This window comes from Micromonospora chokoriensis, from assembly GCF_000718555.1.
GTDB lineage: Bacteria > Actinomycetota > Actinomycetes > Mycobacteriales > Micromonosporaceae > Micromonospora > Micromonospora chokoriensis_B.
In genome coordinates, this window is the sequence record NZ_JOAN01000032.1 from 1 (window position 1) to 57,671 (window position 57,671).

The following is a 57,671-nucleotide window of genomic DNA, read 5'->3' on the forward strand; positions in this document are numbered from 1 at the left end:
TTCATGGGGTAGCTCCTTCGGGGGTAGAACACCCACACCACATCGGGGGAACAGTGGTGCGGATGTCGAGCACCTCGTCGGGCGCTGCAACAACACAAGGAAAAAGTCTTAGGGGTGGCGGCCTGCGAGCGGGGGGCTCGTGGCGCCGGGTCCAGATGTAACGACCGGGGCGCCGAGGTCATTCCGGGGATCGGCCCGGCATCCTCATCAAGGCGGTAGCCGGTCGGTCGTGGGGAGTGCAACGACCGGGGGGCCGGGGTCATTCCGGGGAGGCCCGATCCGTCAGCACCCACATCACGGCGGTGCCGGTCGGTCGTTCGGGGACTGTAACGACCGGGCGGGGGTGGGCATTCCAACCCGCGGGGCCTGCATCCCAACCCCCGAGGGGCGGGTGGTCGGCCGTGGTGCTGCGATCGTCAGGATGTGTAACGACCCCGGCCCGGCCATGATTCCAGCCCACGGGTGCGACCCGTCACAGCATAAAGTCGCCCATAGCACGCGTAAGCATCTGATCTGCGCAGGGCTGCAAACACCCCAAAACAGGTAAACCTCGCAGGGTTGGGCCCTCGTTGGCCTTCCTTGCGTTCACCGGGCCTTGATCCACTCGGGCTCATTGAAGTCGGGGTGTCTGGGTGGGTGGGATGCCCCGACTTCAAGGAAGTCGAGTCGATCATGAAGGCCGAGCGGGGCCTTGAGCATGCGAAACCGCGCCTCCGGGGCCGAGGCGCGGTTTCGGTGATGATGGGGGATGTGTCGGGTCAGGCGACGTTGCGTTGAGCCGGGACGGTCGACTTGTGCGGGCGGCCCAGGCGAGCCTCCAACCGTGCGACGTCGACCCGGGCGTGCCGGCGGTCTGCCAAGTCCTCCCAGCCGACGGCGAGCAGTCGCAGGCGCTCCGACTCGCTGAAGCCGCCCCACACGCCGTACGGCTCGCGCACCGATAGTGCGTGTGCGGCGCACTCGGCGCGAACCGGGCAGGCGCGGCAGACCGACTTGGCGGCGGACTCGCGACGCAGTCGGGAGGAGCCACGCTCGCCATCGGGGTGGAAGAACTGGGCGCTGTCGCGTCCTCGGCAGGAACCGAGTCGCTGCCAGTCCCACAGATCGACGATGGGTCCGGGCAGTCTACGTACGTTCGACATCAGCACCCCTCCTCCCGCGCGGCTCCGCGAGAATCCTTGTGGCCGGCATCCGGGCGGCGGGCCGCGCAGGCGCACCGTTCCCGGCCTGGATCTCCCGGTACCCGGGCTGTCGTCAGCTCACACGTCTGTGATCGAAAACGTCCGGGAAATTGCGGCTTTTGCCCCATCTGTCGGAAAAGTTCGAAGGATTGCCGGGAACCCCCTCCCCAGCCGACCGCGTCATGGTCTGCTCGTGGGCGGAGAGGAGACCACAGTGCGTACCGTTCTTGTGTGCGTTCGGACACCACTCGCGGCCCAGCACCTAGCTTCTGCTGCCGCGCGACTGGGGTTGTCCGCGATCGTTCGTACCGCCGTCTCTGATCCTGAGGTGATGCTGCGGCTGGCCGAGCGACCGGCCGACGTGGTGTTGGCCGACACGGCCCTCACCCGACCGGACAGCGCCGGCTTCGTCCGCCGGGTGTTGGCGCGGGCGCCGCAGGCGGCGGTGTTGTTGCTCGGCACCGAGGAGTCCGAGGCTGCGGCGGCCACCATCAGCGCCGGCGCCCGGGGTCTCATCCAGAATGTCGACCATGACCTGACCAGCGCGGTGGCGAAGGCTCTACTGCTGCTCACCGCGCCTGGTCGAGCCAACCGGCAGCGGATCACCGATCCGGCCCGCGACGCGGCGGCGGTGGGCGGCTCCGGTCGCTCCGGGCCGTCTCCGCGCGGTGCCGGCGAGCCCGGTTGGGCGGCTACGCCCGGCGACGGGTCGGCGGGTGTGGCGTCGGTGCCGGTGCAGCGGGGTGACGACGAGGCGGAGGCGACCGGTGAGTCGGGGGCGGCGCAGACCGACCAGGCCCGCCCCGCCCCGAACGCCCGCCCCAGCCGGGCGTCGATCGGGCTCACCGAGCGTGAGCTTCAGGTGCTGCTCGGCATGGCCGAGGGTAAGAGCAACGCGGAGATCGGCCGGGAGTTGTTCGTCTCGGAGGACACCGTCAAGACGCACGCCCGCCGGTTGTTCCGCAAGCTTGGCGCTCGGGACCGGGCGCACGCGGTGGCGGCCGGGTTCCGGGCCGGTCTGGTCGCCTGACGTACGCGCCGCGCGGCAGCCCAGTACGCGCCGCGCGGCAGAGCATCACGTGGTGGCGGTCGGGGCGCCCGGCTCGTCGTCGGTGCCTTCGGACAGGGTGTCGTGCACCCCGTCGGCGTACCCCCGGGCGTAGTCCCAGGTCACGTAGTGGTCCGGGTCGGGGTCGTACGCGGGCTCGTGCACCCGGGGGCGACCCGAGTTGAGCAGGTGCCGCAGGTTGCCGCGGAGCAGGTCCCAGTCGAAGTAGTGCGGCTCGCGGCAGTCCTCGCATTCGATCACCAGCCCGCGGACCCCGATGGGGGCCAGCAGAGCCTGGTAGATCTCCAGGTCGGCGAGGTCTTCCAGCACATCCTGCCGCTCGACGTCGGTCAGCGGATCCGGCGTCGCGTCGTCGCCCGGGTCATCCAGACCCGCGGTCGGATCGGCCGGGTCGCCATTGAACGGGTCGATGGGCTCGTCGTGCACCCCCTCACCGTAGACCCAACGCGGCGGGAACGTCCGCCCCCCGGCCTCCGGGCCGGGCCGGCCTGCCACGGACGGGTCGCCCAGCTCACTGGGTACGATGAGGCGACGTGCCGGCATCGTGGCGCGCTCCGGTGCCCGCCCGCGCCACCTCGCTGAAGCCCATCCGAGCAGCTCAGGGGAGCAATCGTGGAAAATTCGCCCAGCACCGATCTTCCGGCCGGCGTGGAGCACGCCGACCTGGGCGGCCACCTGCCCGAGCTGCCGGCCGGCTCCGCGCGGGTGGTTCCGCTCGGGCTCACCTTCGACGACGTGCTGCTCCAGCCGGGCGAGTCGGACGTGGTGCCCAGCCGGGTCAACACCCGGACCAGGCTCACTCGCAACGTCGAGTTGTCCATTCCGCTGCTGTCCAGCGCGATGGACACGGTGACCGAGGCCCGGATGGCGATCGCCATGGCCCGCCAGGGCGGCATCGGCGTGTTGCACCGCAACCTCTCCATGGAGGACCAGGCGCTCCAGGTCGATCTGGTGAAGCGTTCCGAGTCCGGCATGATCACCAACCCGGTGACCGCCAGCCCGGACGACACGCTGCGCGAGGTCGACGAGCTGTGCGGGCGGTACCGCATCTCCGGCGTTCCCGTGGTGGACGGCGACGGCCAGTTGGTCGGCATCGTCACCAACCGCGACATGCGTTTCGTCACCGAGCCGGACACCCCGGTCCGCGAGATCATGACCCGCACCCCCCTGATCACCGCCCGGGTCGGGGTGAGCAAGGACGACGCCCTGGCGCTGCTGCGTCAGCACAAGGTCGAGAAGCTGCCGATCGTCGACGACTCGGGCCGGCTGCGTGGCCTGATCACCGTCAAGGACTTCACCAAGAGCGAGCAGTACCCGGAAGCCAGCAAGGACGACGCGGGCCGGCTCCGGGTCGCGGCCGCCATCGGTGTGGGCGAGGACTCCTACAAGCGGGCCCGTGCCCTGGTCGACGCGGGCGTCGATGTGCTGATCGTGGACACCGCGCACGGTCACCAGCGGGCGGTGCTGGACATGGTCCGCCGGCTCAAGGCCGACGTGACGGTCGACATCATGGGCGGCAACGTGGCCACGTACGCCGGCGCGAAGGCGCTGGTCGAGGCCGGCGCCGACGGTGTCAAGGTGGGCGTGGGTCCGGGCGCGATCTGCACCACCCGGATCGTCGCCGGGGTCGGCGTGCCGCAGGTGACCGCGATCATGGAGGCGGCTCGGGCCGCCCGTCCGGTCGGCGTGCCGGTGATCGCCGACGGCGGCATCCAATATTCCGGTGACATCGCCAAGGCCCTGGTGGCCGGCGCTGACACCGTGATGCTCGGCAGCCTGCTGGCCGGCTGCGAGGAGAGCCCCGGCGAGCTGATCTTCGTCAACGGCAAGCAGTTCAAGACCTACCGCGGGATGGGGTCGCTCGGCGCGATGCAGTCCCGAGGCCAGGCCAAGTCGTACAGCAAGGACCGCTACTTCCAGCAGGACGTGCTCAGCGACGACAAGCTGGTCCCGGAGGGCGTGGAGGGCCAGGTGCCCTACCGGGGGCCGCTGTCCCGGGTCGCCCACCAGCTGGTCGGCGGTCTGCGGCTGGCCATGGGGTACGCCGGTGCGGAGAACATCCCCGATCTGCACCGTCGGGGCCAGCTCATCCGGATCACCGCGGCTGGCCTGAAGGAGAGCCACCCGCACGACATCCAGATGACCGTCGAGGCACCCAACTACCACACCCGCTGACCCACCACCCCCAACCACCTGGAGTCCCCCATGCGTGACGTGGTCGAGATCGGGCTGGGCAAGACCGCGCAGCGCGGCTACCACCTGGACGACATCGCCATCGTGCCGAGCCGCCGCACCCGGGACGTCGATGACGTCTCGACGTCCTGGCAGCTCGACGCGTACCCGTTCGGCATTCCGTGCGTCGGCCACCCCTCCGACGCCACCATGAGCCCGGCCTCGGCGGTGCGGCTGGGTCAGCTCGGCGGCCTCGGCGTGCTCAACGTCGAGGGGCTCTGGACCCGCTACGAGAACCCGACGAAGGTGCTGGACGAGCTGGCCGGCCTCGACGAGGAGGCGCGCGCCACCAAGCGGCTCCAAGAGGTGTACGCCGAGCCGATCCGTCCGGACCTGATCGCGGAGCGGGTTCGCGAGCTGCGTGCCGGTGGCGGCACGGTGGCGGTGCGGGTCTCTCCGCAGCACACGCTCGCGCTGGCGCCGGTGATCCTGGACGCCGGGGTGGACATCCTGGTCATCCAGGGCACCATCGTCTCGGCCGAGCACGTGTCGACCACCGATGAGCCGCTGAACCTCAAGGAGTTCATCGCCGACCTCGACCTACCGGTGATCGTCGGCGGCTGCACGGACTACAAGACGGCGCTGCACCTGATGCGTACCGGCGCGGCCGGCGTGATCGTGGGCATCGGTGGCGACGAGTGGTCGACCACCGAGTCGGTGTTGGGCATCCGGGTGCCGATGGCCACCGCGATCGCCGACGCCGCCGCAGCCCGCCGCGACTACCTCGACGAGACCGGCGGCCGGTACGTGCACCTGATCGCCGACGGTGACATCCAGACCTCGGGTGACATCGCCAAGGCGCTCGGCTGCGGAGCGGACGCGGTGATGCTCGGTGAGCCGCTGTCGCTCTGCGACGAGGCGCCTGCCCGTGGTGCCTGGTGGCACTCGGCGGCGAGCCACCCGTCGCTGCCCCGGGGCAGCTTCGAGGTCTCCGGTGAGCCGCTCGGCTCGATGGAGCAGTTGCTCTTCGGGCCGGCGGACGAGGCCGACGGTCAGCTCAACCTGTTCGGTGGGCTGCGTCGGGCGATGGCCAAGTGTGGTTACCGCGACCTGAAGGAGTTCCAGAAGGTCGGCCTGGTCCTCGACCGCTGACCTCTTGCACAGACGGCCGAAGGCCGGCCCCGCTCGGCGGGGCCGGCCTTCGTCGCGTTCAGCCGAGCGTCATTTCTCGACGTAGATGGTCAGGTCGGACATGTTGCGGTAGCTGGTCGCCGCGAAGTCGAGCGACTGGCCCCGGTTGTCGGCGCCGCCGGGGGCGGTGTCCATCTCCCAGTTGGCGTGGTGGAAGTTGCGCTCGCCGATGGTCTGGAAGAACTGCTGGAAGTTGATGTCGCCGTCGCCCAGCGGGGTCATCTGGTAACCGTTGGGGACGCTGCTGTCCCGGTCGCCGTCCTTGGCGTGGAAGAGCGGGAACCGGGTGGTCCGGTCGGCCACGGTGAGGATCGGGTCGAACAGGTCGGTCACCTCCTGCCCGGCCGGGTTGACGTACTTCTGGTGCTTGTAGCGGGCCACGTAGGCCCAGTAGATGTCCAGCTCGAAGAAGACGTACCGCGGGTCGGTGATCTCGAAGAAGTACTCCAGCCGGCGGATGCCGGAGGACCGGGTCTGCCGGCCCTGCGCGTCGCGCGGGCCCCGGTCGATCAGGAAGTTGTACGCGGCGTCGTGGTTGTGTGTGTAGAGCCGCATGCCCCGGGCCTTGGCCTGACGGCCCAGCTCGTTCCAGATGTCCGCAGCGGCGTCCCACTCGGCCTTGTACGCGCTGCTGGTCGGGTCGCTGCCGGTGCCGATGTTCTTCATGCCGAGTTCCTCGGCGATGTCGAGCTGCTGCTGGAAGGTGGCCGGCTGGATCGTGGCGTGGGTGCCGTTGGCCACCAGACCGTTGTCGTCGAGGATCTTGCGGATCTCGGCGGGGGTGATCTGCCGACCGAGGATCTCCGTGCTCTGGGTGTAGCCGGCGAACTCGATCTCCTTGTAGCCGATCTCGGCGAGTCGAGCGAGGACGCGCTCGAAGCCGTACGGCACCCCGCTGTCGTCCGGCGCGGCGGTGATCCGGTCGCGGACGCTGTAGAGGATGATGCCGCGGTTGCGGGCCGGGATCAGCGGCTCGACCCGCAGCTTGCTCGCGGCGCCGGGGTCGGCGAGCGCGGGCGTGCCGGTGGCGAGGACGGGCAGGCCGGCCGCGCCGATCGCGGCGGCGGCGCTGGCGGAGGCGGCGAGCAGGGATCGGCGGCTGAGCCGGCCGGTGGGGGAGGCGTCGGGGGCGGTGTGGTCTGGCATGGTTCCACCTTTCGCGACGGTGGTCGGAGACAGACACTAACGTCGGTCTAAGTCGAAAGAAAGTGGAGATCGACGGCTGCTTTTGCTGGTTTCGACGAAAGTGACTGATGGTCATCGATATAGGTCGCGCGGCCGGCAAGGCTGACTACGCTCGTCCTGACCGGAACGTCGCGGGAGGAGTGGGCATGGTCCCGACCGGGCGGAGACTGACCGTCGCCACCGCGCTGATCTGCGTCCTCGGGCTGGTCGCGGCCGGTTGTACGGGCGACGACAACGACGGCTTCCGGCCCGGCGCGGCGGACGTCGGTGACCCGTACGTGCCAGGGCGCGGCAACGGCGGCTACGACGTGACGCACTACGGCCTCGACGTCCGCTACGACCCGTCGACCGATCGGCTGACCGGGCGAGCCGTCATCACGGCCACCGCCACGCAGGACCTGTCCCGGTTCAATCTGGACCTGGTCGGCCTGGAGGTCCGCGCGGTCGAGGTGGGTGACGCGGCGGCCGACCACCGGCGCGGCGACGGCGAGTTGGTGGTCACACCCCGCGACGGCCTGCCGCGCGGCCGGCCGTTCACCGTGACCGTCGACTACGGGGGCGTGCCCACGGCCGTCGCCGATGGGTCGTTGGGCAGCGGTGGTTTCCTGCACACCGCCGATGGCGCGGTCGCGCTCGGCCAGCCCGATTCGGCCGCCACCTGGTTCCCGGTCAACGACCACCCGTCCGACAAGGCAACCTACGACCTGGTGGTGACCGTTCCGGACGGCCTGGCCGCACTGAGCAACGGCGTACCCGGGCCGAAGAGCAGCGCCGACGGCTGGACCACCTGGCGCTGGTCGGAGCGCACTCCGATGGCCAGTTACCTGAGCACGCTCGTGATCGGTGACTACCGGGTGGTGACCGGCACGCACGCCGGCCGACCGATGGTCACGGCGGTGGCGGCGAGCCTGCCGGCGAACGGTGGCGCGGCCACCTCGCTGGCCCGTACCGGCGCGATCGTCGACTTCCTGGCCAGCCGCTTCGGCCCGTACCCGTTCGACTCGTACGGGGGGATCGTGATCGCCGACGACCGGATCTCCTATGCGCTGGAGACCCAGTCCCGCCCGGTCTACGGGCCCGGTTTCTTCGCCGACGACCGACCCGACCCGAGCGTCGTCGCGCACGAGTTGGCGCACCAGTGGTTCGGCAACAGCGTCTCGCTGAGCAGGTGGAGCGACATCTGGCTGAACGAGGGCTTCGCCAGCTACGCCGAGTGGCTGTGGGAGGAGCACGACGGCGGCCGGAGCGCCCAGCGCAACTTCGAGATCCAGTACGCGGCGACGGACTGGGCGCAGCCGTCGGTCGAGCCGGGCCGGGAGCAGATGTTCGGCTCGGCCGTCTACAAGCGCGGGGCGCTCGCCGTGCACGCGTTGCGCCGGACCGTCGGTGACGAGCTGTTCTTCCGCATTCTGCGCACCTGGACGACCGAGCGGGCGGCGGGCAACGCGACGACCACGGACCTCGTGGTGCTGGCCGAGCGGGTGGCGGGGCGACAACTGCGACCGTTCTTCGACGCCTGGTTGGTGGGCGGCTCGGCCCCCACCCTGCCCTGACGCAGCCGCGCCAGCCGGTCGATATGCTGCCGCCTGCGAACGGCGGGTAACCGTCCGTTCGTGCGGAGCGGCGCAGGCCGCGACCGGCCACCGTGCGGGAAGGGTGTGGGATGCGGGGGACGCGGCACAGACTGCGAATGGGCGCTGGTCTGCTGGTGACCGGTGCGCTCGCACTGTCCGGATGCGACTCGGCCGCCCCGGAGGCAGCGCCTTCACCGAGCGCGTCCCCCACGCCGTCGCGGGCGTTCACCGCGGGCGCCGACGGGGTCGGCGACCCCTACTTCCCGACCTACGGCAACGGCGGCTACGACGTCGGGCAGTACACGGTGAAGGTGCGCTACGACCCGGCCAAGGACGAGCTGACCGGTACGACCACAGTGCGTGCCACCGCGACAGCCGACCTGTCGACGTTCAACCTCGACCTGGCCGGCCTGACCGTCAGCGCGGTCACCGTGGACGGCGCACCGGCAACCCACAGCCGCAAACGCAACGAGCTGGTCATCAAGCCGGCCTCCGGCCTGATCAACGGCAACGGGTTCGTCGCCGAGATCACCTACGCCGGTAAGCCGAAGCCGCTGAAGAACGAGACGCTCGGTGAAGGTGGCTTCGTGCACACCACCGACGGTGCCATCGCGCTGGGCCAGCCCGAGTCGGCCAGCACCTGGTTCCCGGTCAACGACCACCCGTCGGACAAGGCGACCTACGACTTCGAGGTCACCGTTCCGGACGGCCTGACCGCGATCAGCAACGGCGTTCCCGGCGGGAAGGCCAGCACGGGCGGCTGGACCACCTGGAAGTGGTCGGAGAAGTCGCCGATGGCCAGCTATCTGAGCACGCTGGTGATCGGCAAGTTCCGGATCACCACTGCCACGCACAAGGGCCGCCCGGTCTACAACGCCGTCACCACCACTGTGGCCAAGGGGAACGCGGACGCGTCCATCGCGCAGACCGTCAAGGTCGCCGACTACCTGGAGAGCGTGTTCGGGCCGTATCCGTTCGCCGCGTACGGCGGTGTGGTGATCTCCGACAGTCGGATCTCCTACGCGCTGGAGACGCAGAGCCGGCCGGTCTACGCGGCGAGCTTCTTCCGGCAGGGCGTGGACACCGAGGTCGTCGCCCACGAGCTGGCCCACCAGTGGTTCGGCGACAGCGTGGCGTTGGCCAAGTGGGAGGACATCTGGCTCAACGAGGGCTTCGCGACGTACGCGGAGTGGCTCTGGGCCGAGCACACCAAGGCGTACACCGCGAAGGCGGCGTTCGACATCCGGTACGCCCAGGTGCCCGCGCAGGTGTGGAAGACGCCGCCGGGCAAGCCGGGGGCCGAGCAGTTGTTCAGCGAGTCGGTCTACCAGCGCGGCGGCATGACCCTGCACGCCCTGCGGGTGGCCGTCGGTGACAAGGCGTTCTTCGAGATCGTCAAGACCTGGGCGGCGGAGAAGCGCGACAGCACCGCCACCACGGCCGAGTTCGTGGCCCTCGCCGAGCGCGTCTCCGGCAAGCAGCTCGACGCGCTCTTCGACGCCTGGCTCTACGGCACCAAGAAGCCCGCCGCACCGAAGCGGCTCTGAGCCGCGGTCAGTTCTTGACCACCAGGCTGGGGTGGGCAGCCAGGTACGCGTCGGCACGGCCGGCGCGGAGTTCGGTGAGGAACTTGCGACCCTCGGCGCTGAGCTGCTCGCCCTGGTAGGCGCTGCCCTTGCCGACACCTGAACCGGGCAGCCCGACCAGCGTGAAACGGTTCTCCGGCAGCCCACTCAGGGCGTACGCGATGTCGACGATCCGGCGTCCGCCCACGTAGACCAACGTGTCGCCAAGCGCGGAGACCACCTGGTCGACGCGCTCGGGTTGCTTGGCCAGGCCCTCGTCGAGGATCTTGCGGGTCATCGCCCGGATCAGCTGCTGCTGGTGACGCTGCCGCGCGTAGTCGCCGCCGGTGATGTAGCGCTGCCGCGCGTAGTCAAGCGCCTGCCAGCCGTTGAGGTGCTGGGTGCCCTTCTCGTAGACCTGCTGCGGCCCGGTGTACCCGCCCGGCGCGCTCTCCCGGTACTTGCCGTCCGGCCGGCGGTGCAGCGACTCGACCCGCTGGTCGACGTAGATGTCCACCCCGCCGAGGGCATTGACCAACCTGTCGAACCCGTTGAACGTGAGTACCGCGCCAGCGTCGATGCGCAGCCCGGTGTAGCCACTGACCGTGCTGCGCAGCAGCTCGTACCCCTGGGCTGTGCTCGGCTGTTTGGGTTTGCCCGGCACCCGGCTGCCGAAGCTCATCGCGTGCGTGAGCTTGGTCTTGCCGCCCTTGTAGCCGGCCTTCGGGAAGGCCGGGATGTCCACCAGCAGGTCACGGGGGAGCGAGAAGAGGTATGCCTGACCCAACCCCTTGGGCACGTGCAGCACCAGCACGGCGTCCGCGTGCGGCTCCCAGCCGGGCACGCTGACCCGGGTGTCCACACCGACCAGCAGGAGGTTGAGCGGGCCGGTGATGTCCGCCCCCGGCGGCGGACCGCTGGGGCTCGGGGTCGGCGTGCCGACCGGCGACGGGGTCGGTGAGCCGGCCACCGGGGTGCCGCCCGGCTTGCTGTCGCCGGTCAACCGGGTGATCACCACCGCGCCGGCCGCGATCAGCGCGACGGCGGCGAGGGCCGTCAACCCCAGCAGCAGCCACCGTCGGCGCGGTGCCATCGACCCGAGAACCATCCTGGATTCCTTCCACCCGTCTGGTGAACAACGCTCCGACGGGTGCTCCGGGTTCTGGCCGGGAGGCGCCGGGTCGGTCGGCCGGAGCATGATCGCGCGAAAAGTGCCGCTGGCGCGAGCGCTACTCGCGAGTAATGATGCCTCCATGCGGTACGACGTGGTCGTCATCGGGTCCGGCTTCGGTGGCAGCGTCACCGCGCTGCGCCTGGCCGAGAAGGGTTACTCGGTCGCGGTGCTGGAAGCTGGCCGCCGCTTCGCCGACGACGAGTTCCCGCAGACGTCCTGGCGGGCCCGCCGGTTCCTCTGGGCACCGAAGCTGGGCTGCTACGGCATCCAACGGCTCACCCTGCTCCGCCCGGCCGACCGGCGGTCCGGCGGCGGGGTGCTGGTGCTCTCCGGCGCCGGGGTGGGCGGCGGTTCGCTGGTCTACGCGAACACCCTCTACGAACCGCTGCCGGCCTTCTACACCGACCCGCAGTGGCGGGACATCACCGACTGGCGCGACGAGTTGGCCCGCCACTACGACCAGGCGAAACGGATGCTCGGCGTCACCACGTACCCCGTGCACACCGGCGCGGACCGCGGCATGCGCGCAGTGGCCGAGCGGATGGGGGTGGGGCACACCTTCCACGCCACGCCGGTGGGCGTGCACATCGGCCGGCCCGGCCAGCGGGTCGCCGACCCGTACTTCGGTGGCGCCGGCCCGGAACGCACCGGCTGCCTGCACTGCGGCTCCTGCATGACCGGCTGCCGGCACGGCGCGAAGAACACACTTGTCAAGAACTACCTCTGGCTCGCGGAACGGCTCGGGGTCACGGTCTGTGCGCTGACCACCGTGACCGCCGTCCGGCCCGCCGACGGCGGCGGGTACGAGGTGCACGCCGCGCGCACCGGCGCCTGGCTGCGCAAGGGCCGGCAGGTCGTCCACGCCGACCAGGTGGTCTTCGCCGCCGGGGCGCTGGGCACCCAGCGGCTGCTGCACGCGATGCGGGCCGACACCGCGCTACCCGGGCTCTCGCCCCGCCTCGGTGAGCTGACCCGGACCAACTCGGAGGCGATCCTCGGTGCCTCGGTGCCACGCCGACGAGCCCGCTCCGAGCGGTTGGACTACACCGAGGGGGTGGCCATCACCAGCTCGTTCCACCCCGACCCGCAGACCCACGTCGAGCCGGTCCGCTACGGGCGGGGCTCCAACGCGATGGGGCTGCTCCAGTCGCTGCTTGTCGACGGCGGCCCGCACCGGGTACGGCGCTGGCTGGGCAGCATCGTGCGACAGCCCCGGTTGGCCGCCCGGATGCTGTCGGTGCGCGGCTGGTCGGAGCGGACGGTGATCGCCCTGGTCATGCAGTCCGCGGACAACTCGCTGACCACCCGTTGGCGACGTGGCCCGTTCGGCCGCCGGCTGGTCACCGGCCCGGGCCACGGCACGCCCAGCCCGACCTGGATCCCGGCCGGCAACACCGCTGCCCGCCTGCTCGCCGAGGAGATCGGCGGCACCCCGGGCGGCTCGCTCACCGAGCCGTTCGACATCCCGATGACCGCGCACATCCTGGGCGGGGCGGTCATCGGAGCTACCCCGGCCGACGGGGTGATCGACCCCTGGCACCGGGTGTACGGGCACGCCGGGCTGCACGTGGTCGACGGCGCTGCGGTCTCAGCCAACCTCGGCGTGAACCCGTCATTGACGATCACCGCGCAGGCGGAACGAGCGATGTCGTTCTGGCCCAACCGGGGCGAGCCGGACCCCCGTCCGGCGCTCGGCTCCCCGTACCGTCGGCTCGCAGCCGTGCCCCCGCACCACCCGGCGGTCCCGGCGGACGCCCCGGGCGCGCTGCGTTACTGAACCCCGCCGCCGTCAACGGCGAGCCGGTGCCGGTGGCGGCCGTGACTGTCGGTAGGCTTCGTGCACATGAGCCTGCCTCGCCCTGTCCTCGTGGTGGACTTCGGAGCCCAGTACGCCCAGCTCATCGCCCGCAGGGTCCGTGAGGCGAAGGTCTACTCCGAGATCGTGCCGCACTCGATGCCGATCGCCGAGATGCTGGCGAAGAACCCCGCCGCGATCATCCTCTCCGGTGGCCCGGCCAGCGTCTACGCCCCGGACGCGCCGCAGATCGACGCGGGCGTCTTCAGCGCCGACGTGCCAGTATTCGGCATCTGCTACGGCTTCCAGGCGATGGCCCAGGCGCTCGGCGGCACGGTCACCAAGACCGGCAACCGGGAGTACGGCGGCACGCCCCTGCGCCCCCGCCTCCTCGACCCCGGTGTGCTGCTCCGTGACCTGCCGGCGGACCTGCCGGTATGGATGAGCCACGGCGACTGTGTCACCGAGGCGCCCGAGGGCTTCACGGTGACCGCCGAGTCGGCGGGAGCGCCGGTGGCCGCATTCGAGGACCTGGCCGGGCGTCGGGCCGGCGTGCAGTTCCACCCGGAGGTCGGGCACACCGCGCACGGTCAGGAGATGCTGACCCGCTTCCTCTACGAGATCGCCGGCATCGAGCCGACCTGGACGCCCGAGAACATCATTGACGAGCAGGTCGCCCTGATCCGCGACCAGATCGGCGACAAGGAGGTCATCTGCGGCCTCTCCGGCGGGGTGGACTCGGCCGTCGCCGCGGCGCTCGTGCACAAGGCGGTCGGTGACCAGCTCACCTGCGTCTTCGTCGATCACGGCCTGCTGCGCGCTGGTGAGGCCGAGCAGGTGGAGAAGGACTACGTAGCCGCCACCGGCATCAAGCTGAAGGTGGTCGACGCCGCCGACCGGTTCCTCGGCGCGCTCGCCGGGGTCACCGACCCGGAGCAGAAGCGCAAGATCATTGGCCGGGAGTTCATCCGGGTCTTCGAGGCCGCGGCCCGCGAGGTCGCCGCACACGGCGACGTCGAGTTCCTCGTCCAGGGCACCCTCTACCCCGACGTGGTGGAATCCGGCGGCGGCACCGGCACCGCCAACATCAAGAGCCACCACAACGTCGGCGGCCTCCCGGAAGACCTGAAGTTCGCGCTCGTCGAGCCGCTGCGCACCCTCTTCAAGGACGAGGTCCGAGCGCTCGGCCTGCAACTGGGCCTGCCCGAGGAGATGATCTGGCGGCACCCGTTCCCCGGCCCCGGCCTCGCCATCCGGATCATCGGCGCGGTCGACCAGGAGCGCCTCGACCTGCTCCGCCAGGCCGACCTGATCGCCCGCGAGGAGTTGACCCGCGCCGGCCTCGACCGGGGCGTCTGGCAGTTCCCGGTGGTGCTCCTCGCCGACGTGCGCAGCGTCGGTGTGCAGGGAGACGGGCGCAGCTACGGGCACCCCGTGGTGCTGCGCCCGGTCTCCAGCGAAGACGCGATGACCGCCGACTGGTCCCGACTGCCCTACGACGTGGTGGCCCGGATCTCCACCCGGATCACCAACGAGGTCGCCGAGGTGAACCGGGTGGTCCTGGACGTCACCAGCAAGCCGCCGGGCACCATCGAGTGGGAGTGAGCGCCGCTCAGCCGGCCGGCGGCGTACTGAGCGGGGTCGTCGGCGGGTAGGGCTGCGTCGGGGCGTACCCCGGCTGTGGCCCGCCCGGCGCGGGCCCGGCGGTGGGCGGCGGGCCGTGCTGCGGCGCGACGCCCGCGGCGTGCGGCCAGGCCGGCGCGCCGGTCGGCTCCTCCGGCATCAGGAACCACATGATCGGGTACGCGAACAGCGCGAGCCCGCCGGTGAGCAGGCCGGTGACCGCGAAGGCCACCCGGACCAGGGTGGGGTCGACGGCGAAGTAGCGGCCGACGCCGCTGGCAACCCCCGCGACCATGCGGTCGGTGGTGGGTCGCCGAAGCTGCTTGTACGGGGCGTGGGGAGCGGTGGTCGATGTCATGCCTCCACGGTCCGCGCTGGTGCCCGGCCCGCCCTCGGTGACCGCCCGGATCCTTACCCTGACCAATCCCTGACCGGGGTCAGACAGTCAGGAATCCGACTCTTTTCCGTCCCGGTAACCCGGCCCGGGGAGAATTTGCTTCCGTGACCACCTTGCTGAAGCCGCTCCGCAGGATCGCGGCATACGGAGTTTGTGCTGATTCAAGCGGCCGAATCCTGCTGGTCCGCGCCTCGGAGCGCTCCGGCACCCCCGGCGCGTGGTCGTTGCCCGGTGGGGCGGTCGACCACGGCGAGGACCCCAACCACACGGTCGTCCGCGAGACCGCCGCCGAGACCGGCCTCTCGGTCGCCGTCTCCGGCCTCGCCGACGTGCTCGCCGACATGCGGGCACTCCCGGATCGCGGCATCACCATCCACACCGACCGCCTGATCTACCGGGTGGCGGTGCGGGGCGGCACCCTCGCCGACCGGGTCGGCGAGCGCCCCACCGACCTGGCCCGGTGGTACACCCTCGACGAGGCGCGCGAGCTGCCGCTGCGCTCGTTCACCGCACGTGCCCTCGGGCTGCCCGCCTCCTCGGCCGACGTGGTGCCCGACGAGGCACCCGAGTTCCCCTCCTTCTACGCCGTGCCCGGCCCCGACGGGCTGCACCGGGCCCAGCGCTTCGCCGCGTACGCGGTCTGCACCGACCCCGCCGGCCGGGTGCTGCTCACCCGCATCTCCGACGGCTACCCCGGCGCCGGCTGCTGGCACCTGCCCGGCGGCGGCACCGACTACGGCGAGCAGCCCGGCGCGGCACTCATCCGCGAGTTGGTCGAGGAGACCGGCCAGGCCGGCCGCCTTGTCGAGCTGCTCGGCGTCGCCAGCCACCGCGACGCCGCCTCCCTCGGCCCCGAGGGTTACCCGATCGACTGGCACGGCGTACGCGCCTTCTACCGGGTGGTCGTCGACCAGCCCAACCCACTGACCGTTGCCGACGTGGGCGGCTCCACCTGCGAGGCCCGCTGGTTCGCCCGTGAGGAGTTGGGCGCTCTCCCCAGCGACCGCCTCACCGAGGTGACCGCCGAAGCAGTCCAAGCAGCCCAACTCACCTGACCGTGCCTCACCTGACCGTGCCTCGCGGCCCGTGCCTCGCGTCCCGCGTCCTACGCCAAGATCGTGCTCGATCCTTGACGTCAACACCGTTGCGTTAGGGCGCAGGGCGGGTCCGGCAAGCACTGCCGAGACGTATTGCGCCAAGGGGGTCGCGTCGATCTTTCAGTTTCAGTGGTCGACATGGAGTGGGATGCCCCTTATGTCGGTACAGAAAGTGCAAGATCGCGGAGCAGGGCAGTCCAATCCCGTCGATCAAGGAGTTGAACGGCCACTCCGTCTGACGCAACGGTGTTGACCAGGATTTAGTGGCCTCTGCTCTGTGATCCACTCGGATTCCTTGGATTCGCGGTATCCCGGACGGTGGGATGCCGCGCCTTCCGTGAACCCGAGTGGATCACTGTTCGTCTCGACCGCCCGCGACGCGGATGCACTTCACAATGAGGGCTGATCGAGTGGGGTGGACGCGCAGGCGACCGGGCACAACTGACTTTAATGGGCTAAAACGGTCTTAGTCGAAGGTCGGTCACTTTGGGCGCGGGGCGCCTCGGCTCGGCAGCTCTGCGGGTTTCCCGTACGCCGCTTCGCGTTGATCATGAAGTTATTGTCAGGTCGCGCGAGATGGACGGCGGTAACTTCATGATCAACGGGTCTGGGTCGAACGGGGAGTGAGCAAGGGTGCAGCTTGCGCGGCTGGTCGGGGCTTATGGGCTTCTGTGGGATTCGGACCGGGTCTTGGTGGTTCAGGACGGGGCGGAGGGGGAGTTTCCTGGCGTTTGGCGCTTGCCGGGCGGTGCCGTCGCGCACGCTGAGCACCCGGAGCGCGCCGTGGTCCGCGAGGTCGCCGCGCAGACCGGGCTGACTGTGGCGGTGAGTCGACTGTGCGGGGTGGTCGCGGACGTGGTCACCGATCCGGAGGACAACGTCGCACTGCACACCGACCGGCTGTTGTTCGAGCTCAGCATGCCCGAGAGCGCACTCTCCGAGAGCGCACTGTCCGAGGGTGGGCGGGCCGAGGGTGGGCTGCGGGGCTGCGGACGTGGTCTGGTTGCTCGGGCTTGCTGGCTTTCGCTGGCGGAGGTGGCGCAGTTGTCGCTGACTCCGTTCACCGCCGAGGTGCTCGGCTTGCCGGTCACTTCGCTGCCGCCCGGAACGCGCCGGCCGCGTGGCCCGGTTCCGCCGCCGCACCCCGACCGCCGGCTGCGTTTCGGGGCGTACGGGCTGGTCACCGACCCTGCCGGGCGGATCCTGCTCACCCAGATCGCGGAGGGTTATCCGGGGGCTGGCCTGTGGCATCTGCCCGGCGGTGGCACCGATCACGGCGAGCAGCCGGCCACCGGGCTGCTCCGGGAGTTGATCGAGGAGGGCGGTCAGGTGGGCCGGGTCGTGGAGCTTCTTGGTGTCAACAACCTGCACAATCCCGCCGCACTCGGCCCGGAGGGGCGTCCGCTGGACTGGCATGGCGTACGGGTGATCTATCGGGTGCTGGTGGACGTACCTACTGACGCGGTGGTCACCGAATCCGCCGGAGGTTCGACGGTACGGGCTGGGTGGTTCACCCGCGCTGAGGTCGTTGACCTGCCGTTGAGCGACATCGCGGCCTTGGCAATAGGACAGAGTGGCCGATAGCGCCCCGCTCGGTGAGCCGAGATGGGGACCCTCCGGTACAGTCAATGGCGGGAATGGTGGAGGAAACGGGCGATGGGGCCCGGGATGGGAACAAACGAGCGGTTCGAGCGGTTTAAGCCAGATATAAGTACCGCCGGCAGCTATCGCCAAGCCATGTTCCCCTATGCGATGGTGTACTCCGCAAAACGGCTGCCGGGCCATGCAAGGTCCGGCACGAGACAGCCGGACACCCGCCAGACGGCGGCCAGCAGATCCGGTGATGGAGGAAACGTGCCGAGAGCCCCATGGCGCCGGCGTCGTACTACTGACAGTCCGCGCCCCGCAGGGCGTCGCTGGGCGGGCCGGTTGCGCCGCAGCAGCACGTTCGCCCGCCAGGTGCTGTTGGTCCGGGTCGGTCGCCGCGACGGCGACCTGCACACGACCGACCTGGCCCCGACCGAGCACCGGTACGCCGACCGGCAGCGCCGTCGCTACGGCCTGGACCGGCTCAGCCGGCCGACACTGGGAGTGGACCCGACACTGAGTGTGGACCGAGCGGATATCGAAGCAGTCATGCCGGTCAGCCCGGCGATGCCGCCGATGGCGCAGCCCGACGAGGCCCGGTCGATCCCGCTGCTCCCCGGCGAGCGCACCATCGCGCGCCGGATGAAGTTCGGCCTGGTCAACGCCTGCACGCTGGCTAGCCTGATGCTCGGCATGCTGGCCATCTTCCTGGCCATGCAGGGCGAGGTGCGCGTCGCCGCGTTCTGCCTGATCGCCTGCGTCGGCTTCGACGGTCTGGACGGCGCGCTGGCCCGACGGCTCGGCGTGGCCAGCCCGTTCGGCGCGCAGATGGACTCGCTGGCCGACATGTGCTCGTTCGGTCTCGCCGCGCCGGTCGTGGTCTATGCCTCGCTCGCCGGTTCCGTCTCCACGGCTGCGGCGGCGGTGGCGTGCGCGCTGGTCGCGGCGTGTGCCGCGATTCGACTGGCCCGCTTCAACGTCTCGCCGAAGGACGGCCGATTCTTCTGCGGGGTGCCCACCACCATGGCGGCCGCGGTGCTCGCCGTGACCGTGGCGATCGGCCTGCCGGTGCCCGGCGCCGTGCTGGTCGCCGGGGTGGCGCTGCTGGCCTTCGCAATGGTGTCGAGCTTCCCGTACGCCAAGCTCGCCCGTCTGGTGAAGCTGCCGGCGTGGCTCTGGTTGGCCCCGGTGATCGGCGCGCTGGTCGACATCCGGCTGACGTTCGCCCTGATCGTGGTGGGCTACCTGGTCAGCGGGCCGGTTCTCTGGCTGCGGCAACGTCGTACCGCCTGAGCTGAGCAGACAGAACGGGGCGCCGCGGACAGCGGCGCCCCGTTCGTCGTTTACGGGTCAGCGCCAGCGGGCGATGACCGTGGACCCACCGACCACCTTGTCGCCCGGCCCGACCAGCGGGTCCGCGGCCTCGGCTGGCAGGTAGACGTCGGTCCGGGAGCCGAACCGGATCAGACCGAAACGCTCGCCCTTGGCCAGCAGCGCGCCGATCGGCGCGCGCTGCACGATCCGGCGGGCGATCAGCCCGGTGCGCTGCGCGACCACCACCGTGCCGCGGGTGGTGTCCAGCACGGTGTACGCCGCGACGTTGTGTTCGGCGTCCGGCTTCATCGCGTTGACGAAGCCACCGTCGGCGACGAAGTAGTCGACCACCTTGCCGGCGACCGGTGCGCGGTTGACGTGCACGTCCAGCACCGACAGGAACACCGCGATCCGCAGCCACTCGCCGTCGCCGAAGCGTTCGTCGTGCAGCCGCTGCACCGACAGGACCTTCCCGTCCGCGCTGGCGACCACGGCGCTCGGGTCCTCCGGTACGTCCCGCTCGGGGTCCCGGAAGAACGCGGCGACCGGCCCGGCGGCCAGTGCCGGCAGCAGCCACAGCTTGGACGACGGACGCGCCACCCGGGCCAATGCCGCGAGGCCCAGCGCGATGCCCGCAGCCGCCACGCCGTTGGAGTCGATGTGCATACCCCGGGTCAGCGGCACACTCGACGGCCGGTACGCGGGGGCCAGGGTCTCGGCCGTGGCGGGGCTGGCCGGGGTGAACCGCAGTCGGTAGACGCGCACCGGCGGCGAGTTGCGCAGCACCAGGTCGGAGCCGACGCCGTAGAGGGCGTCCTGGCGGGCCAGCTCGGCGTCGGCGCCGTCGGTCCGGCCGGGCGTGGCGACGGTCGCCACGCTCAGCACCGCGCCGTCGGACAGGTACTTGGCCAAACCCTCGATGCCGCTGCGGGTCGCCTCGGCGGTGCCGGTGAACACCTCGCCAGCGACGACGACCCCGGCGACTTCGGCTTCGGCCAGCGAGTCGACGACGCTCACCCGGTCGGCGACCCAGCGGCCCTGGGCGGTGACGTGCTCGCGCAGCGCCGCAGCGCCGAACGGCTCGGCGGGGACCACGGTGAGCCGGTCACCGGGGAGCAGCGCCTCGACCGCAGCGGCCAGCACCGCGGAGTCGGGGCTCACCCCGACCAGCAGGGCGGCCTTGGCGTCGTTGATTCGGGCCAGCTCGGCGACGAGGGTACGGGCGGCTCGCTCGCCGATGCGGACCGGACCGGACCGACCGGTGGTACGCACGGCGGGGGACTGGGTCATGTCGGGCGGGCTCCTGACGGGGGTAGAGACGGGAATCGCGGCGGGACCGCCATGGGCGGGACGGGCCGGCCGGCAGAGGCGAGATCTCCACCGGCCAGCATATGCGTCCCTCCGCGCCGGCCGCACCGCCGTGGCGATGCGGTGGACCGACGCTGCCAGGCACCCGAGGTCAGACTTCCCGGCGCTGACCCTCCCGCCCGTCGCCCGGCTGATCGCCGGATTGGCCGGCGACCGGCTCGGTCTGCGGCTCCGACGCCGGCTCGGTCTGCGGCTCGGACGGCGGATGTGCCAGCCAGGCGGGGTGGATCACGTCGGTGGTCGGCGCGTCCTCGGCTCGCACGTCGCTGGTCGGTGCCTCCGGTGTCGGGCCTGTCGAGGGAGTGTCCCAGGTGGACCGTTCGGCTTCCCACACCGGCAGCGCCGCGCCGGAGGTCGACGTGGCGGCACCAGAGACGGGCGCGCTGGAGACCGACGCACCGGAGACGGGCGCCACAGTCTCGGCGGCAGGGGCGTCGACGGTCGCCTCCGGCTGGCTCGGCCGACCCGAGCGCAGCGCGCCGACCAGCCCGAAGACCCCGATCAGGATGAGTGCGCTGGCCAGGAACCAGCCGACCGGCGGCAGCGCGAGCCCGAGCAGTTGGGCGAGTAGCCACCAGGCGGAGAGCGCCAGGAACACGAGCCCGAAGGCGAACGACACCAGATCCGTGCGGTGAGCCTTCACCGGGTCACCTCCAGGTTGCCAGCATTGACGTGGATGTAGAGGCGCAGCGTCCCGCCGCCGGGCCCGTCCGCGCCGACGTCGGTGGATTCCCGCAGGCGACCGTCGAGCCCGCCGGAGTGGTTGCCGAAGATGGTGGCGTCCCCCGCGTTGACGTCGGCCACGGTGGTGACGTCCACGTTCGGTGGCACGACAACTGTCGCCTGGCCGAAGTTGATGGCCACGGTCACCTGGCTGTCCCGTTTCGCGAAGTCGATGCCGCGCAGGTCGAGCACGGCGTCACCGAAGCTGTTCTCGTACCGGTCGGCCAGGTCGCGGTAGTCGGTGGGCGCCCAGGTCACCGCGCCGTCGACCCCTCGGATCCGGTCGTAGGACTCGGCGACCGTCGCCGTGCCGAGCGCCGCCGCGGTCACCAGACCGAGCGCGATGAGCCAGCGGGCCCGGCCGAACCACGTGCCGACCAGCAGCCCTAGCGCGATCGTGGCCAACGCGGCCGCGAAGTAGGCCGAGGCGCTGATGGCGAAGACGTCCAGCAGGTCGAGCAGGGCGACCAGACCGAGGACGAGGAAGATCAGCGAGAAGGTCACCGCGCCGAGCGGCGAGCGCTCCTTGGGGCGCTTCGGCGGCTTCGGTGGCTTGGGCGGACGAGGCACGGCGGGGGTCGGTGAGGCGTACGGGCCATGCGGCGCGAACGGGGGGCGGTAACCGGACGGCGGCGGGGCGGTCGGATAGCCGGTTGGGGCAGCGGGTGCGCTGCTCACCGGTGCCGACGGCCAGCCGGCGCTGGGCATGCCGGTGCTCGGCCAGCCCGTGGCGGGTGCCGGCCAGCCAGCCTGGGTGCCCGTCGCGCCGGCTGGCTGACCGGAGACCGGGCCAACCCCGGACACCGGCTGCGTCGCGGTGGACGGCGGTACGTCGTACGCCGGGAAGGTGACGGTGGGCGCTGCCCCTGGCGTCGCGGTGGCGTACCCCGGATTGGTGCTGAACATCGGCGGCGTCACCACCGGGCCGGTCGACGGCGCCGCGCCGTAGGACGGTGCGGGCCAGGCCACCGGCGGGACGACCGGGCCGGCCGGACCGCCGGACGGCGTGGTGGGTGGCGGACCGCCCGGGGTGCCGGGCCGTGGATTGCGGCCGTCCCGGTTGAGTAGCAGCGCGCCGGCGACCAGGATGGCCGCGCCGAGCAGCACCGCGCGGAAGGCATCGGTGACGATGTACGCGAAGCTGGCTGCCACCAGGATGCCCAGGACGATCACTGTCACCGGCGACATGCTCGAGCGACCACGCCCGAGCATGGACTCGATCGGGGACGCGGTGTCGCCCTCGTTCGGGATGATCAGCCAGGCCGCGACGTACACCAGGATGCCGATGCCCCCGAAGAACCCGAGCACCGCGAGCAACACCCGCCAGAGCACCGGATCGGTGTTTGTGGCACGCCCGATCGCCGCGCAGACGCCGGCCAGATACCGCCCCTCGCGCGGTCGGACCAGCCCGTACCGTGAGGTGAAGCCGGTGCCGCCCAGCGGCGGCGGCGCGGACGGACCGGGGCCACCCGGGCCGTAGCCGGTGCCCGCCGCGAACCCTGGGCCCGGGCCGTAGCCCGCCGTGGGCGGCCCGTAGCCGGCGGCCGGATCACCGGGTGCGGCGTCGGCGGTCGCGTCGGTGCCGGCGTGCGGCCCGAACGTACTGGGCTCGGTCCATTCGGTGGGCGTCGTGGCGGGCGGCGGCGGTGCTGAACCGCCCGGCTGTGCCGACCCCGGTCGGGGCGGCGGGGCAGCTTCTTCGGTCATGCTTCGATCCTGCTGCCCGGCGCACCCGTTCGACCTCAGGACCCGACCCTGACCCCACCCTGAGATCCGGCGGCCGGAATGTCGGGGGCGTCCCCGTGGTCACGGACGCCGCAGCGTGTGACGATCGAGTCACCGACCTCGACCTCTCCGCCACCGTGACCAGGGAGCCTCCGATCAGCAGCACCGTGACCCCGCCCCCGCGCCTCTACCGCGCACCCGAGCACCGGATGGCCGCTGGCGTCGCCGCCGGTATCGCCGACCATCTCGGCATCTCGGTGCTGCGGGTACGCGTCGCGTTCATGGTCCTGCTCGGGTTGAGTGGGCTCGGTTTGTTGCTCTACGCGGCCTTCTGGGCGGTGGTGCCGCTGCGTCCCGGTGACACTGCGGTGCCGCCCCGACGGGACGTCGCCCAACTCCTGCCGTTCGTGGGGATCGGGCTCGGTGTCCTGCTGATCCAGGTGATGGTCTTCGATTCGGTCGGCGCGGCGGGCACCGCCGGTTGGTTGGTGGCCATCATCGCGGTCGGCGCCGGGGTCATCTGGCACCAGTCCGCCCCTGAGCGGCGGCGGCAGTGGGGCGAGACGATGCCGGTGCCCTGGCTCGGCGCGGTCGTCGAGGAGAGCGACCGGCGGGCGTTCGTGCTCCGGTTCATCGGCGGGGGAGTGCTGGTCGCGGTCGGCATCATCGGCGTCGCGGCCGTCTACTCGCCGGCACAGAACTTCGACGCGGTGATCAACGGCGTGATCTTCGCGCTGGTCGGGCTGGCGGGTGTCGGAGTGGTCGCGGCGCCGGTGCTGTGGCGGACGTACAGTCAGCTCCGCTCGGAGCGTGAGGGGCGCATCCGCGAGCAGGAGCGGGCCGAGTTGGCAGCGATGGTGCACGACCAGGTGCTGCACACGTTGGCGCTGATCCAGCGCAACGCCGGCGACGTCAAGACGGTGCAGCGGCTGGCCCGAGGGCAGGAGCGTTCCCTGCGTAACTGGCTCTACAAGCCGACCGCCTCGCCGAATGAGCGCTTCGCCGCCGCCTTGGAGCAGGCCGCGGCCGAGGTCGAGGACACCTTCGCGATTAGCGTGGAGACGGTGGTGGTGGGGGACCGGGAGACCGACGAGAAGGTCGGGGCGCTGGTCGCGGCCGCGCGCGAGGCGCTGGTGAACGCGGCCCGGCATGCTGGCGTGCAGACCGTGTCGCTCTACGCCGAGGTGGAGCCCGATCAGGTCAGCGTCTTCGTCCGGGACCGGGGCAAGGGCTTCGATCCGGATACGGTGGAGGACCACCGGCACGGCGTTAGCGGCTCGATCATCGGGCGGATGAAGCGGCACGGCGGACGGGCCGAAATCCGGTCCGGCCCGGGGGAGGGGACCGAGGTCCGGTTGATCCTGCCGATCTCCCGGGACTCGTCCGCAGCGGAGAGGAACAGATGATCATGGCCGAGCAGTCGACCGAGCACCTCGACCCGGCGGATGCCCGCCCCGAGCGGCTGCGGGTGTTCCTGGTGGACGACCACGCCATGTTCCGGGCCGGGGTGCGCGCGGAGTTGGGCGCCCACGTCGAGGTGGTGGGTGAGGCGAGCACGGTGGCCGAGGCGGTCACCCGGATCGCAGCCGTCGGCCCGGACGTGGTGCTGCTCGACGTGCACATGCCCGACGGCGGTGGTCGCGCGGTGCTGGAGGCGATGCGGCGTACGCACCCGCAGGTCAAGTTCCTCGCGTTGAGCGTCTCCGACGCGGCGGAGGACGTGATCGGGCTGATCCGTGCCGGTGCCCGGGGTTACGTCACCAAGACCATCTCCCCGGACGAGCTGGCCGCGGCGATCCGTCGCGTCGCGGACGGGGACGCGGTGTTCAGCCCACGGCTGGCCGGCTTCGTGCTGGATGCCTTCGCGGCCCGGCCGGACGCGCCGGTGGCCGATCCGGAGTTGGACCAGCTCACCAACCGGGAGCGGGAGGTACTGCGGCTGCTGGCCCGGGGGTACGCGTACAAGGAGATCGCCAAGGAGCTGTTCATCTCCATCAAGACGGTGGAGACACACGTGTCGAACGTGCTGCGCAAGCTTCAGATGTCCAACCGCTACGAGCTTTCCCGATGGGCGGCGGATCGCCGGCTCGTGTGACCGTCTGTCGCCATCGACGGGGAGCAGAGAAACGCCCTGCACGCCCTAGTCCACCCAGCCGATGATCGTGCCCGTGCAGCCGTAGTCACCCTCGTCCGGACGGGTCGAAACGTAAGTGGTGACCGACGTCGCATCGCCCCGGTGTGACCCCGGGGCTTGAGCGCGGGCCGAGGCCGGTTCTCGGGTGGCGCAACGTGTTTCCTGCTCAGTGCCGCCAACAGCGACCGTTTTGTGATCATTTTTCAAGTATCGGCAACGTGGCGGGCAACTAACGGCTTGATAACGGCACCTTCACGGAAGCGGCAAGTGGGTGTCACAGTGGCAGCACCTCACCATCGGTGTGTGGCACTCCGTACGCCCCACGACCACGATCCTGCCGATCACGGCGGTCCGTGGCTGTGTTGCTTGCGTCGTGTCACGCCTCGTTGGCGGGGAGCCCGGCGGATCGGAACATCAGGGGTGTCCCCAACTTCCCTGTGGTCCCGGCGACCCGCGCCTCGGGGTGGTCGGGCGGTGTCACCCCCAAACGTGCGTGAAACCCACGACGGAACCTGGTTAGAAAGAGGAGGCCCCTCGTAATGAGAGTCTCGAAGCGGGCGACGAGCGCCATCGCGCTCAGCGCGGCTGCCGCGCTTGTCGCGACCGGTTGCTCCAGCGGCGGCAGCGGCGAGAACGCCGACAGCGCCGACGGTGCGATCGTTGTTCACGGTGTCCAGCCGGAGAACCCCCTGGTCCCGTCGAACACCACGGAGACCGGCGGCGGCAAGATCGTCGACTGGCTGTGGACCGGCCTGGTCGAGTACCCGAACGACGGTGGGGCCCCGCGCAACGCGCTCGCGGAGTCCATCAACACCACCGACTCCAAGGTCTTCACGATCAAGATCAAGAGCGGTACCAAGTTCCACGACGGTACCGAGGTGAAGGCGAAGAACTTCGTCGACGCTTGGAACTGGGCTGCCTACTCGCCGAACGGCGCGCAGAACGGCACCTTCTTCGCGGACATCGAGGGCTTCGACAAGACCTACACGACGGACCCGGATGGCCCGGACAAGCCGCAGAAGGCCCCGGCCCCGACGGCGGACAAGCTGTCTGGTCTGAAGGTCATCGACGATCAGACCTTCGAGGTCACGTTGGCCGCCCCGACTGCGGTCTTCCCGACCAAGCTCGGCTACAGCGCGTTCATGCCGCTGCCGGACGTCTTCTTCACCATGAAGCCGGAAGAGTTCGGCCGCAAGCCGATCGCCAACGGCCCGGTGAAGTTCGTGTCCTGGGAGGACAACGCCCTCATCAAGCTGACGCGCTTCGACGACTACAACCTTCGCGACAAGATGAAGGTCAAGGACGTCGACGTCAAGCTCTACCAGGACGACAACGCGGCCTACGCCGACCTGCTGGCGAACAACCTCGACTTCATGGAGGTTGTCCCCACCTCGGCGCTCGCCGGCGACAAGTGGAAGACCGACCTCGGTGACCGGGGCCGCTCGACCGTCACCCCGACGACCGCGTTCATCGCGTTCCCGATCTACGACAAGCGCTTCGCCAACGCGAAGCTGCGTCGTGCCGTGTCGCTGTCGGTGAACCGGCAGGAGATCTCGGAGAAGATCTTCTTCGGTACCCGCAAGCCGGCCGACAGCTGGGCGAACCCGCTGACCCCGGGCGCCAAGCCGGGTAACTGCACCGCCTGCAAGTTCGACCCGACCACGGCCAAGCAGCTGCTTGCCGAGGCCGGCGGCTTCACCGGCGAGATGGTCTTCTACTACAACTCGGACTCCGCCCACAAGGACTGGATGGACGCCGTCGCGCAGCAGATCAAGACCAACCTGGGCATCAACGCTCGGGCTGAGGGTGTGCCGACCTTCGCGGTGTTCCGCCAGAACGTCAACGCCCACAAGATGACCGGCCCGTACCGTGCTGCCTGGCAGCAGGACTACCCGGACGTCGAGAACTGGGTCAACCCGCTGTTCGTCACGAACGGCTCCTCGAACGACGGCCTCTACAGCAACCCCGAGGTCGACGCCCTGGCCAAGCAGGCCAGCGCCGCGCCGAGCCTGGAGGCCTCGCACGAGGCGTTCGCCAAGGCCGTCGAGAAGGTCGACCAGGACGTCCCGAGCATCCCGGTCTACTTCTACGGTCAGCAGTCCGGCCACTCGGAGAAGATCAAGAAGCTCGAGCTGAACAACGTCGGCGAGATCGACATCACCTCGGTCGAGCTCTGATCCGTACGGTCTGACCCCGGGTCGGGCTCGCCACATCCGGTGAGCCCGACCCGGGGCCGTTCCGCGATTGGGTGTTACAACACTCCACTCGCACGTTGTCACCACCGTGTCGGCCGTCCGACGCGCCCCCTGTCTGGAGGACCACCCCATGGGCCGTTATCTGTTGAGACGGCTGCTCCAACTCGTGCCGGTCTTCATCGGTACGACGTTCCTGATCTACTGGCTCGTCTGGGCCGTTCCGGGCGACCCGTTCGCTGGCAAGTGCGGCGAGCGTCGCTGCCCGGACCAGTACATCGCCTTCATGACCGAGAAGTACCACCTCGACCAGAACGTCTTCGTGCAGTACTTCACCTACATGAAGAACCTGCTCCAGGGCGATTTCGGTCAGACCTTCTCGCAGCGTGAGATCAGTGACATCATCCTGACCTCGTACCCGAACACCCTGAAGCTGGCCGTCGTGGCGCTCGCCATCGAGGCAGTGATCGGCCTCGGCGCCGGCGTGCTGACGGGTCTGCGGCGCAACGGTTTCCTGGACAACCTGGTCCTGGTCTCTACCCTCTTCCTCATCGCGCTGCCGGTCTTCGTGGTCGGCTTTGTGCTGCAGTGGCTGCTGGGCGTGCAGTGGGGCATCATCAAGCCGACCGTCTCCTCCGAGATGCGGTGGTCCGAGCTGATCGTGCCGGGCTTCGTGCTCGGCAGCGCCTCCGTGGCGTACATCGCTCGAGTAGCGCGAACGAGCATCGCGGAGAACCGTCGCGCGGACTACGTGCGCACCGCTATCGCCAAGGGCCTGCCGATGCGCCGGGTGGTGGGCGTGCACCTGCTGCGCAACTCGCTCATCCCGGTGGTGACCCTGCTCGGCACCGACCTCGGTGCCCTGATGGGTGGCGCGATCGTCACCGAGGGAATCTTCAGCATCAACGGAATCGGCCGCCAGGTCTTCCGAGCGATCATCACCAAGGAGAGCGCCACGGTCGTAGGGATCGTGGTGGTCCTGGTGCTGGTCTATCTCCTGATGAACCTGCTGGTTGACCTGCTCTACGCCGCCCTGGACCCGAGGATCCGTTATGAGTGACCCGAGTACCGCATCGATCGTCAGCACCCCCGGCGCGCACCCGACCGACTCCGCCGCCCCCGCCACCGCGGGCCAGCCGCAGAGCAACGAGAAGCCGCGCGGCCTGCTCGCTGACGCCTGGCGGGACCTGCGGCGCAAGCCGCTGTTCTGGATCTCGGCCACGCTGATCGTGCTCTTCCTGCTGATGGCGGCCTTCCCGGCGCTGTTCGCTCCAGGCGGCGACCCGGAGACCGGCGCGCTCTCCCGCAGCCTCAACAAGCCGTCCGCCGAAGGCTGGTTCGGCTACGACGTGCAGGGCCGTGACGTCTACGCGCGGGTCATCTACGGCGCGCGTGCGTCCATTCAGGTCGCCGTGCTCTCCGTGCTGGGCACCCTGCTCATCGGCGGAACCATGGGCATCATCTCCGGCTACCGCGGTGGTTGGGTGGACGCGCTACTGAGCCGGATCGCCGATGTCTTCTTCGGTCTGCCCTTCGTGCTCGGCGCGATCGTCATCCTGACCACCTTCAACGGGTCGGGCTCCGGCAACAGCAAGAACAAGATCATGGGCTTGGTGACCGCGTCCCTGATCGTGCTGAGCTGGCCGGTCGTGATGCGACTGATGCGCTCCTCGGTGCTATCCACCAAGGAGGCCGACTACATCGTGGCGGCCCGCGCGCTGGGTGCCGGCACCGGCCGGATCATCCTCAAGCACCTGCTGCCGAACTGCCTGGCCCCGCTGCTGGTCTACGGCACGATCATGGTCGGCTCGTTCATCGGTGCCGAGGCCACCCTGTCGTTCCTGGGCGTCGGTCTGAAGTCGCCGGTGGTGTCCTGGGGCATCATGATCAGTGATGGGCAGCAGTTCGTCCGGGTCGCGCCGGGGCTGGTGTTCTTCCCCGCCGCGTTCCTCGTCACCGCAGTGCTGAGCTTCGTGATGCTCGGTGAGGCGGTCCGCGAGGCCCTCGATCCGAAACTCCGCTAGGGGATATCCAGTGTCCGACATTCTCGTGTCCGAGCAGTCCGCGTCGGGCCCCGGCGGGTCCGGGCGTCCCTCCGGCCGGCTGCTCGAGGTCGACGACCTGCGGGTGGAGTTCCGCACCCGGGACGGCGTCGCAAAGGTCATCAACGGGGTCACGTACCACGTCGACGCGGGGGAGACCCTCGCCGTGCTCGGCGAGTCCGGCTCCGGTAAGAGCGTCACCGCGCAGACCATCATGGGCATCCTCGACACGCCGCCCGGCTTCGTGACCGGTGGGCAGGTCCGCTTCCACGGCAAGGACATGCTCCGCATGTCCGACGAGGAGCGCCGCCGCATCCGCGGCGAGGGCATCGCGATGATCTTCCAGGACGCGCTCTCCGCACTGAACCCCGTCTTCACCGTCGGGTTCCAGATCGCCGAGCAGTTCCGGGTCCGGCGGGGCATGGGCCGCGCCGAGGCCAAGAAGCGCGCGATCGACATGCTCGACCAGGTCAAGATCCCGAACGCCAAGGGCCGGTTCAACAACTACCCGCACCAGTTCTCCGGCGGTATGCGGCAGCGCGCGATGATCGCGATGTCGCTGGCGCTCGACCCGGAGGTGCTGATCGCGGACGAGCCGACCACTGCCCTCGACGTGACCGTGCAGGCCCAGATCATGGACCTGCTGGCCGAGCTTCAGCGTGAGCGGCAGATGGGCATGATCCTGATCACCCACGACCTCGGTGTCGTCGCCGACGTCGCGGACCGGATCGCGGTCATGTACGCGGGCCGGATCGTCGAGGAAGCCGACGTGTACGACCTGTACGCCAAGCCGGCGCACCCGTACACGATGGGTCTGATCGAGTCGATTCCGCGCCTGGACGAGAAGGGGCAGCAGCTCCGGACGATCAAGGGCCTCCCGCCGAACCTGATGAACATCCCGCCGGGCTGCCCGTTCAACCCGCGCTGCCCCATGGCTCAGCCGGTGTGTCGGGAGACGATCCCGCCGCTGCTGCAGGTGGGCAATGCCCGGGCCAGCGCCTGCCACTTCGCCGAGGAGCTGGTGAACCGTGTCTGAGAACATCCTCGAGGTCCGTGACCTGGTCAAGCACTACCCCGTCACGCAGGGTGTGGTGTTCAAGAAGACCGTCGGTCAGGTCAAGGCGGTCGACGGGGTCTCGTTCGGTCTGCGCGCCGGTGAGACGCTCGGCGTGGTCGGCGAGTCCGGCTGCGGCAAGTCGACCCTCGCCCGGGTTCTGATGAACCTGGAGAAGCCGACCGAAGGCAGCGTGGTCTACAAGGGCCAGGACATCTCCACGCTGTCGGGTGGGGCGCTGCGGCGCCTTCGTCGGCAGATCCAGCTGGTCATGCAGGACCCGTACACCTCGCTGAACCCGCGGATGACCGTCGGCGACCTGCTCGGTGAGCCGTTCGAGATCCACCCGGAGGTGGCGCCGAAGGGCAGCCGTCGGGCCAAGGTCAGGGAGCTGCTCGACCTGGTCGGGCTCAACCCGGAGCACATCAACAGGTACCCGCACCAGTTCTCCGGCGGTCAGCGTCAGCGCATCGGCATCGCCCGCGCGCTCGCGCTGGAGCAGTTGCAGGGCGAGTTCGGGCTCTCGTACGTCTTCATCGCGCACGACCTGTCGGTGGTCCGCCACCTCTCGGACCGGGTCGCGGTGATGTACCTCGGCAAGATCGTGGAGATCGGCACCGAGGACGAGATCTACGAGCGGCCGACCCACCCGTACACCCAGGCTCTGCTCTCCGCAGTGCCGGTGCCGGACCCGACGCAGCGCAACAACAAGACGATCATCCGGCTCACGGGTGACGTCCCGTCGCCGATCAGCCCCCCCTCGGGCTGCCGGTTCCGGACCCGCTGCTGGAAGGCGCAGGATGTCTGCGCCGAGCAGGTCCCGCTGCTGGAGATCCGGCAGGGCTCGGACCACCCGAGCGCCTGCCACTTCGCGGAGAAGCGCGAGATCGTCGCCACCCACGAGGTGTGAGTCACCGAGACCGCCTGCCGACGTCACCACGACGACGGCAGGCGGTTTCGTCTGTCCGTGACCTAGCTCGGGCGGGCTGCGCACCGCAGCGCAGGCGGCGTCAGTGGGCCAGGTGCCGCACTGCGAGCCGGTGCGGCTCACCGAACGGGCCGGTATGGCTCACAGCGGGCCGCGGCCCGCGCGGAGCAGCAGCAGGGCCAACTGGGTGCCGTCGGCGCCGAGCGCGACCCGGAACCGCTCCAGGATCTCCCGTTCCCGGGAGAGCACCAGGCGAGTGCCACCGGACGCCATCCGGGTCACCCCGACCTCCTGGGACAACGCGGCCCGCTCCTGCCAGAGCGTGATCAACGCATTGTCGATCTCGTTGATCCGCTGTCTGATCTGCACGATCCGCGCGGCGGCGGCCGGCTCCTCGGTGCCGGTCTGTTGCTCGGCTGGCTCGGCGTCTCCGCCCGGCGGCGGCGTGGCCACCGCTGGCTCCGCCCCCTGCGCTGCGGGCCGCCCAGCCTCCGGTCGGATCGGGCCGCCGCTCTGCTCCATCACGTCTGCCATCATCGGGTACCTCTCGCGCTGTGGTGCCCGGTGCCCGGAACCTGGGACGGAAAAAGCCCCGGGCTCCAGGAGCCCGGGGCTTTCGTAGGTCTGAATCGATCAGGCGCGACCTACGGCAGCCGGACTCCCGGTGCCGTAGTAAAAGTAGTAACGCGCAGCGATCACGCCGTCGAGTATGCCCACGTCACTGCCGGGTGCGCAAGCATTCCGCATTGCCGAGGGCGCCTTTGTCACCGATGGGCGTTCCGGGTGGTGGTGCGCGCCGTCGGGGAGTGTCTGACCGGCGGCATAGACTTGTCGGGCGATGCATCCTCTCTTCGACATCCCCGCGTCCCCGCCTGCGCCGGAGTCCGCGCCGGCCCGCCCGCACCGCCCCGGGGCGGCTGCCCCGCGCCTCGGCCCGCAGCAGCTGCTCGACGGGCTGAACGGGCCGCAGGGCGACGCCGTCAGCCATGCCGGCTCACCGCTGCTGATCGTGGCCGGCGCCGGGTCCGGCAAGACCCGGGTGCTCACACACCGGATCGCCTACCTGCTCGCCGCACGGGACGTGCACCCCGGTGAGATCATCGCGATCACCTTCACCAACAAGGCCGCCGGCGAGATGAAGGAGCGCGTCGCCGCGCTGGTCGGCCCCCGGGCCCGCCTGATGTGGGTGTCGACGTTCCACTCGGCCTGCGTCCGGATCCTGCGTGCCGAGCACGAGCACGCCGGCCTCAAGTCGACGTTCTCGATCTACGACGCGGACGACTCCCGCCGGCTCATGCAGCTGGTGACCCGCGAGCTGGATCTCGACCCGAAGCGCTACCCGGCGCGCGGGCTGGCGGCCCAGGTCTCCAACCTCAAGAACGAGCTGGTCGACCCGGAGCAGTTCGCGGCGCGGGCCACCGGGCCCAATGAGCGGGCGCTGGCCGAGGCGTACACGCTCTACCAGCGCCGGCTGCGTGAGGCGCACGCACTGGACTTCGACGACCTGATCATGACCACGGTGCACCTGCTCCAGTCCCACCCGCACGTCGCGGAGAGCTACCGCCGGCGGTTCCGGCACGTGCTGGTGGACGAATACCAGGACACCAACCACGCCCAGTACGTCCTGATCAAGGAGCTGGTCTCCGGCACCGACGGGCTGGCGCCTGCCGAGCTGTGCGTCGTCGGCGACGCCGACCAGTCGATCTACGCGTTCCGGGGTGCGACGATCCGCAACATCCTGGAGTTCGAACGGGACTTCACCGACGCGCGGACGATCCTGCTGGAGCAGAACTACCGCTCCACCCAGACCATCCTCAACGCGGCCAACGCGGTGATCGACCGCAACACCTCCCGCAAGCCCAAGCGGCTGTGGAGCGAGGCTGGCGCCGGCGAGCAGATCGTCGGCTACGTGGCCGACACCGAGCACGCCGAAGCCGACTGGGTCGCCCGGGAGATCGACCGGCTGGTCGACGCCGACGAAACCCGCCCCGGCGACGTCGCGGTCTTCTACCGCACCAACGCCCAGTCCCGCGTCTTCGAGGAGGTGTTCATCCGTGTCGGCCTGCCCTACAAGGTGGTCGGCGGGGTGCGCTTCTACGAGCGCAAGGAGGTTCGCGACGCCCTGGCGTACCTGCGTTCGGTGGTCAACGACGACGACACGGTGAGCCTTCGGCGGGTGCTCAACACCCCGCGCCGGGGGATCGGCGACCGCGCGGAGGCATGTGTCGAGGCGCTCTCCAGCCGCGACCGGATCTCGTTCGGCGCGGCGCTGCGCCGGGCCCGGGAGGCGCCGGGCATCTCCAGCCGGGCGGCCAACGGCATCGCCGACTTCGTGGCGTTGCTCGACAGCGCCCGGGAGCTGGCCGAGACCGGCACCCCGGAGGAGGTGCTGGAGGCGCTGCTGACCCGCTCCGGCTACCTCACCGAGCTGGAGGAGAGCCTGGACCCGCAGGACGCCGGCCGAGTGGACAACCTCCAGGAACTGGTCAGCGTCGCCCGGGAGTACACCGAGCGGATCGAGGCACTGGGCGAGGAGGGCGAGCGGGCCACCCTGGCCGGTTTCCTGGAGCAGGTGGCGCTGGTCGCCGACGCGGACCAGATCCCCTCCGACGACCCCGACCACCAAGGCGTGGTCACCCTGATGACCCTGCACACCGCCAAGGGGCTGGAATTCCCGGTGGTCTTCCTGACCGGGCTGGAGGACGGCGTCTTTCCACACCTGCGCTCGCTGGGCGACACCCGCGAGTTGGAGGAGGAGCGCCGACTGGCGTACGTCGGCATCACCCGCGCTCGACAGCGGCTCTACCTCTCCCGGGCGGTGACCCGCTCGGCCTGGGGGCAGCCGTCCTACAACCCGCCGTCGCGCTTCCTGGAGGAGCTACCGACCGAGTTGGTGCACTGGGAGCGCACCGAAGGGTCGTACACCTCGTGGGCTGGCGGGGGAGGCGGCGTCGGCGGTCGTGCGGACCGCGCGCCCGGCGGTCGTGGCAACTTCACCGGCGGCACGCCGAAGGCGGCGCAACTGGCCCAGCGGCTCGGCGTGGACGCCAGCCGGCTGACCACGGCCAGCGAGCTGCCGCAGGGGCCGAAGGTGTCTGCGGGCGACCGGGTGAATCATCAGCGGTACGGGCTGGGTCGGGTGCTCGCCGTCGAGGGGCACGGCCCGGGGGCTCGCGCGCAGATCGACTTCGGCGACCAGACCATGTGGCTGGTGCTCCGGCACGCCCCGGTCGACAAGCTCTGACCCCGCAAAGATCACGCTAGATCAACGAAAGAGTGGCCTCCGGCAGCGCCGAGGCCACTCTTTCGTTGATGTTGTCCGCGGACCGCGCGGGGATCGTGAATCAGCAGCCCAGGTCGACGCCGTGGGCCCGCATGAACGGGGCCGGGTCGATCTGGTTCCACATGCCCTGGTGCACCTCGAAGTGCAGGTGTGGGCCGGTGACGTCGCCGGTCGCGCCTTCGTAGCCGATGACCTGGCCGGCCTTGACCTTCTGGCCGACCGTGACCGCGATGCGGCTCTGGTGGGCGTAGTGGGTCAGGTATCCGTTCCCGTGGTCGATGAAGACGGAGTTGCCGTACCCGTCGGAGGCGTCGCCGGCCTGGGTCACCGTGCCGGCGGCCGCGGCGTGGATCGGCGTGCCGGAGGGCAGCGCCAGATCGATACCGGCGTGCAGAGTGCCCCAGCGCTGCCCGTAGCAGGAGGTGACGGCCGCGCCGGGCATCGGGTCGACCCAGGCGGGCGTGGGCTTGGTGGTCTTCTTCGGCTTTGGCTTGACCTTCGCGGCGGCCGTCTTCGTGGGGGTCGGGCTGGCGCTGACCGCAGTTGGGCTCGGCGTCGGGCTGACCGACGGGGTGACCGGTGTGCTCGACTCGCGGACCGAGCGGTCGGCCCGGTTCGCGGCCTCGGCCCGCGCCTGCGCGTCGAGGGAGACGGTTGCGGGTGCCGGGCGGTCACTGCCACTGGTGGCGACGGCGACACCACCGAGGCCGAGGGCTACCAGGGCGGCAGCGCTGAGCACGATGAGGCGGTTGCGCCGGGCGGTGCGCTGTGGCCGCTGGGGCAGGGCGGTGTCGGGGGTGTTCTCGTTCTGGACGGGGCTGTCTTCCTGCACGGCGGACCTTCACAGTCGAGGGGCACTTGACCTCGAAATACTGGTGTCGGGCCGAGGTGGGGCAGGCGCGGGGATCGACCGGCCGGTCGGAGAGCGGAGGCTCGGCTGTCCGGATATGACCCGTTGTGAAGAACTACATCCGGAAAAGTGATCATGTTGCCTGGTGGTGCTGGCCACAATCATTGTTGTGCTCCAGGTCACATTCGCCGGAACTGCCGCACAGAAAACCGCCCGGATCGACAGATCCGGGCGGTCAACGGTCGTTACGTACCGCGAGGAGGCGGCTACCTAGTTGTAGAGTGCCTCGACTTGCAGCTTGATGTCCACTCCGCGGTCCTGAAGGAACGGCACCGGGTCGACCGGCTGCCCCTTGACATGGATCTCCAGGTGCAGGTGGGTGCCGTACGCGTGGCCGGTCTGGCCCACGAGGCCGAGTTGGTCGCCCGCCTTGATCTGCTGGCCTTCCTTCACGCTGACCGCGGAGGAGTGGCCGTAGATGGCCTCGCTGCCGTCGGCGTGCTGAACGATCACGGCGTTGCCGTAGCCGCCGAACCAGCCGGCCTTGGTGACCAGCCCGTCGTGGATCGCCACGTAGGGCGTGCCCTCGCCGGCGACCAGGTCCACTCCGGTGTGCAGCTTGCCCCAGCGCACCCCGTAGGGGGAGTTGAAGTCGTAACCCTGCAGCGGCAGCAGCCAGACCTCGGGCTCGGCGCTGTCCTTGGGGCGGCTGTCCCGGGAGGCGCGGTCGGCGTTGTCGGCCCGGGCCGCGGCGTCCTGGCTGGTGACCGACGCCTGCTTGAGCTCGTCGAGGACCGTCGGGCTGACGTCCTTGGCGTCCGGCAGGGCGCTTGCGCCGAGGGCCACGATGCCGGCCCCGACGAACGCGGTGGTGACGACAGCGGCGTAACGGCTGCGGGGTGGGGTGGGTACGCGGCGACGGCCGCGATATCGATCGGGCTCAGACGACAGGCGCTGGCGCACGCACACCCTCCGTTGTCGGGGTTCCGAAGCGGCCGGTGGGCGTCGCTGAAGCTCCAGGAAACGCTCGCTGACCGCGTCGTCACCCGTCCATGGACCTGATGACAACCGTGGACACGTTAGCCAACCACCAGGCGAGTCACAAGCTAGACCGGAAAATTGGCGTGTCGATCTGTCCGTTTGCGTCCGTGATTGTCATGCATCGCGACACCAAACGGTGCCCCCGTTGCTGCCCGTTCGTCGCCGAGCGTGACCGGTCCGGCGGAGTCGTCCGACTTGACTCCGGGCGGTGCCGGGATGGCCCTGACGTCGGGCGTCGGGTGCCGGTCAGCGGGCTTCACCAGGTTGCCGGGTGGACGCGCCGGGTAACGGCCGGTGACAGAGCCCGGATTTCCCGGGCCAGGCCCGCCGGGTTACCGTTCGTTCAGGTGAAGGCCGTGGGTCCGGTGAAAGGTGTGCGCTGATGAGCTCTCGTATTCGGGTCGTCGTCGCCAAGCCTGGCCTGGACGGCCATGACCGTGGCGCGAAGGTCGTGGCGCGCGCCCTGCGCGATGCCGGCATGGAGGTCGTCTACACCGGCCTGCACCAGACCCCCGAGCAGATCGTGGAGACCGCCATCCAGGAGGACGCCGACGCGGTCGGCCTGTCCGTCCTCTCCGGCGCGCACATGACGCTGTTCCGGCGGGTGCTGGAGTTGCTCGGTGAGCGGGACGCCCGCGACATCGTCGTGTTCGGCGGCGGCATCATTCCGAACGGCGACATTCCCGAGTTGGAGAAGCTGGGCGTCGCGAAGATCTTCACGCCGGGCGCCACCACTCAGGCGATCGTGGAGTGGGTCCGACAGAACGTGGCCCAGCCGGTGTCCTGAGGGCGCCGGTCTGCTGCGGCAACCGGATTTGGGCACGGGGGAGGGGCCGGACGCACCCCTCACACGTCCGGCCCCTCTATGCACGATGCCCCGCCGCCACCCCTCGACCGACAGGGCATCGGCCGTCTCCCGTCATCACGCTTTGCAGCGCTCCGACATCTGACTCAACGACGCCCCCGCGGCCGGGTTACGCAGGTCGGACAACATCGCCCGGATGGTGGATGCCACCCGAGGCGTGGCCGGAAACCGGCCACGCCCGATGTCCGGTTGTGCATTACCGCACACCGTGCACCCGCTCGGTTGCCGGCGGTGCCGACCTCGCTAGGCTGCGGCCAATGGCCTGTTTCAACTGATGACAGGCGTCAAACTGTTTTCTTGAACGCTGGTGGCGGCGCGACGGCGCGCCGCGGAGACGGGACGGGACGCGCAATCGTGGACCTGTACGAGTACCAGGGGCGGGACCTGTTCGAGCGGCACGGCTTGCCCGTGCTGGCCGGCGGAGTCGCCACTACCCCGGAAGAGGCCCGCGCGATCGCCGAACGCCTCGGCGGTCGTGTGGTCGTCAAGGCGCAGGTGAAGGTCGGCGGCCGAGGTAAGGCCGGCGGCGTCAAGCTGGCCGAGGGCCCGGATGAGGCGGTGGCTCGGGCCACGGACATCCTCGGCATGGACATCAAGGGTCACACCGTCCACAAGGTCATGATCACCGTGACCGCAGACGTGGCTGAGGAGTACTACTTCTCGTACCTGCTGGACCGGGCGAACCGCACCTTCCTCTGCATCGCCAGCGTCGCCGGCGGCATGGACATCGAGCAGGTCGCCGCCGACACCCCCGACAAGGTCGTGAAGGCCCCGATCGACGCCGTGAAGGGCGTGGACGAGGCGAAGGCCCGCGAGATCGTGACCGCTGCCGGCTTCCCGGCCGAGGTCGCCGACCAGGTGGTCGAGATCGCGGTCGGCCTGTGGCAGGCGTTCGTCGCCGAGGACGCCACCCTGGTCGAGGTCAACCCGCTGGCCAAGAACGGCGACGGCCGGATGCTGCTGCTCGACGCCAAGATCAGCCTGGACGAGAACGCGGCGTTCCGGCACCCGGACCACGAGGCCCTGGTCGACCAGGCCGCCGTGGACCCGCTGGAGCAGGCCGCCAAGGCCAAGGACCTCAACTACGTCAAGCTCGACGGCGAGGTCGGCATCATCGGCAACGGCGCGGGTCTGGTCATGTCGACCCTCGACGTGGTCGCGTACGCCGGTGAGCGGCACGGCAACGTCAAGCCGGCCAACTTCCTCGACATCGGCGGTGGCGCGAGCGCCGCGGTGATGGCGAACGGGCTGGAGATCGTGCTCTCCGACCCGGCCGTGAAGAGCGTCTTCGTCAACGTCTTCGGCGGCATCACCGCCTGCGACGAGGTCGCCAACGGCATCATCCAGGCGCTGGCCCTGCTGGAGCAGCGCGGCGAGCAGGTCACCAAGCCGCTCGTCGTCCGTCTCGACGGCAACAACGCCGAGGCTGGCCGGGCGATCCTGGACAGCGCGAACAACCCGCTCGTGCAGCGGGTGGACACCATGGACGGTGCGGCCGAGCGGGCCGCCGAGCTGGCAGCTGCGGGGGTCTGATCATGGCTATCTGGCTGACCAAGGACTCGAAGGTCATCGTCCAGGGGATGACCGGTTCCGAGGGTTCCAAGCACACCCGGCGGATGCTCGCCGCCGGCACCAACGTGGTGGGCGGCGTCAACCCGCGCAAGGCGGGCCAGAAGGTCGACTTCGACGGCACCGAGCTGCCGGTCTTCGCGTCCGTCGCGGACGCGATGGCCGAGACCGGGGCCGACGTCACCGTCATCTTCGTGCCGCCGCAGTTCACCAAGGCCGCCGTGGTCGAGGCGATCGACGCCGCGATCGGCCTGGCCGTGGTGATCACCGAGGGCGTCCCGGTGCACGACACCGCGTCCTTCTGGGCGTACAACGTGGCGCAGGGCGAGCGGACCCGGATCGTCGGGCCGAACTGCCCGGGCATCGCCTCGCCGGGCGCGTCCAACGCCGGCATCATCCCGGCCGACATCACCGGCTCCGGCCGGATCGGCCTGGTCAGCAAGAGTGGCACGCTGACCTACCAGATGATGTACGAGTTGCGCGACATCGGCTTCTCCACCTGCGTCGGCATCGGCGGTGACCCGATCATCGGGACCACCCACATCGACGCCCTGGCGGCGTTCGAGGCCGACCCGGAGACCGACGCCATCGTGATGATCGGTGAGATCGGCGGCGACGCCGAGGAGCGGGCCGCCGAGTTCATCAAGGCCAACGTCACCAAGCCGGTGGTCGGCTACATCGCCGGCTTCACCGCTCCCCCCGGCAAGACCATGGGTCACGCCGGGGCGATCATCTCCGGCTCGGCCGGCACCGCCGAGGCGAAGCAGGCGGCGCTGGAGGCGGTCGGCGTCAAGGTCGGCAAGACGCCGACCGAGACCGCGAAGCTGATGCGGGAGATCATGTCCGGCAGCTGAGCCGGCTAGGCAACACCGAAGGGGGTCGACCGGAACCGGTCGACCCCCTTTCGGCGTACGCGCGCTCTCCGCTGGTCAGTCGTTGTTCCAGAACGGGTAGTTTCCGGTCGCGCGCAGGATCGCCCCGCCGATGATGTTGATCACGCCGAAGACGATGGCGAGGTAACCGAGCAGCGGCGACTGCCCGTACCGTCGGGCGTCGCGGATGGACAGGTACCCGAAGACGATGCCGAAGATGCCACAGCAGATCAGCCCCAGCACGATGCCCAGCACGCCCCAGAGGGTGGTCCGGTCGCGTCCCCGGGCCGGTGGTGGTGGGGGAGGCGGGTATGGCGTCGTCACGGCTACCTCCGAGCGGTCGTGGGCGACGTGCCGGCCCGGATCGCGACCGGCAGGCCCGTTCCGGGTGGCGGCGGTTGCGCCCCCTCTGGCCCGAGGCTAGACCGGACCGGGCGGCCCGGACGTCGGTTCGCTGAACTCGCCGTCCTTAGGAGGGGTTAACGGACTGCCAGGGCCCGCACGACGTGCCAGAGTAGAGCGGATGTCCCCCGTCACCCCTGACCGTCCCAGCCGTCCCGGCGGTGTGAGCGCCGACGACCGGCCGGTCGACCGTGCCGCGTCGGCCCGGCGGGTGCCCGCTCCCCGCGCGGGTGGGTCGCCGCGCGGGCGTGCGCCGTTGCCGGTCGCCGCCGGGGTGGCCGCCGGTTGGGCGGCCCTCACCTCCTACCTGCCGGTCGCCATCGTGCTCGGCCTGGTCCAGCTCGGCACTGACTCCACCACCCTGACCGGCACCCTGCGCACCGCGCTGGCCGGCTGGCTGCTCGGGCACGGCGTGCCGCTGCACACCGATTCCGGTCCGCTCGGGCTCGCCCCGCTCGCGCTGAGCGTGCTCGCGCTCTGGCGGCTGACCCGCGCCGGCGTGCATGTCAGTCGTGCGATCGGCGCCCGCGACACCCGCTCCCCGCGTCGGGCGCTGCTCGCCGCAGGCGCGGTCGGCTTCGCGTACGCGCTGCTCGGTGCGCTCGCGGCGGTGCTGGTCGACACCGGGGGGTTGGATGTGTCCCCGATCCGGGTGGGTGTCACGTTCGCGGTGATCGGCACACTCGCCGCGCTGGTCGGCGCGGTCCGGATCACCGCCGTTACCCGGTTGGTCGTCGCGCGGATGCCGGGCCCGGTGCGCGACGGCATTCGCACCGGTCTGGTGGCCGGGCTGCTGCTGCTCGGCGCAGGCGCGGGTGCGGCCGGCCTGGCGGTGGCCACCGGCGGCGGCGACGCGGCCGACATGATCGGGGCGTACCGGACCGGGGTCGCCGGGCAGGCCGGCATCACCCTGGTCAGCGTCGCGTACGCGCCGAACGCGGCGATCTGGTCGACCAGTTACCTGCTCGGGCCGGGCTTCGCCGTCGGCACCGACACCGCGGTCCGCACAAGTGAGGTGTCGGTCGGCGCGCTGCCGGCCGTGCCACTGCTCGCCGGCCTGCCAAGCGGCCCGGTGGACGGCTTCGGCGCACTGCTGCTCGCGGTGCCGGTGCTGGCCGGGATGGTCGCCGGCTGGCTGCTCGCCCGCCGGCTGGCCCGACTCGCCGGGCCGGAGCGGGCAGCGCAGCGCTGGGCCCAGTTGCTGGCGCCGGCGGCGCTGGCCGGGCCGGTGGCCGGGGTGCTGCTCGGCGTCGCCGCCGCGGTCTCCGGTGGGCCGCTCGGTGCCGGCCGACTGGCCCAGGTCGGGCCGGTGGGCTGGCAGGTCGGGGCGGTGGCGGTCGGGGTCATCGCGGCCGGCGCACTGCTCGGCGCTGCCGCCACCCGAGCGCTGACCCGTGCACCCGCGCAGTAGACGAGCGCGGGGCGCCCCGGGTGACCCCGGAGCGCCCCGTCGGATCCGAGCCCGTCAGGGCTGGGTGGGCAGGTTGACCTGCGCCACGACGCTCAGGATGAACAGCACGATGCCCAGCCCGACACCGACCGCGCCGCAGATCAGACCGGCCTTGGCCTGGCCGGCGTTGTTGGCCTGGCCCTGGGCCACCTTCTGCTTGGCGAGGTAACCGGTCACGATGCCCGCGATGCCGACCGGAATGCCCAGGTAGACGCAGCAGACCAGCGGGATCGACGCGATACCGAGGATCATCGACACGAGGCCGAGGGTGTTGTTCTGCCCCTGCGCCTGCGGGTACCCGGCGTTCGGGTACGTCGGGCTGGCGCCGTACGGGGGCTGCTGCTGGCCGTACGGGTCCTGGTACGGCGGCTGCTGGCCGTACGGCTGCCCCGAGGTGGGCTGCTGACCGTACGGGGCCTGCGGCGCGGCGTACGGGTCGTGCGGCTGGCCCGGGGTGGGCTGGCCGTATGGGGCGGCGGGCGGCTGGGGAGCGGTCGGGTCCTGGTTGGGCTGCTGGCCGTACGGGTCCTGACCGGGGTTACCGGGCTGCATTCTGAAAGCTCCTTGGACTGGTTCCGTCAGTGGTGCTCTTTATTTCCATCCATGATCGCGGTCAGTCCTCCCAATGCCCAGTACAGCAACAGGACGACATGTCTCCCAAAACACGGGAAAAGACCCTTCTTGGCGGCTTCCGTATGCCGGATCAGGGGCGGTGTGGGGCCGGCGCGGCGTTCGGCCCCGAGTGAGCGGCAGCGTACCGGGTGGAGGCACGTCGGCACCGTCGAAGATCAGCGCACCGCCCGGCCGGAGGGCGTCCCTGACCTGCCCGATAGGGTGGCCCGGTGACCGAGCCCGCGTCTGTCGCCCGCATCGTCGTCCTCATCTCCGGCTCCGGGAGCAACCTTCAATCGCTGCTGGAGGCCGCCGCCGACCCCGCGTACGGCGCACAGGTCGTCGCGGTCGGCGCGGACCGCGACGGCATCGCGGGCCTGGACCGGGCGGACGCGGCGGGGGTGCCGACCTTCGTCGAGCGGGTCCGCGACCACGACACCCGGGAGGACTGGGATCGCGCGCTCACCGCGCACGTCGCGAAGCACCAACCCGACCTGGTCATCTCCGCCGGTTTCCTCAAGCTGGTCGGTCCGCACTTCCTCGCCGCCTTCGGCGACCGCTACCTGAACACCCACAACACGCTGCTGCCGGCGTTCCCCGGCATCCACGGCCCGCGTGACGCCCTCGCCTACGGCGTGAAGCTCACCGGAGCCACCCTCTTCTTCGTCGACGCCGGCATGGACACCGGGCCGATCGTCGCGCAGGTCGCGGTGCCGGTGCTCGACGGCGACGACGTGGACACGCTCACCGAGCGCATCAAGGAAGCCGAGCGACGCCAGCTCGTCGAGCAGGTGGGTCGCCTGGTCCGCCAAGGCTGGACCATCACCGGAAGGAAGGTCACGGTTCCGTGAGTCCCACCCAGGACGGGCGCCGCCCGATCAAGCGGGCGCTGGTCAGCGTCTACGACAAGACCGGGCTGGTCGAGCTGGCTCAGGCCCTGCACGCGGCCGGTGTGGAGATCGTCTCCACCGGCAGCACGGCGGGCACCATCGCCGCCGCCGGGGTGCCGGTGACGCCGGTGGAGACGGTGACCGGTTTCCCCGAGGTGCTCGACGGCCGGGTGAAGACCCTGCACCCGAAGGTGCACGCGGGTCTCCTCGCGGACCTGCGTAAGGACACCCACGTCGCACAGCTCGACGAGCTGGGCGTGGCGGCGTTCGACCTGCTGGTCTCCAACCTCTACCCCTTCCAGGCGACCGTCGCCTCCGGCGCGGGCGTCGAGGAGTGCGTGGAGCAGATCGACATCGGTGGCCCGGCCATGGTGCGGGCCGCTGCCAAGAACCACGCCTCGGTCGCTGTGCTCACCGACCCGGCCGGCTACCCGGCGCTGCTCGGCGCGCTCAGCGAGGGTGGCTTCACCCTGGCCCAGCGCCGCGCGCTGGCCGCGCGGGCGTTCGCCGACATCGCCGAGTACGACGTGGCGGTGGCGCAGTGGTGCGCCCAGGAGCTTGCTCCGGCCGACGACTCGTGGCCGCAGTTCGCGGGGCTGGCGCTGCGCAAGTCGACCGCGCTGCGTTATGGCGAGAACCCGCACCAGCCGGCCGCGCTCTACACCGACCCGGACGCCCCGGCGGGGCTGGCCCAGGCCGAGCAGCTGCACGGCAAGGAGATGTCCTACAACAACTACGTCGACGCGGATGCCGCCTGGCGGGCCGCGAACGACTTCGCCGACCAGCCAGCGGTGGCGATCATCAAGCACGCCAACCCGTGTGGCATCGCGGTTGGCGCGGACGTGGCCGAGGCGCACCGCCTGGCGCACGCCTGCGACCCGGTGTCGGCGTTCGGCGGCGTCATCGCGGTCAACCGGCCGGTCTCGGTCGAGCTGGCCCGGCAGGTCGCCGAGATCTTCACCGAGGTGGTGGTCGCCCCCGGCTTCGACGAGGGTGCGGTCGAGGTGTTGCAGGCCAAGAAGAACATCCGGCTGCTGCGGGCACCGGCCTGGACGCCGGCGCTTGTGGAGTTGCGGCAGGTGACCGGTGGCGTGCTGGCCCAGGTCGCCGACCGGGTGAACGCCCCCGGCGACGACCCGGCGAACTGGCAGTTGGTCACTGGCGAGGCCGCCGACGAGGAGTTGCTGCGGGACCTCGCGTTCGCCTGGCGGGCGGTGCGCGCGGTGAAGAGCAACGCGATCCTGCTCGCCAAGGACGGTGCCACCGTCGGGGTCGGCATGGGTCAGGTCAACCGGGTCGACTCGGCGCAGCTCGCGGTCTCCCGCGCCGGTGCCGACCGGGCCCGCGGCTCGGTCGCCGCGTCGGACGCGTTCTTCCCGTTCGCCGACGGCCCGCAGATCCTCATCGACGCCGGCGTCCGCGCCATCGTGCAGCCCGGCGGCTCGATCCGCGACGAAGAGGTAATCGAAGCGGCCAAGAAGGCCAACGTAACGATGTACCTAACCGGCACCCGCCACTTCTTCCACTAACCAGGCCCGCGCACGACCGCCCCGTTGATCATGAAGTTATCGCCCGTCTGAGGGCAACAACTTCATGATCAACGGGGCGGGTCGCGTTGGTCAGGGGTGCGTTGGTCAGGCTGCGGTGGTTGGGCGGAGTTCGGCGAAGTGGCAGGCGGAGGGGTGGGGGTCCGCCGCTCTCGGGACCGTTCGGGGGTCCTCGGTGGCGCAGATGTCCTGGGCCTTCCAGCAGCGGGTCCGGAAGTGGCACCCGCTCGGCGGGTCGGCCGGGCTGGGCACGTCGCCGACCAGCCGGATCATGTTGCGCTGGTCGCGGGCCTCCGGGTCGGGCACCGGCACGGCAGAGAGCAGAGCCTGGGTGTACGGGTGGGTGGCCCGCTCGTAGATCTCGTCCTCGGTGCCGATCTCGACGATCCGCCCGAGGTACATCACCGCGACCCGGTCGGCGATGTGCCGCACCACGGACAGGTCGTGCGCGATGAAGATGTACGAGAGCCCCAGCTCGCCCTGTAGCTGCTTGAGCAGGTTGATCACCTGGGCCTGGATGGAGACGTCAAGCGCCGACACCGGCTCGTCACAGACGATCACCTCGGGCTTCAGCGCGAGCGCGCGGGCGATGCCGATGCGCTGACGCTGACCGCCGGAGAACTGGTGCGGGTACCTGTTGATGTGCTCCGGGTTGAGCCCGACCAGGTCGCTCGCCGATGATGTCGCCGACAGTCATCCGCGGGTTCAGCGAGGTGTACGGGTCCTGCATCACCATCTGCATGTTGCGGCGCAGCCGGCGCAGCTCGCCCCCGGAGGCCTTGAGTAGGTCCCTGCCCTCCAGGGTGGCCCGCCCGGAGGTGGGCGTCTCCAGCCGCATCAGCAGCCGGGCGAGGGTCGACTTGCCGCAGCCGGACTCGCCGACCACGCCGAGCGTCTCGCCCCGACGCAGCTCGAAGCTCACCCCGTCGACGGCCTTCACCGCCCCGATCTGCCGCTGGAACAGCACGCCCTGCGTGATCGGGAAGTGCTTCACCAGGTTTTCGACGGAGAGGATGGTCTCGCCGCGGACCTTGGCGGGCTTAGCGGGCGACGCTGTCATCACGGACCTCCTGCGCGAAGTGGCAAGCGCTGGTTCGGCCGTCGCCGAGGACCAGGTCGTGCGGCACCTCGTCCACGCAGACCTGCTGGACGTACGGGCACCGGGGGTGGAACGGGCAGCCGGACGGGATGCGCATCAGGTTCGGCGGCAACCCCTTGATCGTCGACAGCTCCTGGCCGCGGACGTCCAGGCGCGGGATCGACTCCAACAACCCCTTGGTGTACGGGTGGGCGGGCGCCTTGTAGAGCGAGCGGACGTCGGCGTGCTCGACGATCCGGCCGGCGTACATCACCGCGATCCGGTCCGCGACACCGGCGACCACACCCAGGTCGTGGGTGATCAGGATCATCGCCATGTTGAGTTCCCGGCGCAGGTCGGCCAGCAGGTCCATGATCTGGGCCTGCACGGTCACGTCGAGTGCCGTGGTGGGCTCGTCGGCGATCAGCACCTTCGGATCCAGCGCCAACGCCATGGCGATCATGACGCGCTGCCGCATACCGCCGGAGAACTGGTGCGGGTAGTCGCCGATCCGCTTCGCGGCACCTGGGATCTTGACCAGATCCATCAGTTCGATGGCCCGGCTGCGGGCGTCGGCTCGGGACAGACCGGCGCGCTGGCGCAGTGTCTCGCCGATCTGCCAACCGACCGGGAAGACCGGGTTGAGGGCGGAGAGCGCGTCCTGGAAGATCATCGCGATCTCCTTGCCGCGTACCTGCCGGCGCTGCTCCTCGGAGCGGGTGAGCAGGTCCTGACCCTGGTAGAGGATCTGGCCGGAGCGGATGAACGCGGGCGGGCTGTCCAGGATGCCCATGATCGCCTGGGCGGTGACCGACTTGCCCGAGCCAGATTCGCCGAGCACGGCAAGCGTCTCGCCGGCGTCCAGGTGGTACGACACGCCGTTGATCACCCGAGCGACACCCTCGTTGGTGCGGAACTCGACGTGCAGGTCCCGCAACTCCAGCAGGTGGCCGCCCTCAGGTGTGGCGGAGGCGGGCGTGGGTTGGACGGTCATGGCTGTGCCTGCCTTTCGCTCGCGACTGCGGGGCTCGCTGCGCTCACTCCTCGCGTTCGCATGTCTCACCGCAGCTTCGGGTCGAAGGCGTCACGGATCGCGTCGCCGAGCATGATGAACGCCAGCACGGTCAGCGCCAGGAAGGCCGACGGGACGATCAACGGGGTGGCCGCCTCCCGCATGTGGATCCGGCCGGTGTCGATGTCCTGGCCCCACGAGATGGTCTCCTGGCTCAGGCCGATGCCCAGGAAGGAGAGCGTGGCCTCGGCGGCGATGAACGAGCCGAGCGCGATGGTCAGCACGACGATGGCCGGGGCCAGCGAGTTCGGCAGGATGTGCCGCCACATGATCCGGCCGTTGCCGGCGCCGAGCATCCGGGCCGCCGCGACGTAGTCCTGCTCCTTGGCGGTGATCACCGAGGAACGGACAACGCGTGCGGCGGTGGTCCAGCCGAGGAGGGCCAGCACGAAGACGACCGCGCCGAGCCGGGTCCACTGGCCGTCACCGGACACCCGCTTGAGCAGCACGATGGCGGCCAGCAGCAGCGGGATGCCGAGCACGATGTCGATCACCCGGGAGAGCACCGCGTCGACCCAGCGGCCGAAGTAACCGGCCAGCATGCCGATCACCAGCGCGATGATTCCGGTGCCGAGCGCGGCGAGCGCGCCGACCAGCAGCGAGGCCCGGGTGCCGTAGACCGCCCGGGAGTACGTGTCGCAGCCCTGGAAGTTGTACCCGAAGATGGCTCCGCCGGACGGCCCGGCGTGCTGCCGGGAGAGCAGGCAGTCCTTCGGGTCGTTGGCCGTGAACACTCCGGGGAGCAGCGCCATCAGGGTGAAGATGACGACCAGCGCCAGCGAGATCCAGAAGATCGGGTTGCGGCGTAGGTCGCGCCAGGCGTCTCCGGCCAGGCTGCGGGGCTTCTGCGGTGCGCCGACCTGGTTGGGTGCGCCGGGCTCGCCCGCTGGGCCACGCCGCGCGGCCTGGTTCTCGCTGGCCGCCACAGTTTCAAAATCACTCATGCCTGCACCTCGCTGCGCTCGGCGCCGGCCTGAGAGCCCAAGCACGCTGCGCTGATGATTCGTTCGCTGCGCTCACTCATAGCGGATCCTCGGGTCGAGTACGGCGTACAGGACGTCCACCACCAGGTTCGAGACCAGGTAGACCACGACGAGCACGCTGACGATGCCCACCACCAGGGGGCCGTCCTCGGTGCGAATGCCGCGGAAGAGGTTGAAGCCCACGCCGGGGATGTTGAAGACACCCTCGGTGATGATCGCGCCGCTCATCAGGTTGCCCAGTTCCACACCGAGGAAGGTGACCACCGGGATCAGCGAGTTGCGCAGCACGTGGACGACGACGATGCGGCGCTTGACCAGGCCCTTGGACCGGGCGGTCCGGACGTAGTCCGCGCGGAGGTTCTCCGCCACCGAGGCCCGGGTGAGTCGCAGGGCGGTGGCCAGCGACAGCGAGCCGAGCACGATGCCCGGCAGCAGCAGCGCGTAGAACGTCGGGTCGGAGCCGGCGGTGGGCGGGAAGATCGCCCACTTGACGCCCAGGAAGTACTGCGCCAGCGGCGCCAGCACGATTGTCGGGATGCCCAGCACCAGCAGGGTCAGCACCAGCGTCGAGTTGTCGAAGATGCTGGCCCGACGGATACCGGCGAGCACCCCGGCGGTGACCCCGAAGATGATCGCCACAGCGAGCGCGATGAGCGCGAGCTGCACGGTGACCGGCCAGGCCTGTTCGAGGATCTCACCGATGCTTCGGCCGGTGAGTGACTCGCCCAGGTTGCCCTGGAGCAGGTTCTTCACGTAGTCGAAGTAGCGGTAGAAGAAGCCGCCCACGCCGGTGGCGTCCAGGTGGTACTTCTCGGTCAGGTAGGCCCGTTGGGCAGGCGTCACCGGCCGTTCACCGGCGAGCGCCTGGATCGGGTCGCCCTGCCCGGCGAATGTCAGCGCGTAGACGATCAGGGTGGTCCCGAAGAACGCCAGGACCATCTGCAGTAGGCGCCGCAAGATGTAGCGGAACATGCTTAGCAGTCTCTCCGGAAATGTGCGAAAGGGTCGCAAGACCGGCGTCTCTGGTCGTACCCGAAATATCCGAGACGTGCCGTCTGGCCCGGGGGAGCCGGCACCACCGACGCCGGGTCCGCTGCTGCGGCCCGGCCCCGGTGGTGCGGTTTGGGCCACCCGGGCTTCGTCGCCCGGGTGGCCCGCACCATGGTCAGCTCAGCTGGCTGCTTCGATCTTGACGAGGTTGACCCGCTGGAACAGGTCCATCTCGACGTTCTTGACCTTGGACGAGTGGCCGAACACGTTCTGGCCGAAGCGCAGCGGGATCACCGGCATGTCCTTGGCCAGGATGTCCTCCGCCTGCTGGTACTTGGCGATCGCCTCGTCCTGCGTCTTGGCGGCGGAACCCTCCTTGACCAGCTTGTCGAACTCCGGGTTGCTGTAGCCGTAGTAGTTCGACGAGCCGTTGGTGCTGTACAGCGGGCCGAGGTAGTCCTCCATGGTCGGGTAGTCCATGACCCAACCCATCCGGAAGGCACCGACCGGCGTCTTGTTCTCGACCTTGGTGAGCAGGTCGGCGAACTTCGGCTCGGCGACGCCGACGGCGTCGACACCCAGGTTGGCCTTGAGCTGGTTGACCGTCGCGTCGACCCAGTCCTTGTGACCGCCGTCGCCGTTGTACGAGATGACGATCTTCGCGGGACCACCGGCGGCCTGGTAGAGCTTCTTGGCCTCGGTCGGGTTGAACTCGCCCGCCTTGCCGGTGGTGTCGTCCCGGTAACCCGGCAGGATTGGCGAGACGAAGGAGCGTGCCGGCTGCTGCGAGCCCTTGAAGACCGACTTGGTGATCTCGTCACGGTCGATCGCCATCGAGATGGCCTTACGCACGTCCGGGTTGCTGTAGTCCTTGTCGTACGTCGGGAACGCCAGGAACTGGAACGACGACATCGGGCTGGTCTGGTACCGGTCGCCCAGGTCGCTCTGCGCGGTGCTCATGCTCTCGGTCGGGATCGTGGGCAGCACGTCCAGGTTGTCCGCCTGAACGTCCGCGTACGCCGCGCTCAGCTGCTGGTAGATCCGGAACTCGATGTTCTTGACCTTGGGCTTCTCACCCGGGTACGCGTCGTAGCGCTCGACGTCGATCTTGCTGTCGTGCTGCCAGGTGCCCTTCATCTTGAAGGGGCCCTGCCCGATCGGCGCCTGCTCGTAGCCGTCCTTGAGCACGCCCGGAGCCGAGAACGCGGCGTCCGGCAGTGGGAAGAACGCGTTGTAGCCGAGCGTGGTCTTGAAGTCGATGTACGGCGCGGAGAGCGTCACGGTGAAGGTGGAGTCGTCGACCTTCTTCAGGCCGGACAGCTCCTTGGCCTTCGGCGCCTTGCCCTGCAGGTCCGCGTACCCTTCGATCTTGTCGAAGAAGGGGTTCGTGTCCTGGCCGTTGGGGGCGTACGCGCCGTAGTTCCACGCGTTGATGTAGTTCTGGGACGTGACCTTCTCACCGTTGTGGAAGGTGAAGCCGTCCTTGAGCTTGATCGTCCAGACCTTGTTGTCGGACGAGGTGATCGACTGAGCGGCGACCTCGTACGGCTTGTTCTGGGCGTCGTAGTCGACGAGTGGGCTGAACAGGCCGGCGAGCACCTGCGACCCGGACGTCTCGGTGGTGTTGGTGGGAACCAGGTGCTTCGGCTCGGCGATCTGAATGCTGACCGCTGAGCTGCCGTTGCCGCCGGATCCACCATCTCCGCCGCTGCCGCAGGCCGCGAGGCCCAGCGTCACCGCGAGCGGGAGGGCGGTCCAGGCGGCGAGTCTACGAACTCGCATTGAGCCTCCTCATCTCCTCACGCTGCGCAGTCATGCCCGACGCTGGGTTTACGCTGCGCAACAAGCGGCAACGGTAGGTCAGCGGCGGGCCATCGACAACGATGCGGTGGCAGGTCAATAACGGTCCGGGGTTGCCGCCCTTGCCGGGACCGGGCAGATCTGCTAGGGAAAACCAGGTTTAGCGGCTTTCGCCTGCGGATATTCGGTCGGCCAACGAGATGGTTGGATCCGCTTGGGTTCGGCCGGTGCTCGCTGGGGCGGGGATCCGGTCTCTGCGGTGCTGGCCTGACCTGTCTGGTTCGACCGTGATCGAATCCACAAATTGTGACTGAGAGTGACTAGCGACACGTTACGCACGGTCACTCCTTCGATGGTCGGCCCAGGTGGATCTGGCGGCCCTGGCGGTCGACCCATCAGGGCGGCGGCGGGTCGCCCGGGCGAGGTCGTCTGAACCGCGGGTGGCGGCCGTGAGACGATCTGGTCGTGACGGCGACGCTTCTGGACGGCAAGGCAACCGCAGCGGAGATCAAGGACGAGCTGCGCATACGGGTGAAGGCGCTCGCGGAACGCGGCATCATCCCCGGGCTCGGCACGGTGCTGGTCGGGGCAGACCCGGGCAGCCAGGCGTACGTCAACGGCAAGCACCGCGACTGCGCCGAGGTGGGCATCGCCTCGATCCGCCGCGAACTGCCGGCCGACGCCACCCAGCAGCAGGTCGACGACGTGATCGCCGAGCTGAACGCCGACCCGGCGTGCCACGGCTACATCGTCCAGCTGCCGCTGCCGGCCCACCTCGACACCCAGCGGGTGCTGGAGTTGATCGACCCGGACAAGGACGCCGACGGTCTGCACCCGGTCAACCTGGGTCGACTCGTCCTCGGCTACGACGGCCCGCTGCCCTGCACCCCGCGCGGCATCGTCGAGCTGCTCCGCCGGCACGACGTGGCGCTGCGCGGCGCCACCGTCGCGGTGGTCGGCCGGGGCAACACCGTCGGTCGGCCGCTCGGGCTGCTGCTCACCCGGCGCAGCGAGAACGCAACGGTCACCCTGTGCCACACCGGCACCCTCGACATCGCCTCGCACACCCGGGCCGCCGACATCGTCATCGTCGCGGCCGGGGTGCCGGGTCTGCTCACCGCCGACATGATCAAGCCCGGCGCGGTCGTGGTCGACGTCGGCATCACGCGCGTGATCGGCGCGGACGGCAAGGGCCGCTACACCGGTGATGTGGATCCGGAGGTGGCCGAGACGGCCGGCGCGCTGGTCCCCATGCCTGGCGGCGTGGGCCCAATGACCCGGGCCATGCTGCTCACCAACGTCGTGGAGCGCGCCGAGCGAGGCTGACCCGCACGTCGGCAGCGCCGAACCAGGGCGGCGGTGACGTTCGCCCCATACCGGCGATGGCCGCCGCCCCTGGCCCGATCGGTGCCAGGATGACTGATACGGTCCGGAAAACCGACTGGTATCAGGGAGTGGGACGACCATGGGTAAGAAGGTCACTGTCGTCGGGGCTGGCTTCTACGGCTCCACCACCGCACAGCGCCTGGCCGAGTACGACGTCTTCGACACCGTAGTGATCACCGACATCGTGGAGGGCAAGCCCGCGGGCCTCGCACTCGACCTCAACCAGTCCCGGGCCATCGAGGGCTTCGAGACCAAGGTGGTCGGCGTGACGACCGGCGCCAACGGCGAGGGCTACGAGGCCATCGAGGGCTCCGACGTCGTCGTGATCACCGCTGGCCTGCCGCGGAAGCCCGGCATGAGCCGGATGGACCTGCTGGAGACCAACGCCAAGATCGTCCGCCAGGTCGCTGAGAACGTCGCAAAGTACGCCCCGAACGCCGTCGTCATCGTGGTCTCCAACCCGCTGGACGAGATGACCGCGCTGGCCCAGCTCGCCACCCAGTTCCCGAAGAACCGGGTGCTCGGCCAGGCCGGCATGCTCGACACCGCCCGGTTCAGCAACTTCGTCGCCGAGGCGCTCAACGTGCCGGTGGCGTCGGTACGCACGCTGACCCTCGGCTCGCACGGCGACACCATGGTCCCGGTGCCGTCGAAGAGCACCGTCAACGGCAAGCCGCTGCGTGAGGCGATGCCGGCCGAGCAGATCGAGGAGCTGGTCGTCAAGACCCGCAACGGTGGCGCCGAGGTGGTCGCGCTGCTCAAGACCGGTTCGGCGTACTACGCTCCGTCCGCCGCTGCCGCCCGGATGGCGAAGGCCGTCGCGGAGGACTCCGGCGAGGTCATGCCGGTCTGCGCCTGGGTCGACGGCGAGTACGGCATCTCCGGCGTCTACCTGGGTGTCGAGGCCGCGATCGGCGCCGAGGGCGTCAAGCGGGTCGTCGAGACCGACCTGGACGCCGACGAGCGCGCCAGCCTCCTGGAGGCCGCCGAAGCCGTCCGCGCCAAGCAGGGCGACATCTCCAGCATGTAGTTCCCCGAACCACCGCTTTACGAAGGGCGCGCCGGCTTCCGCCGGCGCGCCCTTCGCGTCCGTGCCCCGGCCCGCCCCCGGTGATCATGAAGTTATTGCCCGGCTAAGCGGCGTGTCGGCGCAATAACTTCATGATCACCCCGCGCGGGGTGGGGTGGGGTGGGGGTGAAGGGGGCGCCTAGGTGGGGGGTGGCTAGCAGGGTGGGGGAGTGGGTGCGGAGGGCGGCCAGTCGGGATCGGCGGGCCTGTTCCGGGTCCACCTCGTGGGCGTACGCCAGGTCGGGGTCGACGAGTTGCACCATGTGCACCAGCAGGTCGCCGGTGAGCAGCATCCGGTCATCGGCCGAGGTCACCAGCACCGACTGGTGACCGGGGGTGTGGCCGGGAGTGGACAGCAGACGTACCGCTGGGGTGAGGGTGGCCTCGCCGTCGACCACCCGGAGTTGGCCCGCGGCGCGCAAGGGTGCGATCAGGCCGGCCGGCAGCCCCGGGTTGATCGTCTCCGCCGCGTCGAGTTCGGCGCGCTGCACCAGGTAGCTCGCGTTCGGGAAGTACGGCCGCCCTGGCGTGCCGGTGACCGCCCAGCCGATGTGGTCGCTGTGCAGGTGGGTCAGGACGACAGTGTCGACGTCGGCCGGGTCGATCCCGGCGGCCGCCAGCTCGGCGGGCATCCGGCCGGGCACCGGCGCCCAGCTGGCGGCGGGTGCGTCGGTCGGGCCGATCCCGGCGTCGACAAGCGTGACCGGCCCGTCGTCGGCGCGGATCGCGAAGCTGCGGAATGGCAGCCACCACTGCCCGTCGACGGTCACCGAGGCGGGGTCGAGTCGGTCTGCCTCCCGCCAGTGGGCCGCCGTGGCGTGCGGAAACGCCTCCGCGCGGGGCTGGAAGAAGGCACCCTCCCCGTCGGTCAGGGCCGTCACCGTGATACACCCGAGAGTGCGGCTCAGTGGCATCGGGCGATGATGCCAGGGAACTCCTGTGCCGCGCAGCCCGGTTTCCGCCGGCCGGTCGAGGCCGGCTGGGGGCTGCCGGCCCAATTGCAGTACGCTCGTACTGCTTGAGCACGTGTCCCCCGAGAGGAGCGCCGGCCGATGGCGAAGATCAAGGTAAACAACCCGGTCGTAGAACTCGACGGCGACGAGATGACCCGGATCATCTGGAAGCAGATCCGGGAGCAGCTGATCCTGCCCTACCTCGACGTCGACCTGCACTACTACGACCTGTCGATCCAGCACCGTGACGAGACCAACGACCAGGTCACGATCGACGCCGCCAACGCCATCAAGGAGCACGGCGTCGGCGTCAAGTGCGCGACCATCACCCCGGACGAGGCCCGGGTCGAGGAGTTCGGCCTGAAGAAGATGTGGCGGTCGCCCAACGGCACCATCCGCAACATCCTCGGCGGCGTCGTCTTCCGTGAGCCGATCATCATGTCCAACGTGCCGCGGCTGGTCCCCGGCTGGACCAAGCCGATCATCATCGGCCGGCACGCCCACGGTGACCAGTACAAGGCCACCGACTTCGTCGTCCCCGGCCCGGGCACGGTGACCATCACCTACACCCCCGCCGACGGCGGCGCGCCGATGGAGATGGAGGTCGCCAACTTCTCCGGCGGCGGCATCGCCATGGGCATGTACAACTACGACGAGTCGATCCGGGACTTCGCCCGGGCGTCGTTCCGGTACGGCCTGGACCGCAACTACCCGGTCTACCTGTCCACCAAGAACACCATCCTCAAGGCGTACGACGGCCGGTTCAAGGACATCTTCGCTGAGGTGTTCGAGGCCGAGTTCAAGGCCGAGTTCGCCGCTGCCGGCATCACCTACGAGCACCGGCTGATCGACGACATGGTCGCCGCCGCGCTCAAGTGGGAGGGCGGCTACGTCTGGGCCTGCAAGAACTACGACGGTGACGTGCAGTCCGACACCGTCGCGCAGGGCTTCGGCTCGCTGGGTCTGATGACCTCCGTGCTGCTCTCCCCGGACGGTCGGACCGTCGAGGCCGAGGCCGCGCACGGCACGGTCACCCGGCACTACCGGCAGTACCAGAAGGGCGAGAAGACCTCGACCAACCCGATCGCGTCGATCTACGCCTGGACCCGTGGCCTGGCCCACCGGGGCAAGCTGGACGGCACCCCGGCGGTCACCGAGTTCGCCAACACCCTGGAGCAGGTCATCGTCGACACCGTCGAAGGCGGCCAGATGACCAAGGACCTCTCGCTGCTCATCTCGCGCGACGCTCCGTGGCTGACCACCGACGAGTTCATGAACGCGCTCGACGAGAACCTGGCCCGCAAGATCGGCGCCTGATCCAGGCGTACCGCGTCATCGAAGCCCGCCGGCACCCTGCCGGCGGGCGTCGGCGTGTCCGGCGCTGACGCGCCGACCGGCGTCACTGCGGTCGGCGCGCCTCGTTGACCAGGATGGACGAGATGCCAGTCGAGTCCAGGAAGGTTGACCTCGGTCGACCCGCGGCACCCGTGCGCCGATCAGCCAGCCTTCCCGGCTGTGCCGTGCACAGCCAGCCGTCCCTTCCCTGCGGGGGGCCCTGTCCCGGGCCCCCCGCGCCCTGTTTCCCGCCACTCACCGCACAGCGGGAGTGCAGCGCGGCTCAGGCGGCGCGCAGCAGGTCGGCGGCGCGCTCCGGGGAGATGTCGTTGATGAAGACGCCCATCGCGGACTCGGAGCCCGCCAGGTACTTCAGCTTGTCGGTGGCCCGCCGGATGCTGAACAGCTGTAGGTGCAGGTGGCCCAGCTCGCGATCGATCCGCACGGGCGCCTGGTGCCAGGCCGAGATATACGGCATCGGCATGTCGAACAGGCCGTCGAAGCGGCGCAGCAGGTCCAGGTAGAGCGGCCCGAACGCGTCCCGCTCGCTGTCGCTGAGCGCCGGGATGTCCGGCACGACGCGGTGCGGCGCGAGGTGCACCTCGAACGGCCAGCGCGCGGCCGCCGGGACGAACGCCGTCCAGTGTTCGTTCTCGGCGACCACCCGGTCGCCGGTGGCGCGCTCGGCGGCCAGCACGTCCGCGTACAGGTTGCCCCCGCCGGTCCGCTCGGCGTGCCGGCGTGCCGCGGCCAGCAGCGCGCGGGTGCGCGGCGTCACGAAGGGGTACGCGTAGATCTGCCCGTGCGGGTGGTGCAGCGTCACGCCGATCTCGACGCCCCGGTTCTCGAAGCAGAAGACCTGCTCGACGCCGGGCAGCTCGCCGAGCACCTCGGTGCGGTCGGCGAGCGCGTCCAGCACGGTACGGACCCGGCGCGGCGGCAGGCTGGCGAAGGAGGCGTTGTGGTCGGACGTGAAGCAGACCACCTCGCACCGACCGAGGCCGGGCCGAACCGGTGTGAACGGGGTGATCTCCCCGGGCTCCTCGGCCACCCGGCCGCTCAGCGACGGGAAACGGTTCTCGAAGACCACCACGTCGTAGTCGGGTGCGGGGATCTCGGTCAGCCGGTCGCCCGCCGACGGGTCGAGGGGGCACTCGTTCGCCGGCGGGAGGAAGATGCGGGTCTGCCGGTGGGCGGCGATCGCCACCCACTCGTCGCTAAGTGGGTCGTAACGCAGCTGCGACGCGGGTGGAGACGGCGGCAGGTCCCGGCGGTCCGGTTGGTCCCGGACGGCGTCGTCGCGCTCGTCGAAGTAGATCAGCTCCCGGCCGTCGGCCAGGTCGATCGCGGTGCGCTTCACGGCGCCGTCCCCTCAGTCGTCGGCGTGCGCGTCACGCGGCCCGCCCCTGTCGCGTTCACCATGATCAGTTCGCCCACCTGTTCGCCGAGTATCTGTTGCGCGGGCGGGGGCAGCCGGTCGTCGCTGACCAGTACGTGGGCTGCCGCCAGCTCGACGATCGAGGAGATCCCCACGGTGCCCCACTTGGTGTGGTCGGCGAGCACCACCAGTTGGTCCGCCGCCGCCACGAGGGCCCGGTCGGTCTCCGCCTCCATGAGGTTCGGGGTGGTGAAGCCGGCCCGTTCGGTGATGCCGTGCACGCCCAGGAAGAGCAGGTCCAGGTGCAGTGACCGGATGGCCCCGACCGCGAGTGGGCCGACCAGCGCGTCCGACGGTGTGCGTACGCCGCCGGTGAGCACCACCGTCTGGTCCGGGCGGCCCCCGGCGTGCAGGATCTCGGCGACCGGCAGCGAGTTGGTCACCACGGTCAGGTCGGGCACGTCCACCAGCCGGCGGGCCAGCTCGGCCGTGGTGGTGCCGGCGGAGAGCGCGACCGCGGCTCCCGGTCGGACCAGCTGAGCCGCCCGGTCGGCGATGGCGGCCTTCTCCGGCAGTTGGCGGACGGACTTGGCGTCGAAGCCCGGCTCGTCGGTGGAACTCGGCCCGGTCTTGGTGGCGCCACCGTGCACCTTGGCCAGCAGGCCGCGCTCGTGCAGAGCCTCCAGGTCGCGCCGGATGGTCATGTCGGAGACGGCGAACTCGCCTGCCAACTCGCTGACCCGGACGCCGCCGGTCGTGCGGACCCGCTCCAGGATGGCCGCCTGCCGCTGCTGAGCGAGCATCCGCCGTGCCTCCCGGGGGTCCACATACCCTCACGCAGTCAAACGTGTTCCAACAAAGATGAACACTAGCGCGTAGTGGTCAGCGGTGGAAGAAAAGGGGTACGGCAACGCTCAGGCAGACGCGATCTTCAGCTCCACCCAGCCGGTCTCGGTCAGATGGTGCAGCACGGCCTGCACCGCGTCCGCCACGCTCAGGTCGGTGGTGTCGAGCACCAGATCGGCGTCGGTCGGCTCCTCGTACGGGTCGTCGATGCCGGTCATCCCGGTGATCAGGCCGGCTCGTGCCCGCGCGTACAGGCCCTTGCGGTCCCGCCGCTCGCACACCTCCAGCGGAGTGGCCACATGCACCAGCA

The 57,671-nt window shown here is 70.1% G+C and carries 48 protein-coding genes and 2 pseudogenes (1 of these 50 running past the window's edge); 27 read left to right on the forward strand and 23 right to left on the reverse strand.

The annotated features are described in order from the left end of the window. Positions 1-758: 758 nt before the first annotated feature. On the reverse strand, positions 759-1,142 hold the full coding sequence (locus tag IF46_RS0130270; protein ID WP_030491821.1) for a WhiB family transcriptional regulator: 384 nt from the start codon (positions 1,140-1,142) through the stop codon (positions 759-761). Between the two features lie 253 nt (positions 1,143-1,395). Here IF46_RS0130270 and IF46_RS0130275 point away from each other — a divergent pair, with 253 nt between their 5' ends. Then, positions 1,396-2,211, forward strand: a complete 816-nt coding sequence (locus IF46_RS0130275; protein WP_030491822.1) for a helix-turn-helix transcriptional regulator — start codon at positions 1,396-1,398, stop codon at positions 2,209-2,211. A gap of 45 nt (positions 2,212-2,256) precedes the next feature. Here the strand turns inward: IF46_RS0130275 and IF46_RS0130280 are convergent, their stop codons facing one another. Then, positions 2,257-2,676, reverse strand: coding sequence for a DUF5319 domain-containing protein (locus IF46_RS0130280; RefSeq protein ID WP_030491823.1), 420 nt, complete (start codon positions 2,674-2,676; stop codon positions 2,257-2,259). 186 nt (positions 2,677-2,862) lie between these two features. Here IF46_RS0130280 and guaB point away from each other — a divergent pair, with 186 nt between their 5' ends. After that, positions 2,863-4,425, forward strand: a complete 1,563-nt coding sequence (gene guaB / locus IF46_RS0130285) for an IMP dehydrogenase (RefSeq protein ID WP_030491824.1) — start codon at positions 2,863-2,865, stop codon at positions 4,423-4,425. 30 nt (positions 4,426-4,455) lie between these two features. Next, complete coding sequence (locus IF46_RS0130290; protein ID WP_030491825.1) at positions 4,456-5,574, forward strand: GuaB3 family IMP dehydrogenase-related protein; 1,119 nt, start codon at positions 4,456-4,458, stop codon at positions 5,572-5,574. 69 nt (positions 5,575-5,643) lie between these two features. Here the strand turns inward: IF46_RS0130290 and IF46_RS0130295 are convergent, their stop codons facing one another. Beyond that, positions 5,644-6,759 carry a sugar phosphate isomerase/epimerase family protein gene (locus IF46_RS0130295; protein WP_030491826.1) on the reverse strand — a complete coding sequence of 372 codons (1,116 nt, stop codon included), beginning with the start codon at positions 6,757-6,759 and terminating at the stop codon, positions 5,644-5,646. Between the two features lie 185 nt (positions 6,760-6,944). On the opposite strand from IF46_RS0130295, the gene IF46_RS0130300 reads away from it, so the two are divergent. Next, positions 6,945-8,351 carry a M1 family metallopeptidase gene (locus IF46_RS0130300; RefSeq protein ID WP_030491827.1) on the forward strand — a complete coding sequence of 469 codons (1,407 nt, stop codon included), beginning with the start codon at positions 6,945-6,947 and terminating at the stop codon, positions 8,349-8,351. 110 nt (positions 8,352-8,461) lie between these two features. Next, entirely contained in the window at positions 8,462-9,919 is a 1,458-nt protein-coding gene (locus IF46_RS0130305; protein ID WP_030491828.1) for a M1 family metallopeptidase, read from the forward strand. A 7-nt stretch (positions 9,920-9,926) separates the two neighbouring features. Here IF46_RS0130305 and IF46_RS0130310 read toward each other — a convergent pair whose 3' ends face one another. Next, on the reverse strand, positions 9,927-11,045 hold the full coding sequence (locus IF46_RS0130310; protein WP_030491829.1) for an LCP family protein: 1,119 nt from the start codon (positions 11,043-11,045) through the stop codon (positions 9,927-9,929). 145 nt (positions 11,046-11,190) lie between these two features. On the opposite strand from IF46_RS0130310, the gene IF46_RS0130315 reads away from it, so the two are divergent. Further along, positions 11,191-12,888: an FAD-dependent oxidoreductase gene (locus tag IF46_RS0130315; RefSeq protein WP_030491830.1), complete on the forward strand. Its 1,698-nt coding sequence runs from the start codon at positions 11,191-11,193 to the stop codon at positions 12,886-12,888. 66 nt (positions 12,889-12,954) lie between these two features. Then, positions 12,955-14,511 (forward strand): glutamine-hydrolyzing GMP synthase, encoded by a 1,557-nt coding sequence (gene guaA, locus IF46_RS0130320; RefSeq protein ID WP_030491831.1) that lies wholly within the window; start codon positions 12,955-12,957, stop codon positions 14,509-14,511. Between the two features lie 7 nt (positions 14,512-14,518). Here the strand turns inward: guaA and IF46_RS0130325 are convergent, their stop codons facing one another. Then, positions 14,519-14,887, reverse strand: a complete 369-nt coding sequence (locus IF46_RS0130325) for a PspC domain-containing protein (RefSeq protein WP_030491832.1) — start codon at positions 14,885-14,887, stop codon at positions 14,519-14,521. Between the two features lie 143 nt (positions 14,888-15,030). Between IF46_RS0130325 and IF46_RS0130330 the strand changes: the two genes are divergently transcribed. From IF46_RS0130330 to IF46_RS0130340, 3 genes are all read left to right on the forward strand, one after another. Then, positions 15,031-15,981 (forward strand): NUDIX hydrolase, encoded by a 951-nt coding sequence (locus IF46_RS0130330; protein ID WP_030491833.1) that lies wholly within the window; start codon positions 15,031-15,033, stop codon positions 15,979-15,981. Between the two features lie 675 nt (positions 15,982-16,656). Continuing rightward, positions 16,657-17,607, forward strand: a complete 951-nt coding sequence (locus IF46_RS0130335; protein WP_030491834.1) for an NUDIX domain-containing protein — start codon at positions 16,657-16,659, stop codon at positions 17,605-17,607. 345 nt (positions 17,608-17,952) lie between these two features. Then, positions 17,953-18,903, forward strand: a complete 951-nt coding sequence (locus IF46_RS0130340) for a CDP-alcohol phosphatidyltransferase family protein (protein ID WP_030491835.1) — start codon at positions 17,953-17,955, stop codon at positions 18,901-18,903. Positions 18,904-18,960: 57 nt separating this feature from the next. Here IF46_RS0130340 and IF46_RS0130345 read toward each other — a convergent pair whose 3' ends face one another. The 3 genes and pseudogenes from IF46_RS0130345 to IF46_RS0130355 all read right to left on the reverse strand — a co-directional run bounded on the left by IF46_RS0130345 (position 18,961) and on the right by IF46_RS0130355 (position 22,722). Beyond that, positions 18,961-20,214 (reverse strand): phosphatidylserine decarboxylase, encoded by a 1,254-nt coding sequence (locus tag IF46_RS0130345; RefSeq protein WP_030491836.1) that lies wholly within the window; start codon positions 20,212-20,214, stop codon positions 18,961-18,963. Positions 20,215-20,701: 487 nt separating this feature from the next. Beyond that, positions 20,702-20,935: pseudogene (locus tag IF46_RS35810) on the reverse strand (hypothetical protein); the annotation flags it as partial. Next, positions 20,932-22,722, reverse strand: coding sequence for a PspC domain-containing protein (locus tag IF46_RS0130355; RefSeq protein WP_030491838.1), 1,791 nt, complete (start codon positions 22,720-22,722; stop codon positions 20,932-20,934). The pseudogene IF46_RS35810 and the gene IF46_RS0130355, both read right to left, overlap by 4 nt. Before the next feature lie 155 nt (positions 22,723-22,877). On the opposite strand from IF46_RS0130355, the gene IF46_RS0130360 reads away from it, so the two are divergent. The 7 genes from IF46_RS0130360 to IF46_RS0130390 all read left to right on the forward strand — a co-directional run bounded on the left by IF46_RS0130360 (position 22,878) and on the right by IF46_RS0130390 (position 31,072). After that, positions 22,878-24,146: an ATP-binding protein gene (locus tag IF46_RS0130360; protein ID WP_030491839.1), complete on the forward strand. Its 1,269-nt coding sequence runs from the start codon at positions 22,878-22,880 to the stop codon at positions 24,144-24,146. A gap of 2 nt (positions 24,147-24,148) precedes the next feature. Further along, entirely contained in the window at positions 24,149-24,835 is a 687-nt protein-coding gene (locus tag IF46_RS0130365) for a response regulator (RefSeq protein ID WP_030337843.1), read from the forward strand. Between the two features lie 578 nt (positions 24,836-25,413). After that, positions 25,414-27,051 carry a peptide ABC transporter substrate-binding protein gene (locus tag IF46_RS0130370; RefSeq protein WP_030491840.1) on the forward strand — a complete coding sequence of 546 codons (1,638 nt, stop codon included), beginning with the start codon at positions 25,414-25,416 and terminating at the stop codon, positions 27,049-27,051. A 148-nt stretch (positions 27,052-27,199) separates the two neighbouring features. Continuing rightward, the gene (locus IF46_RS0130375; protein WP_030491841.1) at positions 27,200-28,126 is read left to right on the forward strand and encodes an ABC transporter permease; all 927 of its coding nucleotides are present in this window, start codon (positions 27,200-27,202) and stop codon (positions 28,124-28,126) included. Then, positions 28,119-29,090 carry an ABC transporter permease gene (locus IF46_RS0130380; RefSeq protein ID WP_030491842.1) on the forward strand — a complete coding sequence of 324 codons (972 nt, stop codon included), beginning with the start codon at positions 28,119-28,121 and terminating at the stop codon, positions 29,088-29,090. Before IF46_RS0130375 ends, IF46_RS0130380 begins: the two co-directional genes overlap by 8 nt. Before the next feature lie 25 nt (positions 29,091-29,115). Then, a complete protein-coding gene (locus IF46_RS0130385; RefSeq protein ID WP_030491843.1) occupies positions 29,116-30,144 on the forward strand; it encodes an ABC transporter ATP-binding protein in 1,029 nt (342 codons plus the stop codon). Further along, positions 30,137-31,072, forward strand: coding sequence for an ABC transporter ATP-binding protein (locus IF46_RS0130390; protein ID WP_030491844.1), 936 nt, complete (start codon positions 30,137-30,139; stop codon positions 31,070-31,072). The genes IF46_RS0130385 and IF46_RS0130390 overlap by 8 nt, the downstream gene beginning before the upstream one ends. A gap of 159 nt (positions 31,073-31,231) precedes the next feature. Here the strand turns inward: IF46_RS0130390 and IF46_RS0130395 are convergent, their stop codons facing one another. Beyond that, complete coding sequence (locus IF46_RS0130395) at positions 31,232-31,627, reverse strand: chorismate mutase (RefSeq protein ID WP_030491845.1); 396 nt, start codon at positions 31,625-31,627, stop codon at positions 31,232-31,234. A gap of 301 nt (positions 31,628-31,928) precedes the next feature. On the opposite strand from IF46_RS0130395, the gene pcrA reads away from it, so the two are divergent. Next, entirely contained in the window at positions 31,929-34,334 is a 2,406-nt protein-coding gene (pcrA, locus tag IF46_RS0130400; RefSeq protein ID WP_030491846.1) for a DNA helicase PcrA, read from the forward strand. Between the two features lie 100 nt (positions 34,335-34,434). Here pcrA and IF46_RS0130405 read toward each other — a convergent pair whose 3' ends face one another. Together IF46_RS0130405 and IF46_RS0130410 are read right to left on the reverse strand one after the other, a co-directional pair. Then, positions 34,435-35,205, reverse strand: coding sequence for a M23 family metallopeptidase (locus IF46_RS0130405; protein ID WP_030491847.1), 771 nt, complete (start codon positions 35,203-35,205; stop codon positions 34,435-34,437). Between the two features lie 288 nt (positions 35,206-35,493). Then, positions 35,494-36,186 carry a M23 family metallopeptidase gene (locus IF46_RS0130410; RefSeq protein WP_030491848.1) on the reverse strand — a complete coding sequence of 231 codons (693 nt, stop codon included), beginning with the start codon at positions 36,184-36,186 and terminating at the stop codon, positions 35,494-35,496. Between the two features lie 460 nt (positions 36,187-36,646). On the opposite strand from IF46_RS0130410, the gene IF46_RS0130415 reads away from it, so the two are divergent. From IF46_RS0130415 to sucD, 3 genes are all read left to right on the forward strand, one after another. Next, complete coding sequence (locus IF46_RS0130415) at positions 36,647-37,051, forward strand: cobalamin B12-binding domain-containing protein (protein WP_030491849.1); 405 nt, start codon at positions 36,647-36,649, stop codon at positions 37,049-37,051. 432 nt (positions 37,052-37,483) lie between these two features. Beyond that, the gene (gene sucC, locus IF46_RS0130420; RefSeq protein WP_030491850.1) at positions 37,484-38,662 is read left to right on the forward strand and encodes an ADP-forming succinate--CoA ligase subunit beta; all 1,179 of its coding nucleotides are present in this window, start codon (positions 37,484-37,486) and stop codon (positions 38,660-38,662) included. A 2-nt stretch (positions 38,663-38,664) separates the two neighbouring features. After that, a complete protein-coding gene (gene sucD, locus IF46_RS0130425; protein ID WP_030491851.1) occupies positions 38,665-39,552 on the forward strand; it encodes a succinate--CoA ligase subunit alpha in 888 nt (295 codons plus the stop codon). A gap of 75 nt (positions 39,553-39,627) precedes the next feature. Here sucD and IF46_RS0130430 read toward each other — a convergent pair whose 3' ends face one another. Next, complete coding sequence (locus IF46_RS0130430) at positions 39,628-39,894, reverse strand: hypothetical protein (RefSeq protein ID WP_030491852.1); 267 nt, start codon at positions 39,892-39,894, stop codon at positions 39,628-39,630. A 199-nt stretch (positions 39,895-40,093) separates the two neighbouring features. Between IF46_RS0130430 and IF46_RS0130435 the strand changes: the two genes are divergently transcribed. Next, positions 40,094-41,383 carry a DUF6350 family protein gene (locus IF46_RS0130435; RefSeq protein ID WP_030491853.1) on the forward strand — a complete coding sequence of 430 codons (1,290 nt, stop codon included), beginning with the start codon at positions 40,094-40,096 and terminating at the stop codon, positions 41,381-41,383. Positions 41,384-41,437: 54 nt separating this feature from the next. Here IF46_RS0130435 and IF46_RS0130440 read toward each other — a convergent pair whose 3' ends face one another. Further along, positions 41,438-41,974: a DUF4190 domain-containing protein gene (locus tag IF46_RS0130440; protein ID WP_030491854.1), complete on the reverse strand. Its 537-nt coding sequence runs from the start codon at positions 41,972-41,974 to the stop codon at positions 41,438-41,440. A gap of 290 nt (positions 41,975-42,264) precedes the next feature. Here IF46_RS0130440 and purN point away from each other — a divergent pair, with 290 nt between their 5' ends. Further along, a complete protein-coding gene (gene purN / locus IF46_RS0130445; RefSeq protein WP_030491855.1) occupies positions 42,265-42,885 on the forward strand; it encodes a phosphoribosylglycinamide formyltransferase in 621 nt (206 codons plus the stop codon). Then, positions 42,882-44,453, forward strand: a complete 1,572-nt coding sequence (gene purH / locus IF46_RS0130450; RefSeq protein WP_030491856.1) for a bifunctional phosphoribosylaminoimidazolecarboxamide formyltransferase/IMP cyclohydrolase — start codon at positions 42,882-42,884, stop codon at positions 44,451-44,453. Before purN ends, purH begins: the two co-directional genes overlap by 4 nt. Before the next feature lie 105 nt (positions 44,454-44,558). On the opposite strand, the gene IF46_RS35815 is transcribed toward purH, so the two are convergent. The 6 genes and pseudogenes from IF46_RS35815 to IF46_RS0130475 all read right to left on the reverse strand — a co-directional run bounded on the left by IF46_RS35815 (position 44,559) and on the right by IF46_RS0130475 (position 50,376). After that, the gene (locus tag IF46_RS35815; RefSeq protein ID WP_420063606.1) at positions 44,559-45,032 is read right to left on the reverse strand and encodes an oligopeptide/dipeptide ABC transporter ATP-binding protein; all 474 of its coding nucleotides are present in this window, start codon (positions 45,030-45,032) and stop codon (positions 44,559-44,561) included. A 36-nt stretch (positions 45,033-45,068) separates the two neighbouring features. Next, positions 45,069-45,531: pseudogene (locus IF46_RS35820) on the reverse strand (ATP-binding cassette domain-containing protein); the annotation flags it as partial. Continuing rightward, the gene (locus IF46_RS0130460; RefSeq protein ID WP_030491857.1) at positions 45,512-46,543 is read right to left on the reverse strand and encodes an ABC transporter ATP-binding protein; all 1,032 of its coding nucleotides are present in this window, start codon (positions 46,541-46,543) and stop codon (positions 45,512-45,514) included. The gene IF46_RS0130460 and the pseudogene IF46_RS35820, both read right to left, overlap by 20 nt. A 65-nt stretch (positions 46,544-46,608) precedes the next feature. Beyond that, positions 46,609-47,565 (reverse strand): ABC transporter permease, encoded by a 957-nt coding sequence (locus tag IF46_RS0130465; RefSeq protein WP_030491858.1) that lies wholly within the window; start codon positions 47,563-47,565, stop codon positions 46,609-46,611. A 72-nt stretch (positions 47,566-47,637) separates the two neighbouring features. Next, the gene (locus IF46_RS0130470) at positions 47,638-48,576 is read right to left on the reverse strand and encodes an ABC transporter permease (protein WP_030491859.1); all 939 of its coding nucleotides are present in this window, start codon (positions 48,574-48,576) and stop codon (positions 47,638-47,640) included. Between the two features lie 198 nt (positions 48,577-48,774). Then, on the reverse strand, positions 48,775-50,376 hold the full coding sequence (locus tag IF46_RS0130475) for a peptide ABC transporter substrate-binding protein (RefSeq protein WP_030491860.1): 1,602 nt from the start codon (positions 50,374-50,376) through the stop codon (positions 48,775-48,777). Positions 50,377-50,859: 483 nt separating this feature from the next. Here IF46_RS0130475 and IF46_RS0130480 point away from each other — a divergent pair, with 483 nt between their 5' ends. After that, positions 50,860-51,720, forward strand: coding sequence for a bifunctional methylenetetrahydrofolate dehydrogenase/methenyltetrahydrofolate cyclohydrolase (locus tag IF46_RS0130480; protein WP_030491861.1), 861 nt, complete (start codon positions 50,860-50,862; stop codon positions 51,718-51,720). A 139-nt stretch (positions 51,721-51,859) separates the two neighbouring features. After that, positions 51,860-52,810, forward strand: a complete 951-nt coding sequence (locus tag IF46_RS0130485; protein ID WP_030491862.1) for a malate dehydrogenase — start codon at positions 51,860-51,862, stop codon at positions 52,808-52,810. A gap of 92 nt (positions 52,811-52,902) precedes the next feature. Here the strand turns inward: IF46_RS0130485 and IF46_RS0130490 are convergent, their stop codons facing one another. Next, on the reverse strand, positions 52,903-53,763 hold the full coding sequence (locus IF46_RS0130490) for an MBL fold metallo-hydrolase (protein ID WP_051724273.1): 861 nt from the start codon (positions 53,761-53,763) through the stop codon (positions 52,903-52,905). A 138-nt stretch (positions 53,764-53,901) separates the two neighbouring features. Here IF46_RS0130490 and IF46_RS0130495 point away from each other — a divergent pair, with 138 nt between their 5' ends. Beyond that, on the forward strand, positions 53,902-55,119 hold the full coding sequence (locus IF46_RS0130495) for an NADP-dependent isocitrate dehydrogenase (protein ID WP_030491864.1): 1,218 nt from the start codon (positions 53,902-53,904) through the stop codon (positions 55,117-55,119). Between the two features lie 301 nt (positions 55,120-55,420). On the opposite strand, the gene galT is transcribed toward IF46_RS0130495, so the two are convergent. From galT to cysC, 3 genes are all read right to left on the reverse strand, one after another. After that, positions 55,421-56,497, reverse strand: coding sequence for a galactose-1-phosphate uridylyltransferase (gene galT / locus IF46_RS0130500; protein WP_030491865.1), 1,077 nt, complete (start codon positions 56,495-56,497; stop codon positions 55,421-55,423). Next, positions 56,494-57,318: a DeoR/GlpR family DNA-binding transcription regulator gene (locus IF46_RS0130505; RefSeq protein ID WP_030491866.1), complete on the reverse strand. Its 825-nt coding sequence runs from the start codon at positions 57,316-57,318 to the stop codon at positions 56,494-56,496. Before IF46_RS0130505 ends, galT begins: the two co-directional genes overlap by 4 nt. A 111-nt stretch (positions 57,319-57,429) precedes the next feature. Further along, positions 57,430-57,671, reverse strand: the 3' portion of a protein-coding gene (cysC, locus tag IF46_RS0130510; protein WP_030491867.1) for an adenylyl-sulfate kinase. 1,288 nt of this gene lie beyond the right edge of the window; only the last 242 of its 1,530 coding nucleotides appear in the window; the start codon falls outside the window, past its right edge; the stop codon is at positions 57,430-57,432.

Bases quoted from the DNA above. Each gene is read 5' to 3' on its own strand.
- IF46_RS0130270 (WP_030491821.1), bottom strand. From the start codon at position 1,142: ATGTCGAACGTACGTAGACTGCCCGGACCCATCGTCGATCTGTGGGAC.
- IF46_RS0130290 (WP_030491825.1), top strand. From the start codon at position 4,456: ATGCGTGACGTGGTCGAGATCGGGCTGGGCAAGACCGCGCAGCGCGGC.
- IF46_RS0130295 (WP_030491826.1), bottom strand. From the start codon at position 6,759: ATGCCAGACCACACCGCCCCCGACGCCTCCCCCACCGGCCGGCTCAGC.
- IF46_RS0130300 (WP_030491827.1), top strand. From the start codon at position 6,945: ATGGTCCCGACCGGGCGGAGACTGACCGTCGCCACCGCGCTGATCTGC.
- IF46_RS0130305 (WP_030491828.1), top strand. From the start codon at position 8,462: ATGCGGGGGACGCGGCACAGACTGCGAATGGGCGCTGGTCTGCTGGTG.
- IF46_RS0130310 (WP_030491829.1), bottom strand. From the start codon at position 11,045: ATGGTTCTCGGGTCGATGGCACCGCGCCGACGGTGGCTGCTGCTGGGG.
- IF46_RS0130315 (WP_030491830.1), top strand. From the start codon at position 11,191: ATGCGGTACGACGTGGTCGTCATCGGGTCCGGCTTCGGTGGCAGCGTC.
- guaA (WP_030491831.1), top strand. From the start codon at position 12,955: ATGAGCCTGCCTCGCCCTGTCCTCGTGGTGGACTTCGGAGCCCAGTAC.
- IF46_RS0130325 (WP_030491832.1), bottom strand. From the start codon at position 14,887: ATGACATCGACCACCGCTCCCCACGCCCCGTACAAGCAGCTTCGGCGA.
- IF46_RS0130345 (WP_030491836.1), bottom strand. From the start codon at position 20,214: ATGACCCAGTCCCCCGCCGTGCGTACCACCGGTCGGTCCGGTCCGGTC.
- IF46_RS0130355 (WP_030491838.1), bottom strand. From the start codon at position 22,722: ATGACCGAAGAAGCTGCCCCGCCGCCCCGACCGGGGTCGGCACAGCCG.
- IF46_RS0130365 (WP_030337843.1), top strand. From the start codon at position 24,149: ATGGCCGAGCAGTCGACCGAGCACCTCGACCCGGCGGATGCCCGCCCC.
- IF46_RS0130370 (WP_030491840.1), top strand. From the start codon at position 25,414: ATGAGAGTCTCGAAGCGGGCGACGAGCGCCATCGCGCTCAGCGCGGCT.
- IF46_RS0130375 (WP_030491841.1), top strand. From the start codon at position 27,200: ATGGGCCGTTATCTGTTGAGACGGCTGCTCCAACTCGTGCCGGTCTTC.
- IF46_RS0130380 (WP_030491842.1), top strand. From the start codon at position 28,119: ATGAGTGACCCGAGTACCGCATCGATCGTCAGCACCCCCGGCGCGCAC.
- IF46_RS0130395 (WP_030491845.1), bottom strand. From the start codon at position 31,627: ATGATGGCAGACGTGATGGAGCAGAGCGGCGGCCCGATCCGACCGGAG.
- pcrA (WP_030491846.1), top strand. From the start codon at position 31,929: ATGCATCCTCTCTTCGACATCCCCGCGTCCCCGCCTGCGCCGGAGTCC.
- IF46_RS0130415 (WP_030491849.1), top strand. From the start codon at position 36,647: ATGAGCTCTCGTATTCGGGTCGTCGTCGCCAAGCCTGGCCTGGACGGC.
- sucD (WP_030491851.1), top strand. From the start codon at position 38,665: ATGGCTATCTGGCTGACCAAGGACTCGAAGGTCATCGTCCAGGGGATG.
- IF46_RS0130435 (WP_030491853.1), top strand. From the start codon at position 40,094: ATGTCCCCCGTCACCCCTGACCGTCCCAGCCGTCCCGGCGGTGTGAGC.
- IF46_RS0130440 (WP_030491854.1), bottom strand. From the start codon at position 41,974: ATGCAGCCCGGTAACCCCGGTCAGGACCCGTACGGCCAGCAGCCCAAC.
- IF46_RS0130460 (WP_030491857.1), bottom strand. From the start codon at position 46,543: ATGACCGTCCAACCCACGCCCGCCTCCGCCACACCTGAGGGCGGCCAC.
- IF46_RS0130465 (WP_030491858.1), bottom strand. From the start codon at position 47,565: ATGAGTGATTTTGAAACTGTGGCGGCCAGCGAGAACCAGGCCGCGCGG.
- IF46_RS0130470 (WP_030491859.1), bottom strand. From the start codon at position 48,576: ATGTTCCGCTACATCTTGCGGCGCCTACTGCAGATGGTCCTGGCGTTC.
- IF46_RS0130475 (WP_030491860.1), bottom strand. From the start codon at position 50,376: ATGCGAGTTCGTAGACTCGCCGCCTGGACCGCCCTCCCGCTCGCGGTG.
- IF46_RS0130485 (WP_030491862.1), top strand. From the start codon at position 51,860: ATGGGTAAGAAGGTCACTGTCGTCGGGGCTGGCTTCTACGGCTCCACC.
- IF46_RS0130490 (WP_051724273.1), bottom strand. From the start codon at position 53,763: ATGCCACTGAGCCGCACTCTCGGGTGTATCACGGTGACGGCCCTGACC.
- IF46_RS0130495 (WP_030491864.1), top strand. From the start codon at position 53,902: ATGGCGAAGATCAAGGTAAACAACCCGGTCGTAGAACTCGACGGCGAC.
- IF46_RS0130505 (WP_030491866.1), bottom strand. From the start codon at position 57,318: ATGCTCGCTCAGCAGCGGCAGGCGGCCATCCTGGAGCGGGTCCGCACG.